Source organism: Paenarthrobacter sp. R1, from assembly GCF_030264015.1.
Taxonomy (GTDB): domain Bacteria; phylum Actinomycetota; class Actinomycetes; order Actinomycetales; family Micrococcaceae; genus Arthrobacter; species Arthrobacter ureafaciens.
In genome coordinates this window covers 342,965-399,615 of the sequence record NZ_CP127115.1, presented here as the reverse complement: position 1 = coordinate 399,615, position 56,651 = coordinate 342,965, and the positions used below count along the sequence as shown (strand labels likewise).

At 66.3% G+C, this 56,651-nt stretch carries 58 protein-coding genes and 1 pseudogene (2 of these 59 running past the window's edge); 49 read left to right on the top strand and 10 right to left on the bottom strand.

Annotated features, from left to right (window positions below; genetic code table 11):
• The 26 genes and pseudogenes from QN084_RS01935 to QN084_RS01810 form a co-directional block, all read left to right on the top strand.
• Window positions 1-1,355, top strand: the 3' portion of a protein-coding gene (locus QN084_RS01935) for a DHH family phosphoesterase (protein ID WP_069695045.1). 571 nt of this gene lie to the left of the window's left edge; only the last 1,355 of its 1,926 coding nucleotides appear in the window; the start codon falls outside the window, past its left edge; the stop codon is at window positions 1,353-1,355.
• A gap of 19 nt (window positions 1,356-1,374) precedes the next feature.
• Window positions 1,375-2,199: a CPBP family intramembrane glutamic endopeptidase gene (locus tag QN084_RS01930; RefSeq protein ID WP_069695044.1), complete on the top strand. Its 825-nt coding sequence runs from the start codon at window positions 1,375-1,377 to the stop codon at window positions 2,197-2,199.
• Window positions 2,200-2,372: 173 nt separating this feature from the next.
• On the top strand, window positions 2,373-2,783 hold the full coding sequence (locus tag QN084_RS01925) for a hypothetical protein (RefSeq protein ID WP_069695043.1): 411 nt from the start codon (window positions 2,373-2,375) through the stop codon (window positions 2,781-2,783).
• A 1,144-nt stretch (window positions 2,784-3,927) separates the two neighbouring features.
• Window positions 3,928-5,856: a DNA primase family protein gene (locus QN084_RS01920; protein ID WP_206599678.1), complete on the top strand. Its 1,929-nt coding sequence runs from the start codon at window positions 3,928-3,930 to the stop codon at window positions 5,854-5,856.
• Between the two features lie 7 nt (window positions 5,857-5,863).
• Window positions 5,864-6,097 carry a hypothetical protein gene (locus QN084_RS01915; protein WP_069695042.1) on the top strand — a complete coding sequence of 78 codons (234 nt, stop codon included), beginning with the start codon at window positions 5,864-5,866 and terminating at the stop codon, window positions 6,095-6,097.
• A gap of 70 nt (window positions 6,098-6,167) precedes the next feature.
• Complete coding sequence (locus tag QN084_RS01910) at window positions 6,168-9,350, top strand: hypothetical protein (protein WP_069695041.1); 3,183 nt, start codon at window positions 6,168-6,170, stop codon at window positions 9,348-9,350.
• A gap of 166 nt (window positions 9,351-9,516) precedes the next feature.
• A complete protein-coding gene (locus QN084_RS01905) occupies window positions 9,517-9,966 on the top strand; it encodes a hypothetical protein (RefSeq protein ID WP_069695040.1) in 450 nt (149 codons plus the stop codon).
• Window positions 9,967-9,972: 6 nt separating this feature from the next.
• A complete protein-coding gene (locus QN084_RS01900) occupies window positions 9,973-10,302 on the top strand; it encodes a PDDEXK family nuclease (RefSeq protein WP_069695039.1) in 330 nt (109 codons plus the stop codon).
• Window positions 10,299-10,718, top strand: a complete 420-nt coding sequence (locus QN084_RS01895; RefSeq protein WP_069695038.1) for a dATP/dGTP diphosphohydrolase domain-containing protein — start codon at window positions 10,299-10,301, stop codon at window positions 10,716-10,718. The genes QN084_RS01900 and QN084_RS01895 overlap by 4 nt, the downstream gene beginning before the upstream one ends.
• Before the next feature lie 98 nt (window positions 10,719-10,816).
• On the top strand, window positions 10,817-11,545 hold the full coding sequence (locus QN084_RS01890) for a hypothetical protein (protein WP_139126763.1): 729 nt from the start codon (window positions 10,817-10,819) through the stop codon (window positions 11,543-11,545).
• Between the two features lie 39 nt (window positions 11,546-11,584).
• Window positions 11,585-13,453 (top strand): SNF2-related protein, encoded by a 1,869-nt coding sequence (locus QN084_RS01885; RefSeq protein ID WP_069695036.1) that lies wholly within the window; start codon window positions 11,585-11,587, stop codon window positions 13,451-13,453.
• 148 nt (window positions 13,454-13,601) lie between these two features.
• Window positions 13,602-13,775, top strand: a complete 174-nt coding sequence (locus QN084_RS01880; RefSeq protein ID WP_168529720.1) for a hypothetical protein — start codon at window positions 13,602-13,604, stop codon at window positions 13,773-13,775.
• Window positions 13,772-14,071 carry a hypothetical protein gene (locus QN084_RS01875; RefSeq protein ID WP_069695035.1) on the top strand — a complete coding sequence of 100 codons (300 nt, stop codon included), beginning with the start codon at window positions 13,772-13,774 and terminating at the stop codon, window positions 14,069-14,071. Before QN084_RS01880 ends, QN084_RS01875 begins: the two co-directional genes overlap by 4 nt.
• An 89-nt stretch (window positions 14,072-14,160) precedes the next feature.
• Window positions 14,161-14,679, top strand: coding sequence for a hypothetical protein (locus QN084_RS01870; RefSeq protein WP_069695034.1), 519 nt, complete (start codon window positions 14,161-14,163; stop codon window positions 14,677-14,679).
• Window positions 14,680-14,779: 100 nt separating this feature from the next.
• Complete coding sequence (locus QN084_RS01865) at window positions 14,780-15,091, top strand: hypothetical protein (RefSeq protein ID WP_069695033.1); 312 nt, start codon at window positions 14,780-14,782, stop codon at window positions 15,089-15,091.
• Window positions 15,088-15,282 carry a hypothetical protein gene (locus QN084_RS01860; protein WP_139126762.1) on the top strand — a complete coding sequence of 65 codons (195 nt, stop codon included), beginning with the start codon at window positions 15,088-15,090 and terminating at the stop codon, window positions 15,280-15,282. Before QN084_RS01865 ends, QN084_RS01860 begins: the two co-directional genes overlap by 4 nt.
• 51 nt (window positions 15,283-15,333) lie before the next feature.
• Entirely contained in the window at window positions 15,334-15,609 is a 276-nt protein-coding gene (locus QN084_RS01855; protein ID WP_069695032.1) for a hypothetical protein, read from the top strand.
• 146 nt (window positions 15,610-15,755) lie between these two features.
• Window positions 15,756-16,097 (top strand): glutaredoxin family protein, encoded by a 342-nt coding sequence (locus tag QN084_RS01850; RefSeq protein WP_069695031.1) that lies wholly within the window; start codon window positions 15,756-15,758, stop codon window positions 16,095-16,097.
• The gene (locus QN084_RS01845) at window positions 16,097-16,546 is read left to right on the top strand and encodes a hypothetical protein (RefSeq protein WP_069695030.1); all 450 of its coding nucleotides are present in this window, start codon (window positions 16,097-16,099) and stop codon (window positions 16,544-16,546) included. The genes QN084_RS01850 and QN084_RS01845 overlap by 1 nt, the downstream gene beginning before the upstream one ends.
• A 161-nt stretch (window positions 16,547-16,707) precedes the next feature.
• A pseudogene (locus tag QN084_RS01840) lies at window positions 16,708-16,905 on the top strand (WhiB family transcriptional regulator); the annotation flags it as partial.
• Between the two features lie 212 nt (window positions 16,906-17,117).
• On the top strand, window positions 17,118-17,432 hold the full coding sequence (locus QN084_RS01835) for a hypothetical protein (protein ID WP_069695029.1): 315 nt from the start codon (window positions 17,118-17,120) through the stop codon (window positions 17,430-17,432).
• A 35-nt stretch (window positions 17,433-17,467) separates the two neighbouring features.
• Window positions 17,468-17,920 (top strand): hypothetical protein, encoded by a 453-nt coding sequence (locus tag QN084_RS01830; RefSeq protein ID WP_139126761.1) that lies wholly within the window; start codon window positions 17,468-17,470, stop codon window positions 17,918-17,920.
• A 3-nt stretch (window positions 17,921-17,923) separates the two neighbouring features.
• Window positions 17,924-19,210, top strand: coding sequence for a replication-associated recombination protein A (locus QN084_RS01825; RefSeq protein WP_069695027.1), 1,287 nt, complete (start codon window positions 17,924-17,926; stop codon window positions 19,208-19,210).
• A gap of 3 nt (window positions 19,211-19,213) precedes the next feature.
• The gene (locus tag QN084_RS01820; RefSeq protein ID WP_069695026.1) at window positions 19,214-19,546 is read left to right on the top strand and encodes a hypothetical protein; all 333 of its coding nucleotides are present in this window, start codon (window positions 19,214-19,216) and stop codon (window positions 19,544-19,546) included.
• Between the two features lie 28 nt (window positions 19,547-19,574).
• The gene (locus tag QN084_RS01815) at window positions 19,575-19,922 is read left to right on the top strand and encodes a hypothetical protein (RefSeq protein WP_069695025.1); all 348 of its coding nucleotides are present in this window, start codon (window positions 19,575-19,577) and stop codon (window positions 19,920-19,922) included.
• 162 nt (window positions 19,923-20,084) lie between these two features.
• Window positions 20,085-20,774: a class I SAM-dependent methyltransferase gene (locus QN084_RS01810; protein ID WP_069695024.1), complete on the top strand. Its 690-nt coding sequence runs from the start codon at window positions 20,085-20,087 to the stop codon at window positions 20,772-20,774.
• Here QN084_RS01810 and QN084_RS01805 read toward each other — a convergent pair.
• Both QN084_RS01805 and QN084_RS01800 read right to left on the bottom strand, forming a co-directional pair.
• Window positions 20,771-21,856, bottom strand: a complete 1,086-nt coding sequence (locus tag QN084_RS01805) for a hypothetical protein (protein ID WP_069695023.1) — start codon at window positions 21,854-21,856, stop codon at window positions 20,771-20,773. The genes QN084_RS01810 and QN084_RS01805 overlap by 4 nt on opposite strands.
• A 2-nt stretch (window positions 21,857-21,858) precedes the next feature.
• Window positions 21,859-22,548, bottom strand: a complete 690-nt coding sequence (locus tag QN084_RS01800; RefSeq protein ID WP_069695022.1) for an SDR family NAD(P)-dependent oxidoreductase — start codon at window positions 22,546-22,548, stop codon at window positions 21,859-21,861.
• Between the two features lie 123 nt (window positions 22,549-22,671).
• Here QN084_RS01800 and QN084_RS01795 point away from each other — a divergent pair, with 123 nt between their 5' ends.
• The 7 genes from QN084_RS01795 to QN084_RS01765 all read left to right on the top strand — a co-directional run bounded on the left by QN084_RS01795 (window position 22,672) and on the right by QN084_RS01765 (window position 27,080).
• A complete protein-coding gene (locus QN084_RS01795) occupies window positions 22,672-23,229 on the top strand; it encodes a hypothetical protein (RefSeq protein WP_285750958.1) in 558 nt (185 codons plus the stop codon).
• Entirely contained in the window at window positions 23,229-24,350 is a 1,122-nt protein-coding gene (locus tag QN084_RS01790; RefSeq protein WP_069695020.1) for a hypothetical protein, read from the top strand. The genes QN084_RS01795 and QN084_RS01790 overlap by 1 nt, the downstream gene beginning before the upstream one ends.
• Window positions 24,347-24,985 (top strand): hypothetical protein, encoded by a 639-nt coding sequence (locus tag QN084_RS01785; RefSeq protein ID WP_021473588.1) that lies wholly within the window; start codon window positions 24,347-24,349, stop codon window positions 24,983-24,985. Before QN084_RS01790 ends, QN084_RS01785 begins: the two co-directional genes overlap by 4 nt.
• Window positions 24,986-25,125: 140 nt before the next feature.
• Complete coding sequence (locus QN084_RS01780) at window positions 25,126-25,533, top strand: transcriptional regulator (protein ID WP_021473589.1); 408 nt, start codon at window positions 25,126-25,128, stop codon at window positions 25,531-25,533.
• A 177-nt stretch (window positions 25,534-25,710) separates the two neighbouring features.
• A complete protein-coding gene (locus QN084_RS01775) occupies window positions 25,711-26,229 on the top strand; it encodes a hypothetical protein (RefSeq protein WP_285750956.1) in 519 nt (172 codons plus the stop codon).
• Window positions 26,230-26,443: 214 nt separating this feature from the next.
• Window positions 26,444-26,746 carry a hypothetical protein gene (locus QN084_RS01770; protein ID WP_069695019.1) on the top strand — a complete coding sequence of 101 codons (303 nt, stop codon included), beginning with the start codon at window positions 26,444-26,446 and terminating at the stop codon, window positions 26,744-26,746.
• A gap of 7 nt (window positions 26,747-26,753) precedes the next feature.
• Entirely contained in the window at window positions 26,754-27,080 is a 327-nt protein-coding gene (locus QN084_RS01765) for a hypothetical protein (protein WP_139126759.1), read from the top strand.
• A gap of 69 nt (window positions 27,081-27,149) precedes the next feature.
• On the opposite strand, the gene QN084_RS01760 is transcribed toward QN084_RS01765, so the two are convergent.
• A complete protein-coding gene (locus tag QN084_RS01760; protein ID WP_285750954.1) occupies window positions 27,150-27,707 on the bottom strand; it encodes a LysM peptidoglycan-binding domain-containing protein in 558 nt (185 codons plus the stop codon).
• A gap of 170 nt (window positions 27,708-27,877) precedes the next feature.
• Here QN084_RS01760 and QN084_RS01755 point away from each other — a divergent pair, with 170 nt between their 5' ends.
• The 15 genes from QN084_RS01755 to QN084_RS01685 all read left to right on the top strand — a co-directional run bounded on the left by QN084_RS01755 (window position 27,878) and on the right by QN084_RS01685 (window position 43,066).
• On the top strand, window positions 27,878-28,825 hold the full coding sequence (locus tag QN084_RS01755) for a hypothetical protein (RefSeq protein ID WP_069695017.1): 948 nt from the start codon (window positions 27,878-27,880) through the stop codon (window positions 28,823-28,825).
• 133 nt (window positions 28,826-28,958) lie between these two features.
• Window positions 28,959-29,987, top strand: coding sequence for a hypothetical protein (locus tag QN084_RS01750; RefSeq protein ID WP_069695016.1), 1,029 nt, complete (start codon window positions 28,959-28,961; stop codon window positions 29,985-29,987).
• Between the two features lie 221 nt (window positions 29,988-30,208).
• Window positions 30,209-31,453, top strand: a complete 1,245-nt coding sequence (locus tag QN084_RS01745; RefSeq protein ID WP_069695015.1) for an AAA family ATPase — start codon at window positions 30,209-30,211, stop codon at window positions 31,451-31,453.
• A gap of 103 nt (window positions 31,454-31,556) precedes the next feature.
• Window positions 31,557-33,248, top strand: coding sequence for a vWA domain-containing protein (locus QN084_RS01740; protein ID WP_069695014.1), 1,692 nt, complete (start codon window positions 31,557-31,559; stop codon window positions 33,246-33,248).
• Between the two features lie 147 nt (window positions 33,249-33,395).
• Window positions 33,396-35,339 (top strand): AAA family ATPase, encoded by a 1,944-nt coding sequence (locus QN084_RS01735; protein WP_083261879.1) that lies wholly within the window; start codon window positions 33,396-33,398, stop codon window positions 35,337-35,339.
• Between the two features lie 58 nt (window positions 35,340-35,397).
• Window positions 35,398-35,655, top strand: a complete 258-nt coding sequence (locus QN084_RS01730) for a hypothetical protein (protein ID WP_139126758.1) — start codon at window positions 35,398-35,400, stop codon at window positions 35,653-35,655.
• Between the two features lie 328 nt (window positions 35,656-35,983).
• Window positions 35,984-38,773: an AAA family ATPase gene (locus QN084_RS01725; protein WP_069695012.1), complete on the top strand. Its 2,790-nt coding sequence runs from the start codon at window positions 35,984-35,986 to the stop codon at window positions 38,771-38,773.
• Window positions 38,774-38,884: 111 nt separating this feature from the next.
• Window positions 38,885-39,505, top strand: coding sequence for a hypothetical protein (locus tag QN084_RS01720; protein ID WP_069695011.1), 621 nt, complete (start codon window positions 38,885-38,887; stop codon window positions 39,503-39,505).
• 61 nt (window positions 39,506-39,566) lie between these two features.
• On the top strand, window positions 39,567-40,529 hold the full coding sequence (locus QN084_RS01715) for a hypothetical protein (protein WP_069695010.1): 963 nt from the start codon (window positions 39,567-39,569) through the stop codon (window positions 40,527-40,529).
• 74 nt (window positions 40,530-40,603) lie between these two features.
• Entirely contained in the window at window positions 40,604-41,305 is a 702-nt protein-coding gene (locus QN084_RS01710; protein ID WP_069695009.1) for a hypothetical protein, read from the top strand.
• 3 nt (window positions 41,306-41,308) lie between these two features.
• Window positions 41,309-41,572 carry a hypothetical protein gene (locus QN084_RS01705; RefSeq protein WP_069695008.1) on the top strand — a complete coding sequence of 88 codons (264 nt, stop codon included), beginning with the start codon at window positions 41,309-41,311 and terminating at the stop codon, window positions 41,570-41,572.
• Window positions 41,569-41,853, top strand: a complete 285-nt coding sequence (locus QN084_RS01700; RefSeq protein ID WP_069695007.1) for a hypothetical protein — start codon at window positions 41,569-41,571, stop codon at window positions 41,851-41,853. Before QN084_RS01705 ends, QN084_RS01700 begins: the two co-directional genes overlap by 4 nt.
• Window positions 41,854-41,881: 28 nt before the next feature.
• Window positions 41,882-42,382, top strand: coding sequence for a phosphatase domain-containing protein (locus tag QN084_RS01695; RefSeq protein WP_069695006.1), 501 nt, complete (start codon window positions 41,882-41,884; stop codon window positions 42,380-42,382).
• Between the two features lie 225 nt (window positions 42,383-42,607).
• Window positions 42,608-42,811 (top strand): hypothetical protein, encoded by a 204-nt coding sequence (locus QN084_RS01690; protein WP_069695005.1) that lies wholly within the window; start codon window positions 42,608-42,610, stop codon window positions 42,809-42,811.
• A gap of 48 nt (window positions 42,812-42,859) precedes the next feature.
• Window positions 42,860-43,066 carry a hypothetical protein gene (locus QN084_RS01685; RefSeq protein ID WP_069695004.1) on the top strand — a complete coding sequence of 69 codons (207 nt, stop codon included), beginning with the start codon at window positions 42,860-42,862 and terminating at the stop codon, window positions 43,064-43,066.
• A 16-nt stretch (window positions 43,067-43,082) separates the two neighbouring features.
• On the opposite strand, the gene QN084_RS01680 is transcribed toward QN084_RS01685, so the two are convergent.
• On the bottom strand, window positions 43,083-44,090 hold the full coding sequence (locus QN084_RS01680) for an ATP-dependent DNA ligase (protein WP_069695003.1): 1,008 nt from the start codon (window positions 44,088-44,090) through the stop codon (window positions 43,083-43,085).
• Between the two features lie 153 nt (window positions 44,091-44,243).
• Here QN084_RS01680 and QN084_RS01675 point away from each other — a divergent pair, with 153 nt between their 5' ends.
• Window positions 44,244-44,618 carry a hypothetical protein gene (locus tag QN084_RS01675; RefSeq protein WP_069696836.1) on the top strand — a complete coding sequence of 125 codons (375 nt, stop codon included), beginning with the start codon at window positions 44,244-44,246 and terminating at the stop codon, window positions 44,616-44,618.
• 61 nt (window positions 44,619-44,679) lie between these two features.
• Here QN084_RS01675 and QN084_RS01670 read toward each other — a convergent pair whose 3' ends face one another.
• The 6 genes from QN084_RS01670 to QN084_RS01645 all read right to left on the bottom strand — a co-directional run.
• A complete protein-coding gene (locus QN084_RS01670) occupies window positions 44,680-45,747 on the bottom strand; it encodes a hypothetical protein (RefSeq protein ID WP_069695001.1) in 1,068 nt (355 codons plus the stop codon).
• A 179-nt stretch (window positions 45,748-45,926) separates the two neighbouring features.
• Window positions 45,927-46,298, bottom strand: coding sequence for an HU family DNA-binding protein (locus tag QN084_RS01665; RefSeq protein ID WP_069695224.1), 372 nt, complete (start codon window positions 46,296-46,298; stop codon window positions 45,927-45,929).
• 108 nt (window positions 46,299-46,406) lie between these two features.
• The gene (locus QN084_RS01660) at window positions 46,407-46,772 is read right to left on the bottom strand and encodes a hypothetical protein (RefSeq protein WP_069695000.1); all 366 of its coding nucleotides are present in this window, start codon (window positions 46,770-46,772) and stop codon (window positions 46,407-46,409) included.
• A 30-nt stretch (window positions 46,773-46,802) separates the two neighbouring features.
• Window positions 46,803-48,551, bottom strand: a complete 1,749-nt coding sequence (locus QN084_RS01655; RefSeq protein ID WP_069694999.1) for a hypothetical protein — start codon at window positions 48,549-48,551, stop codon at window positions 46,803-46,805.
• Between the two features lies 1 nt (window position 48,552).
• Window positions 48,553-54,096, bottom strand: coding sequence for a hypothetical protein (locus QN084_RS01650; protein WP_069694998.1), 5,544 nt, complete (start codon window positions 54,094-54,096; stop codon window positions 48,553-48,555).
• 166 nt (window positions 54,097-54,262) lie between these two features.
• Window positions 54,263-56,651: the 3' portion of a type IV secretory system conjugative DNA transfer family protein gene (locus QN084_RS01645; RefSeq protein WP_069695223.1), read on the bottom strand. It continues 1,706 nt past the right edge of the window; 2,389 of the gene's 4,095 nt are visible here — the last part of the coding sequence; the start codon falls outside the window, past its right edge; it ends in the stop codon at window positions 54,263-54,265.

The following is a 56,651-nucleotide window of genomic DNA, read 5'->3' as shown; positions in this document are numbered from 1 at the left end:
AGGCCTATGCCCGCGTCCACCGGCCGGAGAAGCTCTGGGAGATCCGCCTGCTGCGCCTGTTCGCCGGCCTGGGCACCGTCTCCGACGTCATGCCCGTGCTGTACGAGAACCGGCAGCTGGTGCGCGACTCGCTGTCCATCGCACGGCTGCTGTACGCGCCCGCACCACGCACGGTCCCGACCCCCTGGGGCTTCGACCCGGACCCCGAGGCGATCGACGTCGGGCAGGCGACGCTGATGCACCTGCTGCGCGTCGACCCGCACCACCCGGCCTTCGTCCGGGCCTTCGAGGGCTTCGCGGTCCTGCTGAAGGCCTTCGGCCAGGCAGGCAAGGTCCGCGACATCGACAGCATCGACGAGGGTTTCTACGGGTTCTACCTCGCGCCGGCGATGAACTCCCCGCGCCGCACGGGCGACCCGCTCGCACCGTGCTTCGGCGTGTTCACCGCGCCTGACCAGGACTTGATGCTCGAGGCGGCACACCAGGTAATCGCGACCAACGAGAGCCGCAAGGAGCTTGTCGAGGTCCACACCCGGGAGCTCGAGGAGGGTGATCAGCCGCTGGCTCCCTGGGTCTACTTCTCCGAGGCCTACCCGGGCATGTACGGCCTGCTCGCCAACCGGCTGATGGAGCGCCACGGCCACCCGGTCGTCGTGCTCAACCGTCCCGCCGGGCCGGATGACTACGTCGGCGGCTCCGGCCGGGCACCGTCGTGGTTCGGCATCATCGACACGCTCGAGCACCAGGATGGCATGCGCGCCATCGGCCACCAGCAGGCCTGCGGCGTCAAGGTCGACCGGGCGGAACTGCTCGACGGCCTGGTCGAAGCATTGCGGGAGGCCACGCAGGTTGCCCTGCTGGCTGTCGTCCAGGATGAGCGCCGGGCCGACCTGGTCCTGGGCCCGGACCGGGACTGCGATGCTGGCCTGGACGACCTGGAGCCTCTGGTCGGCTTCGTCCGGCGTGTGGAAGCGCTGCGGCCCTTCGGCCATGGCTTCGTCGAGCCGGTGGTCGAAATCGCTGTCGAGCCCCTCGGGCTGCGGGTGGACCGGATCGGCTCCGATACCGACTGCGGCCATGAGCGTACCGACGCCAACCTGATGACCAACGCCCGCGGCTACCGCGTGTGCCGCCTGTGCAAGAAGCATCTGCGGCTGGTCACCAGGTCCGGGCTGTCCTGCCTGTGGTGGAACGTCGCCGAGGAGAAGGAACCGGAGATTTCGGCTCTGACGCGGTCGGCCAGCCGCACCGAGGTCGGAACGCTGCGTTTCCTCGCGAAGCTGCAGCTGAACACCTTCCGCGGCGAGACCCGCGTCCAGGCCGTCATCGAAGAGCAGATCCCCGCGTCTGCCTGACCGCGGAAAGGAGGCGGGGATGCCCGCTCCACCGATCAAGTTCCGGCTCGTCTCCATCGCGTGGTGTGTCCTCGTGCCCCTCGGCGTGCTCGCCGCCTACCTCGGACTCGGCCTTGCCGTAGTTTCCGTAGTCGGCGAGCCCGTCCTGGGTACGGCGGTGCTCGGAGGCATGGTGGCGCTGCTCGTCGGCGCTGCCAGGCTCTTCCGGCCCCGGTGGTTCGCCAACGCGCCAACGATCCGACCGATGTCCGGAACACCGCGCTTTACCCGAACGGTGCTGGGGTGCCTGGCCTTGGCGTTCTTCGCCGGCCAGTCCCTGGCCCTGTGGCTCTATGCCCTGGCCGGCTCGGCGGGATTCGATGAATCGACCCGAGCCAGGACAGACGCCGGTCCCGTCTTGGCCCTCCTGCTCGCACTGGTGGCAGCGCCGGTGGCCGAGGAGATGCTATTCCGCGGCCTGCTCTACCCGCTGCTGCGGCGCAGGGTCGGCATCATCGCGGCGGTGCTCGTCACCGCAGCAGGCTTCAGCCTGCTGCACGCCAACGTCGTCCAGTTTGCTGCCACGCTGCCCCTGGCCGTGCTGCTGGCGCTGGTCTACGAACGCACCGGAGTCCTGTGGCCGTGCGTGCTGCTCCACCTGGCCTTCAACCTCGCTGCCGTCCTTGTCCCCGCCCAGCTGCTGGGCGCACTGGCGAACCCCGTCTCAGCGCTGCTGATGACCGCGGCGTTCCTCGGCTGCGCCCTGGCGGTGTACCGCATGGCGGCACCCGCCCCCGGACCTGCCCAGGACGACAGGGACGGCGACGGGGGAGACTGCAGGGAAAGCGAGCCACAGGCCGCGTAGCGGCCGGGCTCATCATGTGCAGGACTGACGCTGGTGCCCTCCGGGGCGACCTTTCGGCCGTGGGCCGTCGGTCGCTCCGGAGGGCCTGCTCTCGGGTGACCGGGGTGATCCGGTCACCGGGGGATTGGCTGAAGGATGTTCGTCAGCCAGACCTGAGAGGAGGAGGATCCACCATGGCAGTTGTCAACACGTGCGCGTACGACGCGCAGGGCCGGCTCATGCGCCCCAGTGACAGCGAAGTGCGCCGCGCACGGTTCGCCCGCGACTTCGATACCGGTGAGAGGCCGACCTTCGATCGAGGGTCTGTGCACTTCTTCACCATGAGCACCAGCGGCCGCACCGCCGAGCAGGCGCACGAACGCGCCCGTGAGATGCTCGGCCGCTTCTTCGAGCGCGCCGAGTCCGTCGCCGGCTACCGCAGGCTCGAGATGCGCCGGAGGCAGGGTGTGATGCCCTGCAACCGCAACGTCTCCATCACCTACGAGATCCTGTACGCCGTCGAGGACGGCCACCGGGTCCGTGCCCACATTCCCGAGTCCCCCAATGCGGGATACCGGCGAGGCCACAGCGCGGCCGCCTTCTAGGCGACCGACGCGCCCAGAGCCTCGCGCCAGCGTGAACGCGCAGAAAGGCCGGAGAGCTCCCTTCCCACGGGGATGCTTCTCCGGCCTTTCTGTTTTCACGTTCCTGTGACAACACCTGGTGACGGTTCCTGGCCATAACACCGATGCCCACTCTATCAGGGCTAATTCACCATGCGCAACGCAATCGGAGCCCATTGCTGAGGCCATTCAAAGACCTGTCACCGAATCACTCGGAAGCCTGGTCGACGAGGACGCCGGATCCATTGCAATCGCTCCCGTCAGGGCCGTCAGGACCTGCGGCATGCACCCGGAGGCGCAGGTGCGGTCCCGGGCCCTGTCGGGACGCCGGGCCGTGCGTGAGGACGCAGGGGTGTACCACGTATCGTGGTACACCCCTCGATCCCAGTGCTGGCCTGCGCAAACGCGGGTTCGGACGACCCCGGCCGGGAGGGTCTGTACCACGTGCCCGAGCTGAGCTGGTACGCCGTTTTGTCTGATAAATCAACGTTTCCAGCCGGTGTACCACGAGTACCACCAGATTCCGACCGTTTACATGTGCGTGAAGGACGCCTGCGGCCGGTCGTCCAGGCAGTAAGAGCTCTTATCCCCCATGCGCGTATATCTAGTCTTTATTTAGTGGTACAAGTGGTACAGGGGGTATATAAAGCCCGTCCGACCAGGGCAAACGCCTGTACCACGTACAAATCTCCACGTGGTACATCCCTCTTGAAGAACTCCTCAAATCCCCGCCTGACCAGGGGAAACAGGTGTACCACGTCAAGTGGTACACCTCCCGATACCCCTAGAGGGTATATCGGCTCTCTGCTGCAGCCGGATCCCATCTCCGGAGGTTCCCGGCCGGCCGGTCGGAAGAACTCCCCGGACCCCGAACAGGAGGTCGGGCGGCTCACGCCGCCCGCGGGGGAGTGCTCGAGCACGAGAAGACAGCGGCTCCGTGGGGCATACGCCCCCGGAGCCGCTGTTTCTCATTCCAGACCGCACGCTCTCGTTGTGTCGCTGTGGCCTTCGGGTCTCGCGCGCGACCCCTCCGAGCCCCGCCCCGGGATCATCCGGGACCTCTGTCGGACCACGAGTCAGCTATCAGTCGACTCGTTGCGAAAGACCATTCGGATGGCATAGAGTCGTGAGCACGTTCCTATTCGATTACGAGACCAATCGGCTTCCCACTTACTGCCGGCAGGTGCTCGACGCGATCGAGAAAGACAGCAGCATGACGACTCCTGACGACCCCACGCCCGTCTTCGACGAGGACTTCAGCACCCCCTCGACCAACCCTGTCGCCGACGCCTTCACCGAGGTCATGACGTACTTCGCCGACGGCGGCGACATCGCACCGCAGAACGAAATCGTCACGCGCGCGACCGAGGTATACCTCCAGCTGATCGACCCGTCGGCTCCGCCGGCACCGCGCCTGCTCGAAAAGCAGCTGCTCGCGATCGTCAACGGCGTCTGCAAGGCCGAGAACAGCAAAACAAAGGTGGCAGCCGAGAAGCTGCCCCTGGCCCGACACCTGACCTACTGGCAGGTGGCGCAGATCCTGCTGAGCCTGCACCACGTGATCCGCATCGCCCCCAACGCCAAGGACACCGACCGCGAGTACGACCTGCTGGCGATGTACCAGGCCACCGGCCCGGGCCGCGGCACGTACACCACCAGCGAGGATGACATCCGCACCACCGCGCGCCGGTACAACACCCAGCTGACCCTCAAAGAGTTCGCCGAGGTCCTGGCCGTGCTCCGCGAGGACAGCCCGCGCCGGCACCAGTGCAGCCACAGGGATCTCATCGCCGTGAACAACGGCGTGTTCCACTACGGCCGCGAGGCCCGGGACGTCCACGAAGGCGGCAAGGACTTCCACCTCGAGCCCAAATCGCTCGTGCCGTTCGACCCGGCATTGGTGTTCCTGGCCAAATGCCACATCGACTACGTCGAGGACCCGGACAACCCGGTGATCGTCCACCCGGTCGACGGCTCGGTCTGGGACATCGAATCCTGGGTCAGGGAGCTCTCCGACGAGGAGGGCATCCCCGAGCTGCTCTGGGAGATCATCGGCGCGATCATCCGGCCGCACGTCAGCTGGGGCAAAACGGCCTGGTTCTACTCCGAGCAGGGCAACAACGGCAAGGGCACGCTGTGCTCGCTCATGCGCAACCTGTGCGGGCCACGCTCGCACACCTCGATCCCGCTGAGCGACTTCGGCAAGGACTTCGCGCTCGAGCCGCTTGTACGCGCCAACGCGATCATCGTCGACGAGAACGACGTGGGCACCTTCATCGACAAGGCGGCCAACCTGAAGGCGATCGTCACCAACGACGTCATCCAGATCAACCGCAAGTACCGGATGCCGATCGCCTACCAGTTCTTCGGCTTCATGGTCCAGTGCCTCAACGAATTCCCGCGCGTGAAGGACAAGTCCGAGAGCTTCTACCGCCGACAGCTGTTCGTGCCGTTCAACAAGAGCTTCACCGGCATGGAGCGCAAGTACATCAAGGACGACTACCTCCAGCGCCGCGAGGTCCTGGAGTATGCCCTGTGGTACGTGCTCAACCGCGCCGGCGCGGGCGACCCGGGCAACTACTACCAGCTCTCCGAGCCGGTGGCGACCAAGGAGGTCCTGGCCGAGTACAAGGAGGCCAACGACCCCGTGCGCGCCTTCTGGGAAGAGTTCCGTGAACGGCTGGTGTGGGACCTGGTGCCCTTCACCTTCGCCTACGACCTCTACAAGGCCTGGTTCGCCGACGTCTCGCCCTCGGGCTCGCCAGTGAGCAACAAGCAGTTCATCACCGACCTGGTGGCGATCGTGCGGCCTGATCCGCTGTGGCACTGCCCGGACAAGAACAAGAAGATCCGCCCCGGCCAGATGATGAGCGACCCCGAGACGACGATCGCCGAGTACGAGCTCAAGAAATGGATGAACCCCCACTACAGCGGCTCGGACCCGAAGAAGAAGTCGCAGCCGGTCCTGCAGGCCAACTACCGCGGCCTGCTCCGGCACACCGGCCCCGCCGCCCAGACGGACGCCGACGACGAAGACACCACAGGAGAGGACTGATCCGACCATGCCCAAGATCGCCAGGGCCATCACCGAGCTTGCCCGGGCAGTGGCCGACCTCGCCCAGCAGCAGGGCAGGACGTGCACTGCGCTGAACGACGTCGCGCGCGAGCAGCGGATCACCAACCTGATCGTCCGCTCGCAGATCAGTGCCGACCCGGAGGAGAAGCGGCGGCTCGTGGCTGAGGCTTCCAGCCGCATGGACGCTCCGCGCCGCCGCTCTCCGCACGACCCCGCATAGGCCCAGCGCCTGCCGACGACAACTGCATACCCCGGCCGTGACGGCCGGTGACGACCGAAAGGCCAGACCCATGACCATCCAGCACACCCCCGTCACAGCTGAAACCGCGCTCTTCACGTTCTACGACATCGAGTCGCTGTCGAACGTCTTCACGCTGTGTGCCTACACCCCGCGGCCGGACCGCGCCGTCCACGACCTGGAGATCTTCTTCCTTGCCGACGACCCGGCGCTGGTCGCCGCCGTCGACCCCCAGGCCCTCTACGACACCGTGGTCCGCTCCAACCCGGGACTGCCCGCGGTCAGTGTCCAGCTCTGGAACCTCGGCAGCGAACGGGGCAGCCTCAGGCTCGCCGAACTGATGGGCCTCTCGAACGCCGACCAGGTGTGCGACCGCTCTGACCCCGGCGGGTACCTCGCAGCGCTGCGACCGGTCTGCGACACCGATCCCGAGTACGACCCGGCGCTGCACCCGTTCCTGGCCGGCTACAACTCGATGAACTACGACACGACCATGGTCGCGCTCTACCTCAATGAGGCGTTCCCGGCTCCGGGCAGCGGCCGGCCGTTCCAGCCGACAGCAGCCCGCACCCTGCGCGACCACAACGACCAGCTCTTCTCGGCCCAGCACATCGAGTACATGCCCGGCTACCTCGGCTGGGACGGAGCGGCTGCGAAGATCCGCCGCGCCATGCTGCACTCGGGCCGCCATCTCGACGTGGCCCGCCTGAACGAGCTGCAGTCCAAGGCCAGCCTCAAGCGCCTGCTCGGGATGCTCGGACGCCAGATCAAGGAATCCGAGAAGCTCAGCCACGATACGAGCATCGAGGCGGTCGAGGACCTCTACGAGCTGCTGGCCTACAACGTCTCCGACTGCCTGGGCCTGGCCCAGCTGTTCCGGCACCCGGCGTACGCGAGCAACTTCGACCTCAAGGCCGGCCTGCTCTCCCAGTTCGCCGAGACGGTGTTCACCCAGAACGGCGCGGTGCGCAGGGACCGGCTGGCCGTCGACTCCTCATCGGCGAAGTTCGTGGGCCGCATCCTCGCGCCCTACGCCTCGCTGGACGACATCGAGGCGGTGTCCTTCGTGTATCCGCACCCCGAGGTCGCCAGGGAGCGCGGGATCGAGCCGGTCAACGTGCTCGACGAGTGCGTGCGCTTCTTCGAGGAGAACGTCGCGCCCGACCCGGCCACCCACCCCGAAGCAACCGCAGCCCAGCGCGCGGCCCACCGGCAGTTCATGCAGGTGGTGGCGTACTACCGCTCGATCGAGGGGCAGAACTTCAACGACTCCGAGGAGTACCGCGACAAGTTCAGCCTTCCGGCACGGTCGCTGCGAGACGTGCCCAAAACCCCGAACAACGTGCCGTACTTCCGGGCCGACGCCTCGCCGTCGTCCTGCTTCGCCACGTTCTCCACCGGCGGCATTCACGGGGCCGAGGCCGATCTCGCGGTGTTCAATGCCGAGAAGGTCGAGCACAACGACCAGGCCATGATGCTTATCCGGGCGATGCAGGCCTTCCCCGACGCGAAGGACTTCGTGGCCGAAGCCAAGCGCCAGCACGCCATGCTCCGCCTGCCCGACGGCACCTTCGTCGACAAACGGCTGGTCCTGCTGGGCTCAGACCCGGAGAAGGTCAAGTACCGCAAGCCGAAGAAGGACGACCCTGACCAGGCAGAGCAGCTCGCCCGTGCCCGGACTCAGGTGCCCGACCCGGCCGAGCTGCTGGCCGCCCAGCGGCCCGAGGCGGAGGCACTGAACGTCGTCCTGCCCGACGGTGGCGTCCTGGAGGGCAAGGTGGTGCTCGCCAACAGCACAACCACCAATGCCGCATACCGAAATGAGCCGGCCAAGAAGAAACCGGAGCTGTTCATCCCGAAGGAGGACGGCTCCGACAGGCTGCACCCGAAGTTTGCGCGCACTTCAGCCGGACTGGTGATCCATGAGGACTTCACCAGCTACTACCCGAACCTGCTGCGGAACATGCGGGCGTTCTGGAACCCCGAGCTGGGCGAGGACCGCTACGCGAAGATCTTCTTCGACAAAGAGCGCTATGGGCGCATGCTGAAGCAGCCCGGCATCTCCCCCGAGGAGAAGGCACGGCTGAATACGCTGCGCAACGGCACGAAGCTGATCCTCAACTCGGCCTCGGGCGCGGGTGACGCCGGTCACCGCACGCCGATCCGGATGAACAACCGCATCATCTCGATGCGCATCCTCGGCCAGCTGTTCAGCTGGCGGATCGGACAAGCCCAGACCCTGGCAGGGGCGCGGATCATCTCGACCAACACCGACGGCCTCTACTCGGTCGTCGGCGGCGAGAACGGCTTCGACGAGGCGACCAACAACCGCGTGCTTGCCGAGCAGCAGGCCGCGATCGGCGTCGACATCGAGCCCGAGCTGATGTTCCTCATCAGCAAGGACTCGAACAACCGCCTGGAGCTGGAGGCCCCGGAGCCGGGCCGTTCTGTGGCGGACAGCCCGATCATCGCAGCCGGGGGCGGCACGCTGGCCTGCCACGCGGGTCCGACTCCGACGAAGTCGCTGGCCCACCCGGCCGTGATCGACTTCGCCCTGGCCCGCTACCTGCAGACGGTGGCGAGCAGGGGAGAGTCGGCGATCGCGGAGCCCTTCGACCTGATGCTGGGCCGGAAGGTGATCGAAGAGGCGGTCCTGGAGGACGACCCGATCCGGTCGCTCCTGCTGTTCCAGAACGTCATCGCGGCCTCCCGCGGCTCGATCACCTACCCCTTCTCGGCTGCGCCGATCGACCCCGCCGCGGGCGTGGAGTACAGCGAGCAGGGACACGTAACCAACGTCCGCGACCCGCAGGTGCTGCAGATGGTCAACCGTGTGTTCATCGTCCGCCAGGGCACCGAGAACGCCCGGAGCCTCCTCAACGCCGGTGCCTGGAAGGTCACCGCGGCCAGCCAGGCCAAGCGCCGCGAGGAGGGCATCGGCCGTGCCAAACGCGACCCGGTCGCGCTGGAGGTCCTGCGTCACCACGGCTGGGCGCGCTCCCGCGCCGAAGCCAGCATGTCCGACGGTCTCGCCGTGCTCCCGGACGACCAGGACGTCGTCGTGAGGCGCATCAACGCCATCGACCCGACGTGGTCGATGGTAGTCGTCAACGACGACCTGCACCAGCTGCCGGCCGACCGGATCGAGCGGCTCATCGGCTCGCTGGACCTGGACACCTACGTCCGGATGCTCGAGGAGACGTTCACCAAGAACTGGATGAACGCGACCGCCTGAGCCGTTCCACCACAGCCCGCACAAGGGGGCCGCGCATGCCGCGGCCCCCTTTTTCAACTCTATGCGGCACCATTGCCGATGATGCCGCATAGATCATTCACTTCGAGTCATAATTGAGTACGAAAGGCAATTCCGACTCGTTACGATATGACCACGAGAGGCCAACATGTCCCAGTCAACACTCCCCGTCCGCTCCACTGACCCGGAAACTTCCTACGCCGCCGCCGTGAAGGCCGCGCTCGGCGCATCCCGCGTCCGCCCCATCGTGCTCGACATTGTCCGCGAGAAGGGCCCGCTCACCCACGACGAGCTCATCGCCGCCTATCACGACCGCGTCGTCACCAGCCTCGGCGAGGTGCCGCGCTCCTCGGAATCCGGCATCCGCACCCGGCTCAAGGAGCTCGCCCATCAGGGCCTGGTGACTGTCGCCGACGTTGACGGCTTCTCCAATTACGGCAATGCGGCCAAGCGCTGGGTCGCCGTTGACCAGGACGACCCGAGCTTCGTCTACGATCCGGACGCCATCGCCGCCTACATCGACGACGAGGACATCGTCGGCTTCGGGGACTTCCTCGACAGCGACGCCTCCGACGCTGTCGGGACCGACGAGGACTGAGCGGCAATGCCGAGGAAAAAGAACCAGCGGGAGAAGGCCGTCGAGCAGCACCTGCTCACTCAGTGCCGCCGGCACGGCCTGTTCTGCCTGAAGTTCGTGTCCCCGGCCCGCGGCGGTGTCCCCGACCGAATCGTCATCACGCCGACCGGCACCGTCTTCGTCGAGGTCAAGCGGCCCGGCGGAGACCTCGAGAAGCGCCAGAGCATCATGCACGCCAAGATGCGCCGCTTCGGTGCCGAGATCCACGTCGTGGACGACGAAGCGGCCGTCGACGCCTTCATCGCCCACGTGCTCGAACACCGCCGGGCCGACAGCCAGCAGAAAGCAGCATCATGACCGCCACAGCCACGGCCGCGGGCCCGGAGACAGCCGCCCGCGACTACGAAACGAAAGACTCGGGATCACGCAGGGTCACCGCCTCCGGCATACAGCGCGAGGTGAAGACAGGCCAGCCCCGCTTCGACCTGCTCGTACCGCTTCAGGTGCCTTACCAGGACCAGCTGTTCACCAGGACGGCCGCACTCGTGGAGCGTGGAGCGCGCAAGTACGACTCGCGCGACTGGGAGCAGGCCAGCACTGCCGCAGATATGGAGGAGTTCCGCGCCAGCGCCTTCCGCCACTTCATGCAATGGATGTGCGGCGAAGACGACGAGGACCACGCGGCTGCCGTGGTGTTCAACCTCCTGGCCGCGGAAAGCACCCGGACGGTGATCGCCCGCGGTGACGGCGGGATCCCGGAGGCCGCCCGATGAGTGGCCGCGTCACCAAGGGCAACGGCCAGGCCACCTCGGCCTTCCGCCAGCTCACCCGGGCCGACCTGGGCACCTTCGATCGCGAGGCCACGGAGCTCGTGCTCGAAGCGATGCGGGCCGGCTGCGTTGGGCGTGTCTCGTCCCGGGGCCACGCCATCCTGCGCAACAACGCCGGCGGATCCGTCTCGGTGCCGCGCAACATGACCTCACCCAACCGCACGGCGCAGAACGCCCGTGCCGACATGAAGCGACTGCTCGCCGGGCACCGGGCCGACCATGCAGCATCCGCCGCAGACCGCGGGCCACGCGGGAAACGCCAGATCACCGTCGCGGTGGCTTTCGTCGAGCACCCAACCGCCTTCTCCCGCTGGTTCGACGCCCAGCCCGAGGGCCTGCCTGCGGACCAGCTCATCGAGGTCTCGTTCGACGGGGCCGGGGAGCCGACCTTCCAGGCAGTGCCCATCGACGAGCCTGAACAGCCCGCTGCACCGGAACAGGACCAGCCGGAGCCTGCGACGGCCCGGCCCACCCGCCGCCGGGGACACCTGATGATCGCGCCCGAGCCCGGGCAGGAAGCAGAGGACGACATGACCGCCGAGGCCAAGGAAGATCTGCCGTTTGCGACACACCTACCCGATTCGGCCGTCGGGAATGCCTCTGCCGAAGCGGTGCTCGAGCGCATACGCACCGCGCTGGGCGAGGACCCGCGTGTCACCGCCCTGCAGCACAGGATCGTCGGGCTGGAGGCCGAGCTCGCCGCCCAAACACGCCGCGCCGATGACGCCGAGGTCCGCCTGGGCCTTGTCCGCGAGGCATTCCATGCCTGATCCCGACTATCGACAACCCACGAGAGGAGGCCGCACACCATGACCACGACCATCGCACCACCACAGCCGTCACCCGGGCCCATCGTGCTCAAGCCCTACCAGCAGCAGATCCACGACTTCCTCGTCAGCCGTCCCTTCGCCGGAGCCTGGCTTGGTGTCGGAGCCGGGAAGACACTTTCGACCCTCAGCGTCCTGCAGACAGTCCGGCCGATGGGTCACATCCTCGTCGTCGCACCGATCGCGATCGCACGCTCGACCTGGCTCGACGAGATCGATAAATGGGGATTCCCGATCCGAACCAAGTCGCTCATCGTCAACGACAACGACCGGAAGCTGCCCAAGGAGAAGCGCCTGGAACGCTTCCGGGAGGTCTTCTCCGACCCGCCGACGATGTACTTCGTCAACCAGGAATTGCTGACCCAGCCCTCCCAGGGTGCGCGTCTGCTCCAGCTGACCGGCGACCCCGCCGGCGATGCCATCGCCGCCGGTATCTCACCCGAGGCCGTGCGGCTGCGCGGGCTCATCGAGACGATCGGGCCGATGGCCCAGGAACAGCTGGTCGGACACTTCCTGCAGCTGGCCGCCGGGCAGCCTGGAACCAGGGCTCCCACCAAGACAGCGATCAAGGAGGCGATCAGCGAGCTCGTCACCCGCGGCGCGCTGGAGCGCGAGAGCCACGACTGTCGCAGCTGCGGCGGCGACGGCTGCGCACAGTGCCGGTACGGCCTGGTCGACCAGATGCCGATCCAGTCCATTAACGGACAGGACACCCTCATCTGGCCGTTCCAAACGGTGATCATCGACGAGTCGCAGGGCTTCAAGTCCCACAGCAGCGCCCGGTTCAAGGCCTTGAAGGCGGTCCGCCCGGCCATCACGCGGCTCATCGAACTGACCGGCACGCCGAGCCCGAACGGGCTGCACGACCTGTGGAGCCAGATCTACCTGCTCGACCAGGGCGAGGCCCTGGGCCGGACCATCACGGAGTTCCGCAACCGGTGGTTCATCCCGAAGATGGTGCCCGGCACCACCACCCCGGCGAAGTGGATCCCGACGCCGAACGCCGAGGCCGAGATCCATGAGGCCATCAGGCACCTGGTGATGAGCGCGCAGAACACCAACCTCAACCTGCCGGGCCTGACGATCCAGGACGCCAACGTCACCCTCCCGCCGGACCTCATGCAGGCCTACAAGGAGTTCAGGCGCGACCTCGTGCTCGACGTCGTGAAGACCTACCAGGACGAGGACGGCAAGCTCACCCAGAGCGTTGAATCGATCGTCGCCGAGAACCAGGCGGTCCTCACCAGCAAATTGATGCAGTTCGCCTCGGGGACGCTCTACACAGCCGACCCTGAGGACCCGGCGACCAAGGGCCAGTACGAGGTTATCCACGACAAGAAGCTCGAAATGGCCGAGTACCTGGTGCGCAACAGCGGGGGAGACCCCGTGCTGGTCGCGTACCACTTCCGCTCTGACCTGGAGCAGCTGATGGCGCGCTTCAAGAAGGCGGGCATCGACGCGCAGGTCTTTGACGGCTCGCGGGAGATGGTCCGCCGGTGGAACGCCAAGCAGATCCAGGTGATGCTGCTGCACCCCGCCGCGGCCGGCCACGGGCTGAACCTGCAGGACGGCGGCTCGACGATGATCTGGTACACGCTGCCGTTCTCGCTCGAGCACTACCTGCAGACCAACGGCCGTCTCTACCGCACGGGGCAGACCAAGCCCGTGGTGATCCACCGGATCATCACCAAGGGCACCCAGGACGAGCGGATGCCCGGAGTCCTGGCGGAGAAGCAGCAGGTCCAGGACGACCTCATCTCGGCTGTGTCCGGCGAGGAGGCGATCCTTGTCGCCCTCGAGGAGGAGATCCAGGACGACCTCAACGACCTGTGGGTCTCCGAACGGGTCTGACCAACCCATTCCGACGCCGCGGAGGCCGGAGGTGCAGCATGGGGTCGGCAGGGCCGACCCGGGTGCCGGGGCAGTGATGTCGGTGGGGCAGGCCTCGGCCCGCCCCACCTCATTGCCACGACACCACAACGAACAGGAGCGAAATCCCATGGCTGAGCGGACCATCTACCGGCTCCCGCCTGCGGGCTGGTCGGACTTCGGCGCACACATAGGCCAGCCGAAAGTCCGCCTCGAGTTCTCGGCCGAGGCCGGCGAGGACGGAATGCCGCTCTGGGAGCGGCCCATCGACATCCGCCACGACGACCAGGAGGTCTCGCAATGAAGGCGTACAGCACGCAGACCGAACGCGCCTACGACTCCTGGGAGGACCTGGTGGCCGAAGAGGCCAACGGCTACGGCGTCGTGGTGATGATGCAGGCCGAGAGCCTGAAGTCCGGCAGGCCCCAAACCTATTCGCGCCTGATTGGGCCGTTCGACGACCAGAAGAAGGCCCGCAACAAGGCCGCGGCCGTTCGCCGCGCCTGGAAACGCGCCAAGGACCGCGACCCCCGTATCAAGCTGCTGGGCGTCTCGGTCGAGCCAATCTGGCCCGACCTGCGCTTCGGCACCAGGGACTGAGGCCTGATTGCACAACCCGCGCCACGGGCGCGCTGCCGGGGCCAACGCTCCGTAGACCATCAACGACACGACCGACGAGGACATCCGCCATGACCATGACGACCACTGCCCGCCCCGCATCTCCACGCCTGCAGGACCCGCTCGACGCCGTGATGCGCAGCTGCCTGCGCGACGACACCGTCTGGGCTGAAGTGACCACCACGCCGGCCGGCGTCAGCCAGGCCGAGCACTGGCTGAAGACCACCGCGTCCAGCATCGACCAGCAGCTCTCATTCCGCCAGGACGATGCCGAGATCTGGCGGTTGTCACCGCTGGAGCACAGAGCGGAGCTGATCGGCTTCCTCGAATGGCGCAAGGGCGCGCTCTACCTCAAGAGCCTCTGCGAAAAGCGGCTCATCGACATCAAGCGCCTGCGGACGGCCGACGAGGAGCGCGCCGAGAAGATGAAGGCGCTGCTGGTACGTCTGGCGCAAGCCGTTGTCGCCCACGAAGACGGGCTGATTGGCAACGGAGACCTGTACGGGGTCCTCGACCTGATCTCGCTCCCTGGGACCGATGCGCCAACCCTGCGGGAGTACCTCCGGTCCCGCGACGGTTCCAAGGACTGACCCAGACCAACGACCGCAGCCCCGTCGCGGCCGACCCCTGTGGGACGGCGGCGCGACGGGCCCCTCGATCCCGGGCCACGCGCCCGGCGGAAAGAACCGCATGACGCCGCAGACCACCACGACCACCGCAGAAGAACTCGTCCCCGAGATCGAGCAGGCCTTGCTCGCTTCACGGGCGGACCGTGCCCGGCACGAAAGCCGACAAGAGCGTTCCGAGCCGTCGGACGTGAACGCCCACGAGCGCGCAGTGATGTTCGACGTCACCCTGGCACTGCTCATCAGGCACCGGCTGCCCATCGACGCCGACCGCGCCGCGAAGGCGGTGGCCGACGCGCAGACCACCGACGCCCACAGCTGGGCGGCCGCCTGCGCCAGGCACATCGCCCGCGTGGCCGAGGAGAAGAACCCATGACCCGAAAGCGCAGACACCACTACTCGACCGAAGGCTTCCGGCCGTGGGCGAATCCCGAACAGGCGCACTGGATGCGGGAACTCCGCAAGTCCAGCGCGACGCAACGCCACACCCCGAAGCCCCGCAAAGGCACCCGCCGCGAGCGGGAACGCCAGGCGATCCGCGACCAGAACCGAGGAGATCAGAGATGAAGACGCCACGCCCCGACAGATCAACCGCGATACGCAGGAACCGGAGCTGACATGCGGCAGATGACCGAAGACCAGTTCGACGAAGCTTTCGATGTCGTCCCTGATCCCGTGACCGGAGACACCGTCCGGCCCACCGACCAGGGTCTGGACCGCACCTCCCAGTACCTCTGGACCGTGGTCGACGCCGACGGCGACCTCTACGCACTCAGCGGCTGGCATTACGTCAACCGCGTCGGCTACGTGATCACACAACAACCCTGGGACGAGGACACCGAGGCCGAATGGTTCATCAGCCCAGACGAGGACGACCCAGAGGAACAGCTGTGACCCAGGCCAACAATCCGCGATCAAGTCTGCCCGCCAGCAGTGTGCTACCCGGCCAGAGCTGTGCGACCTGGAATCCGACGGCTGAGCGCTGAGAACCCCGACACCACAACGACCCCTGAGCAGGGGAGTGAAGGAAACCACATCCCATGACCCCCACCACGATAGGCGACCTGCCCCGGACCGCCCACGCCGCCCCCAAGATCACGATCTACGGTCCGGCAGAGTGCCCGAACTGCGACAAGGCCAAGAACCTGTTCGACCGGCAACAGCCGACGGTGCAGTACACGAAGGTCGACATCGAGCAGGGCGACGAGAACCACCGCCACATCACCGAGGTCCTCGGCTACGCCCAGGCACCCGTGATCGTCGTCGAGCTGGCCAGCGGCCGTACCGTCCACTGGGGCGGGCACCGCCCGGACATGCTCACCGCCCTCGTCCGGCTGTGCACCAAGGGCATCGTTCCCGAGGACCGGAAGGTGGCCTCCTGATGGCCGGGGCGCGGCAGCGCCTCGACCTCGGCATCACCGCCCGGCAGGCCGACATCCTGCTCGACACGCTCGTCGACAAATCCGTCGAGACGGACCACTACCTGCTGTCCTATCCGAAGGACGAGCCCGAAAAGACCGACACCTGCTGCGACGCGCACCTGGCGCGGTTCGAGCAGCGCGCGCTCCAGCGCAAGGCGCTGCTCGAACGCAAAGCCGGGGTCCAGCACCTCATCGCGCTCATCGAGGCGATCCGTCCGGCGTTCGAGGCCTCCGGGTCCTCACCGGAAAACATGACCGCCGTGGACCTGTCCGGCGTGACGCTCGTCTACCGGGACGCAGCGGGCAGGACGCATGAGCAGCCACTGGCCGACATCGGATCCGCCGGGACGCTCATCGACCCCGACAACGGAGACGACCTCGAGCTCATCGCCGCCCTCGTCCACCGTTGACGGCAACGGGCGGCGCGGCCGCCCCGGAGCGCGGACCCGGCGCACAGTAAACGAGACCCGATACACGCACAACGACTTCGAGGAGGAGCCATAGTGCACGCACAGCCGAACGCCCGATTCCCCGCGGCACCATCATGAGCGACGGGGACCACGGTGGACAGTGGCGCAGGGACGCACTGTGCGCCCAGACCGGCCCCGACGCGTTCTTTCCTGAGAAGGGCGGCAGCACCGCCGACGCCAAGAAAGTCTGCGCCCAGTGCGAGGTGCGGGCTCAGTGCCTGGACTACGCGCTGAGCGCCGACGAGCGCTTTGGCGTCTGGGGCGGACTCAGCACTGCCGAGCGCGACCGCCTGGTCAAGAACACACCTGCTCACAGCGGTGCCTCACAGCCCCGGAAACGGGAGCGGGACGTCCTCATCGTCGCAATGGCCGGCCGGGGGATGCACCCCCGGACCATCGCCGACACGGCCGAGGTCACCGACCGCACTGTCTACCGCGTGCTCGCCAGGCACAGGGAGCGGCAGGACGCCGTCTCCGCCTGAGCGCTGCACCGCCGAATGAAAGGACCACCATGCGACTGTTTCCGCGCCGCTTCAGGCAGCAGGACCTGCTGCCCGGAGACGCCTATCCGTCCGACCGGACTACAGGTGCGCCCATGCTGCCCAGGAAGCGCGCTGCCATCGACCGCAAGCTCCGCCGCCTGGTGAAGCAGCATCCGCTCCCAACCGAGCCTGGAGAGTACCTCGACGCCACCGGCGACCGGTGGACGCTTGACGCCCAGGGCGGCTGGACCGACGACGACGGCGTGCACCGCGACGCGCGGTACGCGCCGATCATCGCCTTGTTCGTCCACAACTCCGGCCCGTTCACACGCATTGATGGCTGATGGCCACCGCCGACCGCACCGCAGAAGGAGCGACCATGCACCCCCGCATCGAAGACAGCCACCTCGACCCCGGACTCCTGCCGACCGTCAATCCACAGCAGCGCACCGACACCCAGCTCGTCGAGCCGGTGCTCCGGGCCATCCAGGCCGCCGTCGCGGACTGCAGCGTGACCGCCGCCCAGGTCTTCGCCGGCCGAATCCACACGCGCAAGAACGAGGAGTGCACGACAGCGTTCGGCCGACCGCCCAGCGTCGGTCACGCACCTGACGGTGACGACTTCTACCTACAGATCGGCGTCCGGGTGCCCTCGTACGCAGCCGCACCGGTGCTCGAGGCGATCCAGGCCGTCGAAGCCTTGTCGGACAAGCAGGCGCTGCGCGAGGCCCGTGTCCGGCTCGCCGAGGCCAAGGAGCGCACCACCGCTGCACAAAGCGAAGAAACCCGGATCCAGGCTGAGATCGACCGCCTCGCCCCAAAGGAGGAGTAGACCATGAGCAGCATCCAGCCCCTTGCCGCCCGCATGCGACCCAGCTCGCTCGACCAGGTCATCGGGCAGGGCCACCTCGTCTTCCCCGGCTCGCCGCTGGAGCTGCTCGCCACTGGCAAGTCCCGCACCTCTGTGCTCCTGTACGGACCTCCGGGGACCGGCAAGACCTCCATCGCCCAGGTGATTGCCGAACGGACCAGTCAGGTCTTCGTGGAGCTGTCCGCGACCTCGGCCGGCGTCAAGGAGGTCCGCGCCGAGATTGCGGCAGCCGAAAAGCGCCTTGAAGCCGACAGCACCGGCACCGTCCTGTTCCTCGACGAGATCCACCGCTTCACCAAAGCCCAGCAGGACATCCTGCTGCCTGTCGTCGAAAAGGGCCTCATCGCCCTGATCGGCGCGACCACAGAGAACCCCAGCTTCTCGGTGAACTCGGCTCTCGTGTCCCGGTCCATCCTCATGGTCCTGCAACCGCTCGGGACCGACGACATCGTCGGCCTGCTGGAGCGTGCCATCGCCGCGCCCGAAGGCCTCGGCGGAGCGGTGTCGGCGGACCGCGAGACACTGGGCATCATCGCCGGTCTCGCCTCGGGAGACACCCGCCAGGCGCTCGGACGGCTCGAGACCTGCGCCGCGACCGTACTTGCCGCAGGAAAGACCGAGATCACCTCGGAGACCGTCCGGCAGGTCACCGGCTCGGCCCTGCAGCGCTTCGACCGCGACGGCGACCAGCACTACGACATCGTGTCTGCGTTCATCAAGTCGATGCGGGGCAGTGATCCCGACGCCGCGCTGCACTGGCTCGCCCGGATGATCGAGGCAGGGGAGGACCCTCGGTTCATCGCGCGGCGCTTGGTGGTGCACGCCTCTGAGGACGTCGGCATGGCCGACCCCTCGGTGCTGGGCGTCGCGGTGGCAGCCGCCCAGGCCGTGCAGCTGATCGGCATGCCCGAGGCACGGATCAACCTTGCGCAAGCAGCTGTCGCCATTGCCACGGCACCAAAGTCGAATGCTGTCTACCGCGCCATCGACGCGGCACTGGCCGATGCCCGATCCGGACGCACCGGCGAAGTGCCCCGGCATTTGCGCGACGCGCACTACCCAGGAGCCAAGGCGCTCGGCCACGGAGAAGGCTACCTCTACCCGCACAACTTCAAGCACGGAGTCATCGGGCAGCAGTACATGCCCGATGCCGTCCTTGGCACGCAGTACTACCGACCCACTGCCAACGGCTTCGAGCAGACGGTCATCAACAGACTCGCCTCCATCACAACCATGACCGAGAAGGAATGACCCATGCCAGAGAAGCCCGAACGATCATTCGAACAAGCTCTCGCGGAGGATCTCGGCATCGATTTCGACGTCGAGCTCGTCGAGCTGCAGCTTGGCTTCGTGCTGGATTACCAGAGAATCAGGCACGGCGAACAGCATCGGATGGGCTACGTGCTTCTTGATCGGGAACACCACCCCGACGCTGCCATCGTCTTCGCCACACCGGACGCTGCCCGCCGCGCCCTGGACGGCCACCCATTGATCGAAAACCTCTGCGAAGAAGACTGCATCGATGCCCGGTTGCCGGTCCAGCTGACACTCTCCGATCTCGCATCCCGCGAGATCATCCTGCCCTGATCGCACCTCACCGCGAAGGAATAGAACCATGGCCAACACCGGCATCTTCACCCAGTCTGCCGCCTCCATTCTGCAAGACGTCGACGAGTTCTACTTCGGCAGCGCACTGCCCTGGTACCACGGCACCGAACTGTCCAAGGACAGCTCGCGCGTGCGCGTCACATTGAACGATCCCGAATCGGACGACGAATCCCAGACCAAGGACTACGAGCTGTCGGCCACCCGGATCAAGGAGGCCTACCGCGAGGCCAAGCAGAAGGGGTACCACCTCTGCTGCGCTGCCGCCATCGAGTCCGAGCAGCTGGGATTCGGCTGCGTCCAGGACCTCGACATCATCCTGCAGATGGCCTGTTATGGCGGGCTGGTCTTCGGCTGACGCCACCCCCGGCTCGACTTCACCAGTGGAACTTCTTCCACTAGGATGCAATGTCAGAGCTACCCGATGGGCGGGTGACCGCTACATAGCCGTAATCATTCCGTCTTGAAACCACCCTGCTCACGCTCACCGCGCCGACCTCGAACGATAGGCACCGATCACATGAACGACCAGGAAGTGCGCCGCGGCGCAGGCATCTACAGCAAGCCCGTGCTGGGCTTCTACGACCTGCTCGTCGTGAAGTTCTCCAATTCGCTGGCCTGGCGATGCGCCAGCCAGCTCATGCTGGACCAGTACAACCGATGCATCGGCCTGCGTCATCTCGACGTGGGCCCCGGCACCGGTTGGTACCTCGCCAAGGCCAATCTCCCTAAGTCAGCTGAGATCACACTCATGGATCTCAACGAGAACACCTTGGAGCACGCCGCTTCCAGACTCGCCCACAGCAACGTAAGTACCAGAGGCGTCACCGGGAACGTCCTCGAACCGATCCCCGAGGCACTCGGCCAATTCGAGTCCATCGCGGCGAACTACGTCTTCCACTGCGTTCCCGGATCCTGGGAAGACAAGGGTGCGGCGTTCGAATACCTGGGGGAGCGGCTCGCTGATGACGGGGTCCTGTTCGGCAGCACCATCCTGGGCCGCGGTGTGAACCACAACCTCATCGGCCGGGGCTTCATGGCCCTGTACAACCGCATGGGTATCTTTCACAACCGTGAAGACGATGCTGCTGGACTTGAGGCTGAGCTGCGGCGCAGCTTCCGCCAAGTGAGCGTCGACGTCGTCGGTACCGTAGCGGTCTTCAGTGCCCGGGAGCCGTTGCGAAAAGGCGGGGCAGGTGGACTGGGCTAAAAATCGAGCCTGATGACCGCATCCCGCCCTTCAGCCCCGGATCTGACTCCGGTGGCGGTGATGCGCACATTCTGCACGGAACCGTCGACTCGGCGAAGTGCCAGCCCCATCGATTGGGACCGAACAGTGTCACTCGCCGCAGCCGCTATGAACCTCTGCAGCTCACCTGACGCGTCAATGGCGAATTCACCAAGGCCTCCGACGTGTCCGAAGTCTTCCCGACGCCAGGACGGCGACGTCATCAGTACATCCAGTGTCGCAGCGTCGACAACGGCCATCGGTTCCTTGGCCAGAGCCATCACTCCGCGAAGCACATCGTCGACGCGCCCTGCATTGGCGTCTTGCTCGAAGGCCATGTCATGGAAAGTCTCCGGGGCCTCGTAGCTGAAACCCTGCAGATAGATCTTGTCGTGGTCCGGCTCGATCGGCGGAATCACGCCAACCAGGCGCATGTGACGACGATCCTGTGAGGCCGTGCCGTAGCCGGTGACGATGTTGTAGGTCAGGCACCGGACCTTGCCGGTTACACCCATCAGCCCGTCCTGGATGCCGTCGCGGATGAGACTGTTCACTCGCATCCGGTCGGACTGGTCGATGAGCTCGCTCGCCCATTCTCCGGCTTCCCAATAACCATTGCGCTGCTGGGCCACGCCTGTGTCGACATCATAGATACGAAAGAGGTTCCGGTCCCAGTACGTGCGCCGGCGCAGCGTGGGCTGCCCGTCGGCGTCACGCTCGATCTCCCATTCCCATCCACCGACCAGCGGCGGTTCAGGCAGAGGATCAGCCGATTTCGCCACGCCCGCCAGAACGCCGATCACGGTGGACGTACGTGGCGAGAAGACGGGCCGCACCTCAACTGACCACTGCTCGTCGGCGTGGAAGACCGTCTCGGAAATTGCGCTGCCGCTATTCATCACCTGGGCGATGCGATTCTCATCAAGAAGAAGACGCCGGGGAATTGCACGCATGGGTTTACGGGCACTGACCGGCCCGCAAGGCTTGTCGTCCACCAGAACGAGTTGCTTGCCGTCGCTTCCGCAGAAAAGGCCCCAGGATCCTGCTTCCAGCTGGACCTGCATGGTCAGATACCGCCTGAGACCTGCACAGTGGCCCCCGACATGTAGGTATTCTCCGCGGTGTGGATGATTGCCGAAGCGATCTCCTCTGCCGTCGCCAAGCGACCCAGCGGGATTCCTTCCAGCATTGCCATCCGTGCCTCCTCAGCAACATCAGCCATCATGTCCGTATCAGTTGCCCCGGGAGCGACAACGTTCACCCGGATGTTCCGAGCCGCGTACTCCCGCGCCATCGATCGTGCAAACGCTTCCAGTGCCCCCTTGGATGCAGTGTAGTTGCACTGACCGACAACGCCGTACTTGACCGACATCGACGATACGAGAACGATTGAGCCGCGCCGCTGCCGCATCATCGGAGCCAGGGCCGCTTTGCAGGCCAGCATCGGACCGATTGCGTTGACCTGCATCACCTCGGTCAGGTCTTCTTCACCCATACGCATGAGCAGCTTGTCCCGCGTGATTCCTGCCGCCACCACAAGGACGTCCAGTCCACCCAACTCCGCGGCCGCAGCCTTCACGCCGGAGGCGATCGATTCGCCGTCGCGGACATCCATTTCAACAGGAAGCACACCCTCGGGCACGGTCCCCCCAGCACGATGCGTACCCGCCGTCCGGTAGCCGGTGGAGAGCAGGCCTCGAGCCGTAGCCGCCCCGATCCCGCGGGTTGCACCGATCACCAGGGCAGTTCTCCCCATGTCGCTCAATTTTTTCTGACCCTTCCGGGGTTGTAAACTTGTGACAAGGAACTTTACTGGACTTGTACCCCTTCGTTGGCAAACGACAGGCGGTGTCCGCTCTTCTCCACCAGAGGAACGCTGATGCCTGCCTTCTTTCCACACGCCACTTCCGCCGACAAGCCCCGCCACCTTCGGCCCCACCCCTCCCTGTTCGCCTGGCTGCGGCGCAGGAATGCCGGCAGGGTCGATACCCTGCGATGCACCTCGGATCGCCGTCAGCCCGAGCCCTTCGACTGGCCGGCTGAACTGACTCTCGAAGCCCTCGGAGAGGCCATTGCCGCATCCTGCGGCCTCGAGATCGTGATCAAGCCCATCCCTGACGGGATGCGCCACCACGAGATCAGCGGACTCACTACTGTGATCGGACGGACAGCCCACGTCTTCTACGATCCCGAACTCCCACCCCTCAACATTGAGCAGACAATCCTCCACGAGTTCGCCCTTATCCTGCACGGCGATGTGCGGGCAGACTCCGACTGTACGCATCTGCGCAGCATGTTCGACGACCCCGTAGAGAAGCGCGCCGAGACCACGGGCATGCGCCTGATGGATGCCCTGCACCGTCGGCGGCGGGCATCCGAGGAGCGGAGCGAAGTCCTCGTCTTCCTGTCCGGATCAGACGAGAACGGCGGCGTCTGATGGCCGAGATCGTCATCGTCGGCATCACCATGGGCCTGATCGTGATTGTCTCCGCCCTTTATAAAGGCGGCAGACACCGGGTCAACCTCCTCCGGGTCACCTGCGCTGCGCTCTTCGTCGCCACGGTCTGTCGCGGCATGGAACCTCCCATCGACGGGCCGGCCGTCGACCTCCTCAAGCGCATCGCGATTCTGGCCGCCCAGGTCTCCGTGGCACTGCTCATCCTCACCTTCCGGGCGGCTCCGATCTCCCGACGCGCTACCCGACTCATCTACGTCGTTGCTGGATTCATTGCGCTCGGCGAGGCTGTGCTGGTGTGGTTCATCCCAGTGCACGCCGACGGCACCATCTATGACAGGAAGGACATCGACGATGCCTTTGCACAGGGACAGGCCTGGGCGCTGATCTCATACAACTTCCTGTACCTGAGTGCTTTTGCTGCAGCGACCGCCGTCGTCGCTGTCGGATGCTGGCGCACGATGACCCAGAAGAACCAGCCCTTCTCCGCCCGCCTCCCGGTCGCGTTCGTCTTCGCCGGAGCTCTCGGATCTGCCCTGTTCATCGGGTCTTCGCTCCTGGACCTGTTTGGAAACCCGGTCCTCGGCGGAACAGAGACGAGGACGCAGCTCCTCGTCGCCGTCGTCAGCTTCTTCTTTGTCGGCCTCGCCATGGGTGTCATCCGCCGCGTCAGCTTCGAAGTGCGGGAAAGGCTCGCACTTCGCCTCGCGCACGAGGTCGTCGTGCCCCTGTGGAGGACAACGACGACGCTCCATCCCGACGTCAGGCTGCCGCCAGAAGACCGGCAGGGATTCGACCAGCTGATGACGCTGTCGCGGCTCACCATCGAGACCCACGACGCACTCAGGCTCATCCGCGAGGACGACGACCCTGCCCTGGAACCCCTGCATGAGCGGCATCCCGAGGATCCGCACTTGTCGGCCGGGCTGGTGCGCCACCTCAGCGGCGAGAAGGCGGTGCCCTGCCTCGGGCGGTTCACACTCGCGCTGAGCCGGCTTCGCACGCTGAGGCTGAAGGAGGACGAAACCCTGGCCGCCTCGGTGCAGAGCCTCTACGAGATCCGTGTAGCGATGAGTGCCATGAATGGGACGGACGTGCGATGACTGGGAACGAGACAAAAATCCGCATCCCCGCGACCGGCGATCCTGCGACCCGGGCCGCCCGGATCCTTAGTGACCTGTTCGCGCCCGCCGTGTCCGTGTTCCTCATCTGCGTCCTCTGCGGCGTCACAGGCCACCCGCATACATGGGTTGGTCTCGGATGGGGCATCCTGATCGGCTCTTTCTGCGCAGTGATCCCGACAGTAACCATCCATGTCGCCGTGCGGCGCGAGCAGCTCACCGACCGACACGTCACCCGGCGCGATCAGCGCTGGTGGGTCTTCCTGGTCTGCGTGGCATCTGTGCTTGGAGGCATGGCAACGGCGGTGCTGCTGGGCGCGCCGCGCCCGCTGCTGTGGATCCTGCCGACGATGGTCGCCGGGCTCGTCCTTGCCGGGGGAGTGACCCTCCTGGGACCAAAAGTCTCCATGCACGCGTTCTGCTTCACCTCCCTCGTCGTCCTCGCGGCGATGCTGCTCTCGCCCTGGTGGCTGCTCGCCCTCCCAACCCTGCTGCCCGTGGTCGCCTTCGCCCGGCTGAAGCTGAAGCACCACACACGCCTCGAGCTCGCACTCGGGTCCGGCCTGGCGGCCGCCGTGATGCTCGGAGCCAGTGCGTACATGCCCACCGCCGGCTAGGACTGCCCACAGCTCCGGCGCAACCGGAGATCTGCCGATGCCACGGCATTGGAAGATCTTCCACTAGTATGAAGGTGTCGTCGCGTGCACCATTCGCCTCGATGACTTCATGTCTGAAATCACGAGGAGGATCCAGCTCCGTGACCATCGCCCAGCGACTAGAACGCTTGTTCGCGGAGACGGCGGGACCACACGGTCGCCCCGTCACCCTGCAGGAAATCGTTCAGAGAATGGAGCAGCGCGGCATCTCCTCGATGTCGCTCAGCTACCTGCAGCAATTGCGCAAGGGGGAGGCCCACAATCCCCGCCTGCAGCACCTCAGAGCCCTGGCCGACGCCTTCGATGTCCCTCTGTCCTACTTCCTGGAGGAGGACGAGCCAGACAGCGCCACCGAGCAGGAGCTGACCCCGCAGGAGCGCAGCATCGCCCTGCGTGTCCATGGGCTCAGCGACGGCGCACTGGCCAGCATCCGGGCGATTGTGGAGCTGGCGCGCAAGAGTGAGCAGCTCGACGACCCTCCGAAGAGCCCTGACTCCACTCAAGGCTGATCCCGCCGCGGGTCCCAACGTCCTGCGGACCTCTTCCTCGTGCCGGCGCTTGGTATTTGAGTGGAATCTTTTCCACTCGTATGGCAGGATGGAAACCACAGCCCGGCGATTCCGTACATCGTGATGTCCCGCCGGACTAAGGTGATCACGCCCGTGAAGGAGCATCAGATGGTCGATATGCAGCCCCCCTCCGACGAGTTCCGCGGATTCGACGAGGCCCGGTCGATCATGTGGTGCTACGAGGCCCGCTCACGCACCTATTCCCGTCTGGGCCAGACGGACTTTCTCGCCGATGACGCCGTGGCCGCCGTGCATGTCGACAACACCTCCCGCGCCGACCGCGTCTTTCTCACCGCCTTCGACCGCTCTGGCGGCCTGCTACGAGGCGACACGCTTTACATCGACGACCCGACGCAGCGGCTCGACGTCACACCCGAGTTCGACCACGACTTCACCGGCATGGCCGTCGCCGCTGGCTCCGAACTTGAGGAAGCCGTTGAACGCGAGAACGGCTGGGTGGTCAACCTGGATGCCCTGCGTGACTACGACCCGCTGGAGGACCGCCGGACCACGCAGCGCGCGGTGCTCCTGGCGCACCTCGGAGACATGATGGCCAGCGGCCAGGCCCGGGGCTTCCTGTTTGACAAGCGCGACGCTGCCGAGGATCCCGGTGAGGCCGGCACCGACGCCGCCTGAGCGCGGCGCAGCACTTCTGGCGCTCGATCGACCCCGCCCGGCTTCGGCCGAGGCGGGGTCTTTTGCGTCCCTGGGGAAACCGGTGGAAGGACCGTGGACCGGCTCACGCCGGTCCCGGGGGTCGTTCCGTGGTGGTCGCAGCCGCGCGGTGCGCAGCGCGGCCACCGTCACCGAATCGTCTGTTCTTGAGAGCCCCGACCCACAGGAGTAGCCCATGACCGTTCCTCGCTCTGCAGCCGAGCTGCCCGTCAAGTACGAACGGGCCGAAGGCTCCGCCCGACATGGCCGGGCCATCTACGAGGTTGCCGGCTCCGGCCTGTACCAGGTAACTGCGGCCAAGGGCGAGTTCGCCGTCTCAACGCTCACGCAGTCGGGATGGACGGAGCTGATCACGCTCGACGAAAGCGACGGGGTTTCGAACGCGCTGGAGGCCATGCAGATCTGGCTGGGCATCCAGACCCCGACGCCCCCGGCCGGCGACAGCGCCGCAGGGGAGCGTAGTGGTGCCGATGGCTGACCCGGCCATGACGATGGAAGATCTCGTCGTAAAGGCAGCCGCTGCTGCCGTTGTTGCCCGCGGCCTCACCCGTAAGGACGGGGAGGCCGCCCTCGCAGCCCTTGGCTGGGCCCAGGGCACGGTCCTCACCCACGAGGACGCGTTCCGGGCCTTCGCCCAGGCCCTGATCGATGAGGTCGGCGTGCCGGACCTTATCGAAGCCAAGATCGAGCTGCTCGGTGAGTACAAGCTCGACTACCCCCAAGACTACGAGCCGGAGGATGTCGCCTGCATGCAGACAGAACTGGAGCGGCTACGGTCGTTGCAGCAGCAGCTCACGCGGCTCGCCAGCTGACTGTCCCCGGACACAGCAGGAGCCCGGACGGCGCTGAACGTCAGCGTCGTCCGGGCTCCACGTCGACTTTCACTCCGTGGGTGGGATGAGCAGCGAGGCTCCGGCGTAGATGAGATTCGGATCCTGGATCCGGTTCTTCTCGACCAGGGTCCCGATCGGCACACCGGTCTCCGCCGAGATCTCCGTGAGGGTGTCACCCCACTGGATCACGTACACCCGCGGCGGAAGCTTCGGCTCGGGGACCTGCGCCGGCTTGTCCTCGTCGCCCTTGCCCGAGGCCGAGGTGCCCGAACCCTGGCCGTCCGTAGAGCTGCCGTTGCCGGCCTTGGTCTCGAAGGCGTCCGGGACCCCGTTGCGATCCAGGTCCGGCAGGGTCACCGTCACGGTGCCCTCCTCGTGCTGGGGAGCTGCCACCGCCTCGCTCGCCGGGCTCCGGTCAGCACTGAGTAGCTGCGTCGCGCCCCAGCCGGCAAACAGCAGCGCACCACCGGCCATAATCCCGGTGGCCAGTACCGGTCCACTGCCATAGCCCAGGGGCCCAAGCCGGTCCCGCCGCTGCACCGCCACCCGGGCCGGGGGAGCCGCATCAGCAACCTTTTCCTCGGGCCTGTGCATCGTATCCGTCATCCCTGTCCCTCACTATCCAGCTCACCATTTGTGACCATTCGAGTCCCTATGCACATTCTACTCGTAGTCCAGTGCATCTTGATAGAATAGGAAAAGGGATAGACGAGGGATAGAACAGTCCGACAGGTGCCACGAACCACCGAATCACTCAACAGAAGGAACCCACCACCATGGCCAACTACTCCATCTCCGCCAACCAGCTCACCGAGGGCACCAGTGTGTTCATCCGCGGCAAGCTCGCCTTTGCCCGGCTGACCAGCCTCATCGAGGGTGCCGCCCTCGCAGCCAGCGACCAGCGCAAGGTCCAGAACGGCATGAGCCCCGTCGGCAAGCCGCACACCACGGCGACGATCACCGAGGCCGAGGTGCAGTTCGCCGACCCGGCGAACCCCACGGTCGAGGAGCAGTTCGTCTCCGAGCGCCGGTATACCTCGAAGAAGAACCCGGCCTCGGGCGCGAACTACTCGATCGACTCCAAGGGCACCAACCTGCCGATCATCGCGATCCCGTCCGAGAAGGGCGACGGCACCTACGACCAGGACACCTCCGGCCAGGAGCTGGCACAGGGTCTGGACGTGACGCTCGTGCTGCGCGTTTACAAGCCGAAGAACTTCGCCAACCGCGGCCTGTCGCTCGACCAGGTGATCGTGCACGAGACCCCGCGCTACTACAACGCCGGCGGCGTCGCCAGCGGCGAACTCGCGGCCCGCGGCATCGTCTTCAACGCCCCGCCCCGTGCGGTCCAGGCCCAGCCGGGCGCGGGCTCCGCCGTCGGCAACGGCGATGAGCCGGTCGGCACCGAGGTCGAGGACGGCCTGTCCTTCCCGGCCCCGCAGCCCGCCGTCGCGGCTCCTGTCGCGGCACCGGTCCCTGCCCAGGCGCACGCGCAGATCCCGTCCGAGCCGATCGCGGCGGTGGCACCTGCCGCAGCTCCGGTTCCCGCCCCGGTCGCTGCGGAGCAGCCGCAGCAGGAGACGCCCGAGCAGAAGCTCGCCCGCCTGGAGCGTGAGAACGCCGAGCTGAAGAACGCGGGCTCCGCCGTGGGTGCTCCCGCAGGCCAGGGTCCGTGGGGCGGCTCCGGCGATGCCCAGCAGGCCGGGATCACCTACCAGGGCTGATCCGCGGCCGACCAGACCGAACCCCCAGACGAGACCCCCGTGCAGGCATCCACGCCGTACGGGGGTCTCGTCTTTCAGGGCCAGGGTGCGACCCGGCCCCGTTCCCATCCGCTCCCGATAAGAAGGCATTGATGTGACCGCCGTCGATCCCCGCGCGATCTTCCCCAGCTTCTACGACAACCCCGCGATCCGCGCCCTGGCGACCGCCTGCCGCTGGACCATCTCCGGCCGGCTCGGTGAGCTTGACGACGACTCCGGCCGCAAAGCACCGATCGACGTGCGGCACCTGCTCGACGGCTGCAATCCGGGCTGCCGCCACGCAGGCCCCCTGCGCGGGGCGTTCGCCCTGGACGCGACCTGCCTGCTCACCCTTGACCAGCTCGCCGATTCACTGCCGAACGCAGCGAACGCCGCCTTTTACCTGCAGGCCCCCTCCGACGGACTGGTTGTGATCGACGTCGAGCCGGGCTGCCCGCCGGACGTGGCCGCCGACATCCTGCGCCTGCCCGGGATCCTCTACTCGGAGCTGTCGATGTCGGGCCGTGGCTTCCACCTGATCGCCCCGCTGCCCGCCAACCTCCACGACTTCCCGGTCGTCGCCGACAAGCGAGTCCTGCGTGAGGAGCACGGCTGGTACGAGATCCTCCTGGACCATTGGTGCACGTTCACCCGCAACCCGGTGCCGCAGCGGATCGTCGAGCACGTCGCGGCGCGGCCGGCCTCCGACCGGTTCTCCTCGGTGGAGGACCTGTATGCGGACCTCGCCGCCAAGGCCAAGCCGAGCATCAGCATCCCCTCGACCGCCGTCGGCACCGACGGCGAGATGCCCGACATCCCGTACGCGGAGGCCATCGTCGAGCAGACACTCGCCGGCTCCCGCGACAGGCTGAAGACGCCCGAGGACTTTAACAGTGACCGCTCCCGCTGGGAGTTCTCCGTACTGGGTGTCCTCTATACCGGCATGCAGCTGCCGTTGCGCACCTACCGGTCCTTCGGCGCGCAGTTCTCCTCAGGTGACGAGGCCTGGCTGCTGTACAAGACCTCGCTGGCAGTGATCGAGCCCCGGCCCAAACACGCCCAGATGCGCAACGGCAGGCCGTTCCTGCTGGACCGTGCTGCTGCCCTTGTGGCGGCACGGGAGGCCTCCGCCGAGGCGGGGTGAACCCTTCAGGGGTTGCCCATCGGTTTGGCGGTGGAACAAGGACTGGATCGGGCGGAGCCCGATCGGGGATGGGGAGGCGGTGGGCTTCTGAGCCCGACCGCCCCCGTCACCGGGCCTTGTGGCCCTGCTTCCGACATGTCCCGTACGGCGCTCAGCCCTGCCGTGGGTCCGTCTCCCGTCTCACCTGCTCACAGCTCACCCACGACCAGAAAGACATTCCCATGAAGTTCAACGACACCCTGACGACTCTGATCCAGCAATCCCTCGAAGTCGGGGCCACGCCCGCGCTCATGGGCGAGCCCGGCATCGGCAAGTCCTCCTTCGTCGAGGCCCTCGCCTACTCGATGGGCACCAAGGCCTTCGTCCTGCCCTGCAACCAGCTCGCCGACAAGGCCGACCTGACCGGCGCGCGCCTCGTGCCCTACGAGAAGAGCGACGGGACACAGTCCTACAAGCAGGTCTTCTACCCGCACCAGGTCATCCAGGAGTGCATCGACTACGCGCTGGAGAACCCGCGTGAGTGGCCGATCCTCTTCCTCGATGAGATCAACCGCACGACCTCCGACGTGACCTCCGGCGCGCTCACTCTGGTGACGCTGCGTCGTATGGGCCACATCGAACTGCCGGAGAACGTCCGCATCATCGTGGCGGGCAACGACAAGGGCAACGTCACGACCCTCGACGAGGCCTCGCTCTCGCGCTTCGCGATCTTCCACGTCGAGCCCGACGCGACGACCCTGATGTCCGTCCTCGGCGACGCGCTGAACCCGTGGGTGAAGAAGGTTCTTACCCAGTACCCCGCGCTCATCTTCCAGAAGTCGACGCCGAACGCCATCGTGGCCGACGGCCGCGATGACGACGATGACGACGGCAACGTCACCATGGCCGAGCTGTTCGACGGCGGCGAGGAGATGAACCAGCTCACCACGCCGCGCACCATCGACCACCTCTCGCGGTGGCTGAACCGCGTCGACCGCCAGGAGCTGGCAAGCCACCTGGCGACCCCGGTCCAGATCGGCAGCCGCGAGACCTCGCTGCTCAACGAGGCGATCGAGGCCTTCACCGGTGACACCATGTTCACTACCCAGCTGGTGGCGGTCATCGCCGAAGACCTCGCCTCGAACTCCGGCGGCCCGGCGCACAATCGCGTCAACGTGCCGAAGCCGAACTGCTACGCGACTCTCAAGACTGCAGCCACGGTCACCGACCTCGCCGCGCAGATCTCGGGGCTGACCCAGAACGAGGTCTCCGGCTCGCTGCTCTACGCGATGAAGGAGAACGAGGACAACTCGCGCCTCATCGAGCAGCTGGCCCAGGCCGCCGTCCAGATCGAACCGGAGCACACCCGCACCCTGTTCGAGCTGGTGACCACCGGGCAGTTCGACCGCCAGAACCTGGAGGCCTTCCTCGAGGTCGACTCGCCGATCGTGGCAGCGGTCAAGCCGTCCCTGTCGGCCTTCCTCTGAGCCGACCCGGCACCGGATGGCGGGGGACTCCACCGGCTCCGTTCGGGAGCGTCCCCCGCCATCCCACGACACCCGTCGCCTCAGACCGCATTAGGAGACCACGATGACGATCACCGTCACGAACCAGAAGCCCGCGGTGCTCGACGCCCTGCACACGATCTCGTGCACCGGCGACTACGACCCCATGCCGGCCATCCAGAAGGTCCTGGTCGACCCGCTGCTGGAGCCGCTGAATCCCAGCGCTCCGGCGAGCATCGTCGACGGCTCGGGCCACGACATCACCGGCAACGTCCTGGACATCGTCATGCGCTGCCTCGGCGAGACGATGGACCCGGTCGCCGAGAAGAACGCCAAGGAGCTGCTCGGGCAGACCATGGTCAGTTACGACCAGGCCACCCCGCTGCCAGTGGGCGAGCTGTTCGCCGTCCAGGCGGGGCAGCAGAACAAGTGGCCCGCCCCGTCAGCCCGGGTGTTCTACACCGCCCAGAACGACGTCATTCCTGCAGCCAAGGGTCTGCTCGCCGGGTCCGCCGACGAGAGCGCCTTCTTTGCCTCGATCGCCTACGCCTACCACCCGAACACCCTCGGGTTCTGGTTCCAGTCCTCCGCCGCGTTCGACGGCTTCAAGATCTGGCTGAACCAGCAGGTGCAGGCGATGGCCGGCGCGAACGCGATGCCCGCGGACACCCTCCGGCTGCTGAACGACTTCGCCAACCTCTCGCTCAAGGGACTGACCGAGTCGCTGCTGCTGCGCAAGGACGACTCCGACGGCAACGACGAGTTCTCCTTCGCCCGACTGGTCATCCGTATGCTGATGACCTACGTCGAGCAGCAGCGCAAGGCGGCATCCGCAGGAGCATCCGCCCTCGACACCGGCATCATGCCGTTCACCGTCGCGGAGCTGTTCTGCCCGCGGTCGCTGGTCCTGGTCAACGTCGAGGCCCACGCACGCGCCACCGCCGCGAAGGTGACGGGGGAGTGGAACCTCATCAACCAGTCCCTGGCCTCGCCCGTGAAAGTCGTCTCCAACGCCGCGCTGTCCAAGCTCACCTCGCTCCCGCGCGCGGCCGCACGTGCCGCCGCCATGGGCGCACGGCAACAGCCGGGCCAGCCGGGCTCGCGCTCGGCCCAGGTGAAGTTCCGCAAGGCCCCGCCCACGAAGCTGGACCTGTTCAAGGACATCACCCGGGTGCTCAAGCGCATGGGCAAGGTCAACAAGTCCCAGAACGTCTACCGGACGACGAAGACGACCTTCCTCAAGGCCAACCGCCGCAACCCGGACGACTTCAACAAGCCGGGCCGGATAACCTCGGTGCAGTACATGCCCGACCTGCACGTCTTCATCGACACCTCCGGGTCGATCTCCGAGGAGAACTACCAGGAGGCGGTGCTGATGCTCATCCGGATCGCCAAGAAGCTCAACGTCAACCTGTACTTCAACTCCTTCAGCCACATGCTCTCCCAGGAGACGCTGCTGAAGGTCGAGAATAAGTCGACGCGGCAGATCTGGCAGGAGTTCCGGAAGGTGCCCAAGGTCACCGGCGGCACCGAGTTCAAGCAGGTCTGGGACTACATCAACGCCTCCCAGGTGCGAAAGCGCCGTCTGTCGCTGATGATCACCGACTTCGAATGGTCCACGCCTTCGAGGCGCGAGGATCACCCGCCGAATCTCTACTACGCCCCGTGCTCGGCTATGGACTGGAAGTACATGGTCCGCTCCGCCGAGACGTACGCGAACGGCATGCAGCACATCGACCCGAGCATCCGGCAAAAGCTGCTGGGCATGGTCCTCTGATCCTGCTCCCGGCCACAGGGGAGACGCCGACCGGCTGAACCGGTCGGCGTCTCCTCCTCCCTCAGACCTACCCGTAACCCTGCCAGGCATCCCGGCGCGCCCACCCAGCGCGCCGCCCGGCGAACCCCACCGAAGGAGGGACCCACGATGGGCCTCAACAACTTCACATCGGGCTCCGACGACGACACGAACAGCGGCGGCACGCCTCCGAGCTTCCCGCCCATGGGCGGCATCCCCAGCCAGGGCGGCCAGTCCGACGACGCCGCCAAGGAGCTCCTCGTCGACTACAACGAGAAGTTCAAGAACGCCGACCCGACGATGTTCCGCGACGCGCTCATCGAGCAGGTCCTCTCCGTCCTGATCAGCCGGAACAAGCCGAACGTGCTCCTGAAGGGCTCCGCCGGCGTCGGCAAGACCCGGATCGTCGAAGACATCGCCCGCCGGATCGCCCTGGGTGACACACTCATCCCCGACCAGCTCAAGGGTTTCACCGTCTACGAGCTGCCGATCACCAACCTTGTCGCCGGCTCCGGCATCGTCGGGCAGCTGGAGGAGAAAGTCCAGGCTGTCATTGACTTCGCCTCGGACCCCAAGAACAAGGCCATCCTGTTCATGGACGAGATCCACCAGATCACCGGCGGATCCACCTCCCACACCGACTCGGTGCTCCGCAAGGTATCCCAGGTGCTCAAGCCCGCCCTCGCGCGCGGCGACATGCGCGTCATCGGTGCCACCACCTCCACCGAGTCCCGGGCCTTCGACGACGACCCCGCCTTCGCGCGGCGCTTCACCCCGCTCATCGTCGATGAGCTGACCGTCGAGCAGACCCTCACGGTGCTCGGCAGCGTCCGGCCGGGCCTGGTGGCGCACTACCGCCACCAGATCGCGGTCGCCGACGACGTCCTGGCCGAGACGGTCCGGATCGCGGAGGAGAACTCCCGCGCTGGGCAGCACCGCCCCGACAACGCCATCACGCTGCTGGACCGGGCGATGGCCGACCGTGTGCTGGAGCAGAAGAAGCTCATCGTCCAGGCCGAGGCGGCCGGGGACACGGCTCTCGTGAACACCCTGCGGTCGATCCCGCAGGTGCCGCTGACCGCCAAGCGGGTCCTGGACGTGGCCAAGCGCCTGATGACCGGAAACGCCCAGCGCCCCGAGTTCGACGTCGCAACCCTCCGAGCGACCCTGCTGGGCCGCCTGCGCGGCCAGGACGACGTGCTCGAGAAGCTGGTGGACCGCCTGGCCCGTGAGGAGCTGGACCTGTTCCCGACGTCGACCCCGATGACCTGGATGCTCGCCGGGGCCTCGGGCGTCGGCAAGACCGAGACCGCGAAGATCATCGCGGAGCAGATGACCGGCACCGAGCCGATCATCCTGAACATGACGGAGTTCCACACTCCCTCGGACACTGCAAAGATCGTCGGGGCACCTCCCGGCTACGTCGGCTCGGATTCCAACCGCGAGCTGCCGTTTGGCACGCTCGAGTCCAACCCCCACCGGGTGATCCTGCTCGACGAGTTCGAGAAGGCCGACAAGGCCGTGCAGCGGCTGTTCCTCTCGGCGTTCGACGAGGGCTACATCCGCAACGCCCACGGCAAGGTGCTGGACTTCTCCAAGGCGCTCGTGATCTGCACGACCAACGCCGCGCGGGAAGCCCTGAACCGCAAGCCCGTCGGCTTCGGCTCGGTCCCGCCGCCGGTCTCCCACAGGTCCCTGACCAAGGAGTTGGCGCAGTTCTTCGACGCGGAGCTGCTCGGGCGGTTCTCGCTCATCGTGGGCTTCAACCCGGTCGACGAGCAGGCCTACCGGGAGATCCTCGCAGCAGAGTACACCCGCCAGCGCGAGCGGATCCTGGACGTCAGGCCCCGCCTGAACCAGGCTCTGCCCGCCTCGATTCCCGACGACGAGCTGCGCGCCGTCGCCGAGGAGACCTACGTCGACTCCCAAGGCGCGCGTCCGGCCGGCAAGGCCGTGCGCGTCTGGATCGAGGACCGGCTGCTCGCCGCACAGGCTGCGTCGGCCCCGTCAGCCTTGTCCGTCCCGCCCGCAGCCGCCGTCTCCGAGGAACCGGAGGCGCTGGCTGTGGACTGACCAGGCACCGCACTGCGCTCGAGCGCCCCTGTCCCGGATAGCCAGGGTGGGGGCGCTCGTGCGTGTGCGCACCGCGTTCGAACACAGGAAGAAGGACGTCACGGCCATGACCATCACGACCAACTCCGCCGTCGGCAGGAACCGCGCGGCACAGCCCGAAGACAGGAGCGAGCAGATCTGCGACGACGCACGGCTGCTGGTCTCCGCCCACTCCGCGGACGCGACCGACTGCCGTGATCTCACACTCATGCTCGGCCTGGTCGAGGTGGACCCCTCGGGGACCCTCACCAAGGCCAATCCCTGGGACGCCGGCTGAAGGCGCTTCCTGTCGGGCCCGCCCAGGAGGTGAGCCTGCGATGGACGACCGCGCGCCTGGGTAGCGCGCGGTGTCCGGGTCCGCGCGGCTGACGCCGCCGCGCCCGGATTCAGGGGCCTTACGGCCCCTGACGGGTGGGTTGAGAGGAGCGCGGGAGGGCTCGTCGCCAGAGGCGAGCCCTCCCGCTCTCATGCCCGCGCCCGTGACCCAAGCACTCGTCTACGGAGCATTCGACTGACCATTCGTCTCCTGTGAGAATGGTCTATCTGCTCCCATTCGGTAAAACCTCTCGACCTGCCTACTGATTCGTTCGAAGAAAGACGACACCATGCCCATCCTGCTTGACGACATCGACCTTTCCGCAGCCGCCGTCGCTGCCCAGAAGACCGTCGACCCGAAGTTCTTCTCCTCGCGCCTGACCGGGTCCGGCAAGAAGACCGGCCTGCTCAACGAGAGCCTGCGGCCGATCAACACTGCGACCAACACCGCCTACGCCGTGGACCGCGACATCGAGGTCAAGCAAAGCTCGACCCACCACGACATCACCACCGCTCTGGTGCCGCTGGCCCCCATCACGCGCCGCTCCCTGCTCTCGGGCGGGTCGTTCACGCTGCCGGTGCCGCATGTCGATGACCGCTTCGGGCTCGACATTTCCACGCCGGCCAACGTCTGGGACGTGCACTTCGACATGACCCCCCAGGCCCTGACCGTGTACGAGGACAAGGCCGGCGACAAGATCCGCCGTGACCTGGTGATCCAGTACCGCCTGGAGCTCTACTTCCTCAAGCAGGGCGTGGCCGAGCCCGAGCGCGCCGTCTCGGTGTCCCGCTCCGTCGGCTACGGCAACCACGACGCGGCGGTGTTCCTGCAGTGGGACACCAGCCCCGCCGAGAACGCCCGCGACTTCATCGAGGAAGTGCTCTCCGCCGCAGGGCTGAGTGCCGCCAACCTCGACAAGCTCGCCGACTGGATGGACGAGTACCCGATCTACGAGAGCATCACACGCCTTGCCCAGATCTGGGACTCTGAGGCCATCTCGGACACCGTCTGCCAGTACGTGCAGGACATGCCGGCCAGCCCCACCGAGGAGCAGCTGAACATGCTCGCGGTGCAGCTGCGCTACCTGGAGAACTACAACGTCCCGTTGGAGGCCTACCGCCGGATCCACCAGCAGCTGGACACCACGTTCTCCGCGCCGATCGCGGCGAAGCTGTCCAAGCAGAACCTCAGCCTCCTGATGAACCACACCCTCGACCACCTGGATCGGATGAAGGGTCAGCTCATCACGCCGCCGCAGCCGACCACGGCCCCGGTGTTCCCGCCGCACCTGTCCAAGCAGCAGCTCGACGCGCTCAGCACGCACGAGCCGCTCGTGATGACGCAGGCCGGCGCGGGCACGGGCAAGTCGACCGTGATCCTCGAGCGCATCAAGTACCTCGAGACCTGCGGGGTGCCCGCCAGCGACATCACCGTCCTGTCGTTCACCAACGCCGCGGCCGACAACATCACTGAGAAGAACCCGAACGTCGGCTCGATGACGATCGCCAAGATGATCATCGACATCTACTCGATGAACCACCCGACCCACAAGGTCTCGGCCATCGACACGATCATCAACTCGATCGACATCTTCTACCCGAACAGCCAGTTCGCGGCGACGTTCCGCCACCGCCTGCTGGAGGTCGACCAGAACAAGACCGGCGCTTTCACGGCCCTGAACACCTTCGTGGAGAACCACTTCGACGAGGTGATCGCGCTGCTCGACCGAATCGAGCAAACCTCGCTGGAGCTGCAGATCATCATCTGCTACCAGAAGATCGACGACATGTCCGAGCCTGCCCACGTGCAGAGCAAGTACCTGATCATCGACGAGGTCCAGGACAACTCGGTCTTCGAGTTCATCTACGTGCTGAAGTACATCACCAAGCATGCGCAGTCGCTGTTCATCGTCGGCGACGCCAGCCAGACGCTGTACGAGTTCCGTTCGGCCAACCCGAGGGCGCTCAACACGCTGGAAGGCTCGGGGGTCTTCGCGACCTTCCGTCTCACGACGAACTACCGGAGCAACCAGGAGATCCTGGACTTTGCGAACGTCGTGCTCGGCGGTCTGGAGACCAACCAGTTCGCCAACATCCAGCTGCAGGCCAACTCGCTGGCGGTGCCCACGGCCGACTCCTTCCAGGAGAAGGTCACGCTCGACTACCACGAAGTGGCGCGCCTGACCGGCTTCATCGCCAACGACCTGCAGCCGATCGTGCGCAACACGGTGATCCCGGAGTACGTGCAGGCCTGCCTTGACCGCGGCGAGCAGGTGGCCTTCCTGGCCTACGCCCGCCGTGAGGTGGCGCTGATCCAGGAAGTCCTCGAGAAGGCCTACCCGAACAAGCACGTGGCCTCACTCGTCAGCGACCGTGTCTACGCCACGGACATCTTCTCGAAGTACATCAAGTTCTTCTGGAACGACGTCCTGCAGGTGCAGCCGGCCAACGCCTCGTTCGTGGTCTCCCAGGGGATTAAGGACAACATGGGCAAGCTGACGAAGAACGCCGGGAACGCCAACGTCGAGAAGGCGATCCTGCGCACCATCTCCGAATGGTGGGTCGAGAACAGCGCCGCGATCAACGGCTGGGTGGCCCTGTGCAACCAGGGCAGCCTGCCTGCGAACGTGTTCTTCGACCGGCTCCGCGACAACCTCCTGTCCTTCGAGATCATGCGCAACCAGCAGAAGCTGAACGTGAACAAGCAGAAGAACCAGGAGCGCAAGCGGAAGAACCTCGAGTCCAAGGCCGATCTCGTCGTCTCGACGATCCATGGTGCCAAGGGCCTCGAGTTCGACAACGTCGTCGTCCTCTACAAGGAGGACGCCAAGATGACCCAGGACACCAAGCGGATGTTCTACGTCGCGTTCACGCGCGCCATGAAGAGCCAGTACGTGCTCTCCTACGGCACGGCGAAGAACCCGCCGATCCAGAGCAGCTACGAGCAGATCGTCAACGCCCTCACCGAGCGTGACGAGAAGAACGCTCAGCGAGTTGCTGGCATCGACCCGATCCTCCTGGTCGACGACGAGGACGCCGGTACCGCCGGCGACCAGCAGCAGGTCGCAGAGGCCGTCTGACCGACGGCACCGGCGCGGGCGCTCCACCTCCGCGGGAGGTCGGAGCGCCCGCGCCTCCTGCTTCCCATCCCACACACACACTTCCAGCGCAGCTTCGAAGGAGCACACGCCATGACCGCCACTGGAATCCAGGTCGGCTCAGAGGAGCTCGTGCCGGGCCCCGACACCGCCTACGACCTTGTGATCTGCCACGAGGACCGGATCGTCTTCCATGACCACTACGCCTCCCCGGCGTTCCGGCTGCGTATGTGCGCGCAGCTGCTGACCGCCTCGGACGTCGTCCCGGGAGCGATCGACGCGTCCGCCGCGAACGAGGTGCACGAGCTATACCAGTCCCGCTCCGCGCAGTGGGAGAGCGCCCCGGACAGCGTGGTCAACGCCATCGCCAAGCTTTGCCGCCGATGGGGTGTGCAGGTCTACGTGAGCACGACGCGCAAGAAGACCGAAGCCCCGGCTGCCCTCTACTCGGTGATCACCGAGTACGGACCCGGGCAGACCGTCGCCGAGCACTTCACCTCGAGAGAAGCCCGTCGGGTCAGCCTCATCGAGCGTGCCGACATGTTCTTCCGCGCCCCCGGCAGCATCCCCGAACGGGTGCTGGCCGACGAACAGCGCCTCGCCGCGCTCGTGAGTGCGTTCCTCATGCCCGCCAACGTGCTCCTCACCGAGACCGTGCTCGACCAGGCCGACGGTCACTACAAGCCGTCCGGGCGACCGCTGCCGATCCTCTGAGCCCACACGGGCCGGCGGCCCCGACCACGATTTTGACCAGCAAACCCGGAAGGGACCCGCCATGTCCATGACTGACACCGTCAAGCCCGAGAACCCGTATGCCCGCACGTACGCCGACTTCCTGGCACAGACCCGGGAGCACGTCCTCGTCGTCCTGCAGGACGAGGGCCTCTACCGCCACATCAGGGTCCAGGCCCCCGGCACCCGCATGTGGTCCTGGGACGTCACCACCTGGCCTGGCCACCTGGCCACCAGCGGCGACATCGCCGACGGCTATATGTTCACCCGAGAGCCAGACATGGTCGGGTTCTTCACCTCGGCCGGCAAGAGCGAGAGCTACTACTCCGACGGTGCGCCGGGCATCGACTTTCGCTACTGGGCCGAGAAGCTCTGCGGCGGACGCTCCCGCGAGGTGAAGCAGTACGACGCCGACCTCTTCCTCCGCTTGGTGCGCGAGCACCTCGAGGAAAGCGAGGTGCTCGGCACCGAAGCGCAGGAGTTCCACGAACGGCAGCTGACACTGCTGAAGCGGCTGCACGAACTGCGTGGCCTCGACCCTGACGCACAGGCAGCGCTCTTCGAGGCGCATTGGACAGCCGAGAGCACCAAAGCCTCCTACCGCCCGCCCTCGACGCTGTACTCGGCCGTGCGCGACGAGGACAACAAGACCGCATCCCGGTCGGCCCTCGCCGGCCTGTGGTGCACTGACGGTCTCACGGATGAACAGCTCGAGGAGCTGATCGCAGAGCACGACTGGCACGAACTCGCCGACCTCGACGTCCCACGCCAGTCTCCGGCCGAGCGCCGCGAGGAGATCCTCGAAGAGGCCCGCTGGCACGCCGACAGCGAGTCGGAGGCCCACAAGTGGCTGGCTGATCACGAGGACGCCGTCGGCTCCGACACCTGGGAGTGGGACCTGCGCGACTGGGACATCCATTTCCTGTTCACCTGCTACTGCATCGACCTGGCCGTGCGTCTCTACCGCGGGCACGCCGCCGCCAAAGCCCAGCCGTCCGCCGCCTGAGCTCACAGCACCACCGGCTCTTCCCCGGCTGCCTCCGCAGCCCACCCACCTATATCCCGACCCGAGGAGAACCTATGAGCGCCGACATGCTCACCGCCGTCATCGCCGTCCCGGCCGACCGCACGAAGCCGATCGACTTCGAACGTGGCCGCCGGATGGTCGAAGAGACCCCGGACGCTGAAGCGTTCCGGTTCGACGATCCAGAGTCCCAGCTCGAGGAGCTGGTCGAGGACTTCGACCCCGATGTGCACTTGGACGCCGACGGCGAGCCGGCCCCGGAGGTCCTCAAGAGCGTCGGCCGCAGGATCATCGACAAGCTCGAGAAGACCCTGGACTCCAGCGAGACGAACACCATCGACGTCGCCGGCTACCGGCTGTACCTCTCCGGCGGACTTTCCTCGGGCGATTCTCCCACCGATGCCGCTGGCGCGATCTGGCACGCCCACCACCTGCCGGTGGCCGTCCTGCTCGCCATGGGATTCATCCCCGACTACAGCAGGCCACTGTCCCGCACCAACGGCAACCCCGGACGCGTGACCGACACCGACATCGTCGACGCCATCGCCCTCGGTCTGGGCACCAAACCGGAATGGTCCGGTGCCGACGAGCTGGAGTGGATTGCCAATGCAATCGGCTCCGTCCGGCCCCACCCGGGAGACTGGGACCCTGCCGAGTACCACGTGGAGTTCACGGAGCAGCACGGCTTCGATCCGGTCAACGACAACTTTCTTATCGGCTATGTCAGCCAGTACGACAACCAGGAAGGCGGGGACTGACTCATGGCCCGCAGCGTCTTCATCCTCTGCGCGTGCTGCGCAATCAAACTCGCGAACGACGACGAGTCGGCCTGCCGCGACTACCACGGCCACGACCACGTGGGACTGAAGGTGCCAGCCGGCACCGCGATCACCCAGGGTCCCCACGAATGGGACGGCTCGCTCGAACTGGCCTGCCATGGCCACGAGGGTGGGACCATCCAGCCGCTGGAGGAGTACTGGGTGGCCCAACCAGGTCCCGCACTGATCGAAGAAGAAGTGCGATGAGCAACCGGACACCCGTGCCCGATGCCCTCTTCGACGCCGACCTCTGCCAGCCGCTCGGCCGCGAGGACTGGGTCGACCGGTTCAAGTGGGTGATCGACGACGGCCTCGTCGTCCATGCGCCCGTCACTTGGACGTGGACATGCCCTGCGTGCGGAGAATCCGGCGTCATGCCCGACGGCCCCGACCTGCTGGCAGACCTGCACGGGTCACAGCATGCCGAAGGCCCCTTCGGGGCGATCGTCCCGCTCGAGATCGAGGCTGTGCGCGCGTTCGCTGAATGACCCTGCCGCCCGGAAGGAGAGGCCTGCCATGACACAGACCAACACAGCCTCTCCCACGGCTACTGTCCTGCCGACGGCCGTGATCGTCGACATCGACGGAACGGTCGCCACGCACGCCCTCCCCGACGGACGGTTCACCCGGGGACACCACGAGTACCGGCTCGTCCCTTGGGACCTGCCCAATCCGCCGGTGATCGAGACCGTGCGCGCCCTGCACGCCGCCGGGCTCCAGATCGTGTTCTGCTCCGGCAGGCCGGTCATGGACGAAAACGGCTGGGACGTCGGCCGCGCGACCTACGCCTGGCTCATCGAACACGTGGGGAAGTGGACTGCCCGCTGCCCGCTGTTCATGCGTGGCCAGGGCGACCGACGGCCGGACGACCTCGTGAAGACCGAGATCTACGAGGCCTTCATCCGCGGGCGGTGGGACGTCCGGCTCGCGCTGGATGACCGGCCCAGGGTGATCCGGGCCTGGCAGGCCCTCGGAGTGCCGGTGTTCGACGTCCAACCCGGCTCAGGTGAGTTCTGACGCGCGGCCCGAGCCCTCGAGCCGCAGCGGGTCGCAGGGCGCGGGCCTGTTACTCTCCAATTGCCGCGCAACGCCATTCTGCAGCGACTCAGTGACCATCAGGAATGGTGGTATACGAGGCACTGGCATCCCATTCGACCACGAATAGACTGGAACCATGACTAACGACAAGACCCCCCAGGCCCCGCGCGAGGGCTCCCTGCCTAAGTTCTCCGTGAACGTCTGGTGATCGCCCTGGGAATGGCCTACGGCATCTTCCACGTAGTCTTCCGCACCGACATTCTCGCGCCGGTGCTCGCCTACGCCGAGCCCGTCAAGTACGGGATCGACTGGGTGATCGAGGATCCGAAGCGGGCGTGGATGGCCTTCGCCGGTCTCGTCATCCCGCACATCGGGCTCTACTACCTGTTATTCGAGGACCGGAAGTGAAAGGGTTGGCCATGCTCAGGAACCACCAGGACGATCGTGGGGCTGTGCGTGCTCAGCGGAGTCTCGGTCGCCGCCGTTGTCAGCTTGGCCACCGGCTTCTTCGCCTGGATCATGGGCTCCGTCCGCAGCCTGTGGGAAGGCTTCATCGCCTTCCTCAACTCGCCCTTCAGCTGGGAGCACCTCATCGCCGGCGCAGGGGTTCTGCTCATCCCGATCATCATCATCGTCGTGATCTTCGCTCTCGCCGACAACTGATGTAGTGAACTACGGCTCAGGCAAAGCCTTCCGGAAGGGTCACTTCAACCGGCGGCAGCTCAGGTCGGACCCGCGTGAGACGGACTGAATGCCGGAATGCCCGTCCCGACCAGGCAACGTCCGCCGAGACCTCGACGACCAACGGCTCCACCAGCGTCAGGGAGACCGGACCACTCTCCTTGGTAAAGCGGTCCAGCACCCGGTCGCTGATTTCCTGCGGCCATGGATGCTTTCCCCGGGGAGGACGAAGGTACGTGGCCAGATCCCTTCCCGCACGAGCCGTCAAGGGCGCTGACCGGCCGACAATGCGCAGACGTCCGTCCACCGGCAAACCCACCACCGCTGCCCGCGGCTGCTCCATGGGGCCTATGACCGCTGCAAGAACCACGTCAAGAGCGTTTCTGCTCTTGACCTTCAGCCAGATGCGCCTGGGCTCATAAGTCTGGCCTTCACCCTTGATCACAATTCCTTCAACACCTGTGGCCGTCATCTCGTCGAACCACGTGGCTGCCAGCGCCCTGTCATGGGTTGCCGGTGACAGATGCAGAGGCGGAACCCACCCGCGCGCCAGTTCCTCGAGCAGAGCCCGGCGGTCCCGAAATTGAAGCCCGCGGGTGTCCTGCCCGGCCACCGCCAGGACATCGAAAACGACCAGCGAGGCAGGACTCTTCCGTATGAGCTCCGGGAGCGCGGCCCTGGAGCTCACCAGACGCATCTGCAGCGCTTCAAAATTCAGCCGGCCCCCGGACCACGCCACCACTTCGCCGTCGACAACGACTCCCGGCGGAATCTGCTCACGCACGGAATTTAGGACATCCGGAAAGTACCGGCTCAAATCCTTGCCTTGCCTGCTGTACAGCCATGCCCCGTCCGAACCGACCAGACACCCTGCACGGAAACCATCAAACTTCATCTCAAAAACAGAGCTGCCGGACAGCACATCGCCGCGTGGAATCGACTCCACCGCCTTGGCCAGAGCAAGGTCCAGAGGAGGATGCAGGGCGGCCGGCAGACCCTCAAACATTGTGGGCACAGCGTAAGCCCAATCAGGCGCGGGCGGAAACAGGGCTCACTTCCAGCCAGAATGCGGCACAAAGGTCCGGGAAGCGTCACAGCGAAGCTGTGACCGGGTCCGTCTTCGCCAGGGAAACCAACCACATTCGAGACAGGGGCCGTCATGTCCGCTCAACCTGCTCTAATCCCCACTGGATCTGCCGGGACTGTCGGTGGCCAGCGATACAAGGAACCCACCTCACAGCAAATCGAAGATGCAGCAGCCCTGATGTTCCTGGCGGCCACGAAGAAGGCCCTGAGGAACCTGGAGCACATCTGGGACGTCCAGCTGGAGTTGGAAGTCACCTACACCGTCCACAACCAGCGCAGCTACCGCGTGCATGCAAGCACCCGGGCCGGTGAGAGCATCACGGGTACTGCCGGCCATTATGTCCATCCTGCCAATGGCACCCCTGAGACAGCTGCCTGGGGCATTGCCCGGGAGGCCCGCAATGCAGCGGCCAAACGCCGGCAAAAGGAGATCATCAATATTGTGTGAACTGCGCCGGTGTTGACTGCGCTGTCGGCTGGCGACAACGTGGGGCACGCCTGTGCCGGAACTACCGGCCCTGACCCGAGCGAGGGTGTTGAGGGTCTTGTGGAGTGGCCATTGGTTGAACAGTCCCGATTCTTCTCCAGAACCAGCCGACGTACCAGAGAATCGCGACCAGCCCAATTACGAAGCTCGCAATCAGCAAAGTCTTGGCCAATACGTCCAGGCCCTTGGGCTCGAAGGTCATCATGATCAGAGGTACGAGGATTCCCAACGAGAGGCCGGCCAGCATCCAGATGGCAGCGGCTACCCCCTCTGGCCTGCCGATACGGGCCAGCTCTTCATTCAAGCGGTCCCGCTCGGCAACAGCCGCCCGAAGTTGCGTCCTCAGATCTACCTCAGCCCGGATTTCCTCATCCTGCCGTCGCAGGCTTGCCGATAATGCTGCGTCCGACATGATGCCCGTTCGAAGTGCCGAAGATACATCCAAAAAGCTTCTCGGTCCGAACATCGCCATGCCCGAGGGTGACGGGAGACTGCCGTGCCGATGCTTGAAGGCTTGTTCGTAAATATCCCGGTCGGCATCAGCAATTTCAAGACCGCGCTCGACCAGGTCTTCAAGGTCCAGGGTCTTGGTGTCGCCCTTCCTGATTGTCGCCTCGATCGCCTCCACCGCATTTTTCACCCGATTCCGGAGCGAAACCGCATACGGTTTGAGCTCATCCTCTGTCGTTCCCCGGAGCAGGCGGTCGCGGATCAGAGCGTCGAGGTCCAAAGACGGATCTTCAAGCAGTTTTTCCACTGCCACTTCGTATAAGTAGCTCTCCGCCCTGTCCAATCGGGTCCGGTGTGCTTCGTTCAAATCCGAATCGATATGTTCGATGCGCCCTGCTGCGGCCTCGAGGAGTCTTCGGATACCCTCGCGTTCGCTGGAGATCGCAACAAGGCGGCTGACAAGGAAGCCTCCAATGATCGCAACGAGAACGGCCGAGGCCTGGCTGAGGGCGGACAACAAAGTGCTCGGGTCCCAGTCCTGCGCCGGTGACCTGAGAATTACGCTGAATGGGTCGCATTGCACCACTGACTGGAGCAGCGGCACGCGGGAGGCACAGGTAAGAAATTCAGACGAGATCACCGAGCGATCATAAGCGACCTCTAATGATCGCTGTGCACAGGGAAGCCAAGCCGAACGACATTAGTGGCGGCATTTTCTAACCCCCACGCGCGACAACCATTGACACACAGAAGAACCCCGGTGATGCATTTGCATCGCCGGGGTTCTCTCTTTTTTGTCTGCCAGTACCTGCCCGTCGTCTAGCCGGCAGCGCGGGCCAGGCGCTCCTCGGCCTCGTCGAACTCATCGATCACCCTGAAGGCTTCCGGGCCGGTCAGGTCGGCGTCCGGATCGAGCCGTCGATTGATGCTTCGGGACGCGGAGAACTTCAGCACCGAGTAGTCGTCCACGTCCTTCTTGCCGAACCGGACCTTGTGACCCTTGTGCATCTGCCGGGCGAAGCGGCCGAAGCCGGTGAGCACGACGGTGTCCCCGCGGCGCACGGCGTCGGTGAGCTCAGCAATCAACGACTCGTACACCTCGCTCACGAGCCTGATCGGCAGTCCGCTGCGGCTGGCCACCAGCGAGATGAACTCGCGCTTGCTGATCCGCGGTTGAACCGTCGTCTCCATGCCCACACCCTGTCCTAACATCCTTCGTGAACCGCTTCTTGCTTGAGAAACCAGTTTATCCGACAGGCTTGTCGAAAAGCGACCGATAGACCTGTCGGTATCCATTCACTAAAGCTCGAAATCCGGTTCAATGGACTGACGCTCGTCCTTGTACTCGTAGTCGACCGACTCGATGATCGACCGGGTCTTGGGATCGCGCCGCGTGCTGACGATCTTGTCGTGGGACTCGTCGAACCGCTGCTGGTCGGCGATCCGGTGGGCCGCATTGAGCTTGGCATTGATGTTCTTGTCGCCGAACTCCATCATCGAGCTGACCGAAGACTTCGCACCCTGCTTTGCCGAGTTGACGTTCCTCTTGTTCTGCGCGCGCTGCTGCTCCCAGCGACTGCGGTCCTCGGGCGTGACGTACCCGAACATCTGGGCGAGCCGCGAGCCGTACCGCTCCTGCTGTTCCACCTGCTGGTCATTGCTCATGATCCTGCCTCCTTCTCGTTGATCGCCGGACTACGCCGGCTGGTAGTCCTCGGCCCCACGGTCGCGGCTCCACTGGTCCTCCGGCCCCGTCCGGGCCGAGGCACCGGGCCCCTGCCGGAACGGCTGCGGCCGCGTGCGTTGGCTGGCCAGGAAAGTGGCGGGATCGTCGACCGCGGCCCGCATCGTGTCCTGCCAGTCCTCGCCGAGAGCCAGCTTGAGCTCGTGCTCGAAGTCCGGGTCCTCCTTGTTCAGCTCCTCGATGGCGTCCACATAGGCGTTCGAATAGACGCGCTGCTGCTCCTCGTCGGAGAGGCCGTCGATGTACATGCTGGCGAGCATGCTCTCGGACTGGTCGAGGCGCTGCTGGAGGTCCTCGGGCAGCCCTCGGGTGTCCAGGCCCTGCTTCTTGGCCGCGAAGCCGAGCATGTAGCCCATGACGCTGCCGCCGAGAGCCTGCCGGTCGCCGCGCTGGACCCCGTCCAGCATCGCCGCCTTCATGGTCTCCCCCAGCTGCACCTGGTGCTCGTCCGGCTCCATCGGCAGGCGCAGTGTAAACATCCCCTCGTCGGGGATCCGCCGGCCCAGGTGGTCGTCGAACTCTCCGGTCCAGACCTCGCGCACCCGATCCGTGCCCGCCAGGCGGGCCTCGTGCGGCGGGGCCTTGACGATGCGGCCGTGCGCGACGCCGTTGAACATCAGGCGTAGCTCCGGTTCGGACTCCATCCGCTCACCGATGATCGTCCGGGCGCGCTTGACCACCTCGGCGCGATCGAGCCCGTCATCCTCCACCTGCTGGCGCAGGCGCTTACGCAGGGCCTTGTAGCTTGCGTTGATCTGCTTCGCGTCCTGCTCGGGGTCGCGCATCTTCCAGAACGCGTTCTCCATGAGCGCGACCTCGGTCATGGCCGCCGACTCGGGGGTGAAGAGCTCTCGGTTGCCCCGCTCACGGCGTTCCAGGTCCTCCAGGCGGGTGCGCCAGCGCCGGGAAAGGAAGTCGTCCCTGCTGGTGCCCCAGCGTCCACCCGACTTCCCGGACTGCTTCCCTTCATCGTTGCCGACGACCTCCTTCGTCTCCGGCGCGCCGCCGCCGACCAGATCTCCGGCCAGGGCCGCCTGACGCTCAGCCCTCTCGCCGATGCGCCGGGTCTTGGCATCGATCCGGTCCTGGACCTTGTCCTTGAACGGCTGTAGGTAGGAGTCCATCTCCTTGCGGAAGTCGGGAGAGAGCATCCGCATCGCCATCATCATGCCGGCGGCCTGAATGACCGAGTTCGGGTTCACGCCGCGGGTGAGCGGGCGAAGACAGCTCTGCATCATCATCTGCATGTAGACCGCGTGCATCGCGTCGAACTCCTTGGCGCGCTCCTCGTCGTTGAAGCCGGGCACGAGCAGCTTCGAGTCGCGCAGCGTCTGCATGTACGCCTCGCCCGCCAAGCGCGTTTCCGCCCGGAGCTTCAGCAGCCGCTCCCGGTCGTCGAGGCCCTCGTCGCCGGAAGCAGCCCGCTCCCGGTCCCGGTCGCGCTGGCGCTCCCGCCCCTCGGTCCGCTCCCGCGTCTTGGCCCCGAAGAAGCCGCGGGCACGGTCGCGCAGCCGCTCACGCTGACCGCTCGAGGCGTCCTGCCCGTCCGGCTCGTCGACGATCTCGGCGTCGACGATGTCCTCCTCGGGCCCGGTGGTCCCGTACGCCGAGTGAACGGCGCTAGAGGGATCGACCGGCAGCGCCTTGCGCCCCCGGCCCCTGCCGCCAGTGCCCATCTCCCATTCCGTGTCGTGTCCCATGTCAACCTCCCAGTCCGTAGTCGTTGTCACCCTGCTGCTGCCCGGTCTCGTAGCTCGGCGTCCAGTCCTGGCGGCGGCCTCCCACGCCGACGGCGTGCGCCGAGCGCCGGCTGGCACCCCGGGCCCTGGCGGCCCCGTCCCCGGTCTGCGCAATCACGTCACGCTTGAGGACCGAGGCGTCCACCGCGATCTCCAGCCCGTCGAGGCCGTGCACCTCGAACGCGTCCAGCTGGTGCGCCGCGGCGGTGCGCGCACGGCGGGTGCCCGCCGAGGCGAACTGCTCGTTCTTCTCGCCGTCGAAGACGCTCTCGCGGTTCTTCGCGGCCTGTACCAGGGCCTCGAAATCGCCGCCATAGGCCATGCGGTCCATCACCGTGCCTGCCAACGACGGGTCCTCCTCGAGGTTGCGCACGAGCCCCGTCTTGGGATCCTCCAGCGCGCGCGCCACACGGGCGACGCAGTCCGGGTTGACCGAAACGTTGAACCCGTCCTTGGCCTCGTAGAACTCGACGAACTGGGCCTCCCACTCCTCGGCCGTGGCCTGGACCGCCTCGCCATCGGCGAACTCGGGACGCCACTGGCCGGGGCCGACGTGCTCGAGCTTGCGGCCGCGCCACAGGTCGCGCCCGGGGCCCTGCAGCATCTCGTACTTGTGCCGGGCTTCCGCAGCATCGTGCTTGGCCTGCAGGATCGACTGGGTTACCGGATAAGTCACCTCCAGCACCGCCTTCAGGTCAGCGCCGCGCAGGGCGCGCACTGCACGCTGGGAGAATGAGCCACCCAGTCCCGTGCCGTGGGCCTTGATCGCCGTGGCGAACATGGAGGCCTCCTGGTCCTCCTGCGTGATGCCCGGCGTGCCCTGCTCGTCGCCAAGGTTGCGGGCGTAGTCCCCGAGCTTCTTCTCGCTGCCCTTGGCCCCGGTCTCGACGCAGACCTCACGAACGCTCTGCAGGTGCGCCTCGCGGCTGCTGAAGGTCAGCCCCGAGCCGAACTCGCCGCGCTGGGCCGAGCGGTAGAGGTCGCTGAGCTCCTCGACGAGGACCTCGTGACCGGCGGCCACCTCGTGCGGATCGCTGACGAACCGCAGGCGGTTCGCCTCCTTCACGGCGCTCTCCAGGCTCTCCGCCAGCTCCGGGCTCTTCGACAGCGCCACCTGGGTGTCCAGGGAGACCTGCATGGCCAGCGGGTGCGATCCGTCGGCTTTCACCACGCCGGTGTCCAGCAGATTCGCCCCGACCGAGAGCCTGTCCATCGCCTCGGCCTTGGCGGCTTCGCTGTGCAGCTTTACGACGGCGACCGCGTCGCCGTCGAAGTCGCCGTCGAAGCACTGGTCCATCACCGGGTTGATCGCCGCGCCGGTGAGCCGGTCGTCGATTGCTACGCGCATGTAGCGCACGCCGGCGTCGCGCAGGACCGGGTCGCGCCACACCAGCGCGTGGTCGCCCTCGGCCAGGCCCAGCTGCTCGGCCTTGACCGAGCTCAGGGCGATCTGGTCGATGTCCAGCCGCGGGTCGGCGGTCCAGACCATCGTGGCCGAATCCGACAGGCGCGAGCTCATCAGTCCGGTCTTGAAGATGTTGTTCTTGCCGGTGAGCACGCGGTTCTGCACGTCGGTGGTGATCGCCTCGAAAGCGCGCTGGGCCCGCGAGATGGACTCGCTCATGCCCCGGCGCACCTCGGCGCGCTTGTCCGGCGACAGGCCGTGGTCCTCCAGCTGCTCGGCCATGTACCGGTAGCGGCAGGCCTCGACGAAGACGTCCTGGTAACTGCGCGTGTAGTCATGCGTGACCGAAGTGCCGTCGTCGAACTCCTGGCCGCTGCGCAGGTGTGAGGAGAGCACCGGCAGCTTCCACGAGGTCGCACTGACCGTCTCGGTCAGCTCGCCCGTCGGGTAGGTCAGCGGGAAGGGGATCTCCATGTCACCGCCGCGGTCGCCGATCAGCTCGCCGAAGGACTTGCGCATCGCCGTGGTGTTCAGCCCGGGGGTCGCCCCTTCAGTGCGCGGCTGCGTGCGCATCAGCTCCGGCATCGGGATCAGGCGGCGCTCGGGACGCTCGTCGACGCTCTCGGCCTGGCCCAGGACGCGCAGGGTGCCGTCGGCTTCCATGTCCAGGCCCGCAACCAGCAGGTACTCGCGCAGGTTCGATTCGGCACCGGAGTTGTGGCCGTAGAACTCACGCATGATCGCCGGGCAGTCCTGGGACTGCAGCGCCCAGGCCAGCTGTGAGGAGGCCTTGCGTCCCTTGCCGGCGCGCACCTGCTCGTCGTCGTAGATCTTGGTCTTCTCGTCGACGGCCATGTGGGTGACCACGAACCGCATTTCGCCCAGCCCGCCGGCGACCGGCCCGGCCTCGATGCCCTGGACAGCCGGACGGCGGATGTCGCCGACGGCACCGCCCATCAGCTCGCGGGCCGAACCGGCGTTGCGGCGGGAGATCAGCGAGAACGGGCTCATCACCACGTCGATACCCGGGTTATCCCGGAACCAGGCCACCTCCTGCCCCAGGCCCTGGGCACGCGCCTCGTCCGGGTCCATATGGCGGTCGACCACGAGCGAGACGACACCCTTGTTACCGTGCAGGTCGCTGATCTTGTCGCCCACGACGAGGTCGCGCAGCTGACCACCGGCCCCGCGGATGCGGTGCCGCTCGGAGAACTCCTTCGACACGACAATCGGGTCGTCGGCCGTCCATCCGCCGAAGGTCATCAGGGCGGTGCCGGTCGGCTTCGTCACCTCGGAGGACTGCATGATCGTCGAGGCCGTCATCTGCTGGCGGTCGAAGGGGTCATAACGCAGCGTCTCCAGCTCCGGCCGGCTCATCAGCGGGGCGCGGGAGCCGATCACGGTCTCCGGGTCACCCGGCTTGATGGTGCCGTCCGGGCGCACCGCGGCGTCCTCGGTGAGGTAGCGCACGATGCCCTGGTTAGTTGCGCCGCCGGTCATGACCGGGTCGAAGTAGCCGCCGGGGGCCGCCACATGATTGCGGTCTGTACCCGTGAGCACCGTCATGTTCCGCCCGCCGGTGAGCCGCCAGGCGTCGAAGACGTTGTCGTCGGCCGGGTCGGTGCGGTCGCGCTCGGCGCGGTACTCGGCGTAGATAGTCGAGCCCTGCTTGATCTCGTTGGAGTAGCGAACGCGCTTGGCCTCGGTTTCCAGGATCGATGCGGTCCACTCGTCCAGCCGCGCGGTGGCCTCACCGGTGGCGGGGTCGATCTCGTACGTCGTGGCCCGCTCGATGAAGTCGACCGGATGCTTGGTGCCGTAGAGCTGCGAGTACACCGCGTTCAGCGAAGCGGGCTCCCCGGTCCGGCTGCGTCCGGAGACGAGGTCACCGGCCAACTGGTACTGGATGCGCTCGTGCATCAGCTGCTCGTAGCCACGCAGCACGGTGCGCTCCTCGACCGACTTGGGGGCCTCGCCCGGGGTCTGGGCCTTGATCCGCGCCTCGTAGCCGGGGACGATCAGCGCGTTCTCGCCGCTGGCGAAGCGCGTGACGATCTCCCCGTGGCTGCCGACGTCGAAGACCTGGCCGATCTCGCCGGAGACCGGCGTGGCCTTGCCGTCGCGGCGCAGCTTCTCGGCCGTCCAGCTGATGACGCCCTGCGGGTCGACCAGGATCTCGCCCGGCGTCGCGGCGTTGCGCTCGATGCTCTCCCGGACGGTCTGACCGATGCGGCGCATGAACTCCGAGGGATGTTCGGCGATGGGGGCGGCGGTGGCCGCGTCGAAGGAGATGATCCGGTCCTTGAAGCGGGTCGCCTGGAAGCTGGTGCCCATGAGCTCGGTGGGAGGCACCCCGCATCGGCGCAGCGCCGAGGCGAGGTTGTCCAGGTTCGACCACTGGCCGGTCGGGCTGGTCATGTACTTGGCGACACGGGCGGGGTCGAAGCGCTGGTCGATCCACTCGCCGTCGATCAGGTGCGGCTCGGCGTCCCAGGTGCCGACCAGCTCAAACGGGACGTCATCGGCGTGCGCACGGACCTTGTCGGCGGCTGTGCCGCCGTAGACGAGGTTGCCCAGGTCCGGCAGCTCGCCGGCCTGCAGCTCGCCGATCTCCTCCAGGCGCTCCTGGTACATCTCCTCGGTCGCGCCCGGGCGCAGCAGCTCGCTGCGCGCTCCGGTCAGCACGTCCCAGTAGGAACGCTGGATCGCCGCGACCTCGGGGTCGGAGGCATACTCCGGGGGCTCGATCTCGTCGAGCGCTCCCTCGGTGCGCTGCAGCTCGGACTCCGCGCGCAGGATCAGCTCTTCGACGCCCAGGGCGGCGCGCAGATTCTCCCGCGCGGTCTCCACGGCCTCGCGACCGTAGGCCTCGGCCGGCTCGGCGTCCACGAAGAAGGTCGGCAGGGAGCGGTTCTTGGCGTCGCGGCGCAGCATGACCTTGGACCCGGGGCGCGGGGCGCTCTCGCCGGGAACGACATAGTCGGCGACGACAAACATGCTCTCGCGGTCGACGTGGTAGCTGTCCGGCACGTCGATGAGGGAGCGGCCGCGGCCGTGCTCGGGGTGGCTGGAGCCGACCACGCCGACCGCAGTGCCCGGGAGGTCCTCGCGCTCGATGGGGAGGCCCTGCGCGAAGCGCAGCAGCCGCACGGCGTCCTCGGAAGTCGGGGAGGGCACGGCCATGCCGCCGGGCACCCGGTGGTTGGTGCTGTAGCGCAGCACCGTGCCGTTGTCGTAGATGCGCGCCCCGGCATACTCCTCCTGGCGCGTGTCAGTGAGGCGGATCTCCATACCGGTCCCGGAGATCCGGGCCTTGATCTGCCCGGGCTCACGGTCGCGCAGGACCTCGTACGCCACGCCCTGGGACTTCAGCTCCTCGAGCAGCGCCGCCGAACGCGCCACGGCGTGCTGGGACATGAAGCGGTTGCGGTCGACGCGGCCGGTCTGCGGGTCGCGCCCGCCGTCGATGACCCATTCGCGGACCTGGTCGTACTCCTGGCGGCTCATCTTGTCCATGAGGGCCGTGAGGCCCGCGGCGTCATCGTTGGTCATGGCACGGCCCGCCTCGTAGGGCTTGCCGTCATCGTCGAGCCGCCAGAGCGTCATGTTCCCGCGGCGCGGTTCGGCAAGGGACTCAACCTCGCCCCCGGCGTTCTTCACAATCGTCTCGTCCGGGATGTACAGCAGCTCGGTGCCCGCGCGCTTCACCGTCGCACGCCCGGACCAGGCCGGGTCGTAGGGGCTGATCGGCAGCCGGGCCGAGCGCGGGTCGATCTGCGCGCCGACGCCCGTGGCGCGGGTGAACTCGCGCTGCAGCGTCTGGTAGCGCTCGTTGGCGGGAGAGTGGTCGCCGAACTGCGGCTCGTAGTCCGGGACCCGCTCGGAGAAGGCCGAGTCGATCGCGGTCAGGCACGTGGTGACGCCGAGCGCGGGGTCGGCCAGGGCGGTTCCGCGCTGGCCGAGGATCTGGTCGACCCGTGCGCGGATGGCCTTCGCCTGGGAGATCGGAATGATCTCCCCGCTCTGCTCCCGGGCCTGCTCGACTGCCTTATAGAAGACGTACTCGTAGAAGTACCGCCTCAGTCCGTGTGCCTTCTTCATTGCTACTCAGCCTCCTGTGGACGCTCGGGGACATAACTATGTATAGATCATACACAGGCGAGTCGAATGGTGGCGATAGACGAGTCAGAAACGAGCCAAAAGCTGAATGCCGGGGCAGTCGATGAAACTCGACTGCCCCGGCACAGAGGGAAGTGACCTGCCGGCCCTACCCCCGGGACTTCATCTCGACGGCCATGGCCCGGTCGAAGGCACCGTCGGCCAGGACCTCCCAACTTGGCAATGAGGCCAGGTACGTGTAGAAGGCCGCGTGCACCTTGACCGTGGCCAGCGACCGCAGGTCCTCCTCGGTCACGTCCTGCTCGGCGAACACGCGCGAGCCCTCCTCGCTAATCTGACCGTTGATCCGGCGGGCGGCGTCGGCATAGGCGTCAGAGCGGACCTGGCTGATGTAGGTCTTCGACCCGTCCGCGCTGCGCAGCTCGCCGTCCCCGCCGACCGAGAAGTGCTCGCGGTCCCGCTGCATTTCCACCAGCGCGGTCTTGTACGCCTCGCCGATCTCGAGGTCCAGAGCCTTGACCTTTGCCGAGCCGTCGAGATTGATCAGCATCCCCTTGCTGACCGTGCCCTCGGCATAGACCAGGCGCTTGTGGTCCTTCTGGGTCGCCTGGTGGGCGGCCACGGTGGCGGCGACCTCCACGTCCTCCAGGAACTCCTCGTCATTGCCCAGCATCATGGCCTCGTAGTCGTCCGGGTCCACGACTACCGGCGCATTCGGGTCCCCGCTCTCGTCGGTGAAAACCATGCGGGTGATGACCTCCATGACCTCGTCCGAGTAAACGTCCGGGTCGAGACGCTCAATGTCGACGTCCTTGTAGTCGTACGTCTCCTGATAGAGCGTCTTGGCGTCGGCCGCCCGGACAGCCTGGGCCATCCGCTTGTCGAGCATCTTGACGAAGTCCGGCTGGTTCATGCGCACGTCGAACTCCATCGCGGAGCTGAGCGTGGGGATCGTCTGCAGCGAGTACTCGTGCCCCGGGTGGGTGATCGTGTTGCCCAGCAGCTTGAACGACATCGGCAGGATCGTCTCGTTGCGGTTCCATACCGGAGCGTCGCCGGCGCGCAGCACGATCGAGTTGCGCGGCGAGAGGAAGGCGAAGTCGTTGTACTTGATCAGCGGCTCCTCCTCCGTCGACCAGGTGCGCGAGATGGCCCCGTCCGTCTTTCCGCCGACCACCTTGTCCAGGTTCTGCGTGATCTGCTTTGAGCTGGCGTGAGTGCGGTGGGTCTTGCCGCTCATCTTCTCCAGCGTTTCGATCATCGAGTCGTCGGTCGACTTGAGGAAGACGATGTTGCTCGTGTTTCCCTGCACAATCTTGTCGACCGACTCGCCGTAGACGTCGCGCAGCTGCTGCAGCGTCTGCAGGATGAGCGTGAACTGCTGCTCCTGACCGAGACCGATGGAGAGCATGGTCTCGAAGCCGGCGATGCCGTTGCCGTCAGACTGCAGGTTGCCGAGCTCGTCGAGCATGAACCGCGTGCGGTAGAGCGGCTTCTGGTTCGACTTGGTCATGTACGACTGGTCGAACGAGACGTCCACCAGCTGCTTGACCAGGATCAGGATCAGTTTGGCGTACTTCATCAGATGCGGGGGAGTGACGAGGAAGACCGCCTTGGGCGACTCCGAGTACCGCGCCATCGTCTGCGTGATCGCACGCGACTGGACCTCGACCTCCTCGGGGTGCCCGCCGCCGGAGAAGTCCAGCTTGCGGCTCGGGAAGGTCGTGTCGCCGGGCTGGAACGAGAGGATCTTCCCGTCGCCGGTACCGCCCTCGCGCACCGGCCGCAGCTCACGCAGCACGCCGTTCTTCACGATCTTCTTGCCGGTGACCGGCTCGACCACGAAGTGCCGGCCGTTGAGCGAGAGCTGGTAGCTCTTGCGGAAGTGGAAGTAGAAAGTGCGCACGAGCATGCCGCTCTGCGGGTTCTTCAGCTCCAGCTTCAGCCAGGCCTCGTCGCCGGGGAAGATGCCCTTGAAGTTGTAGCGCGCCCATCCTACGCGACCAACAATCTCCGAGTGCTCGAAGTCCTTGCCAAGATTCCGGGTGAACATCGGGTCCGCGTACGCAGACCAGCTCGCCATCTGCCCGAGCAGGTGGTCGCGCTTCATGAAGTTCGGCGAGAACCGCACGCCCAGCCGCCGTGGGAACGACAGGCCCGCCAGGTCGGTGTTCTGCGAGGGCTTGCCCGAGGTCAGCGTCGAGATCGTCGGATCGGTGAAGAAGCTCATACCCGTGATCGCGATGCCGTAGACCGAGGACATCATCTTCTCCGCGCCGGCCATCGCAACCAGGGCGTTGTGGGCGTTGCCGACGAGGGTGCGCATCGAGTTGCGCGGCAGCGCCTGGGTGGCGTTGAAGTAGAGCGTCAGCAGGTCCTGCTCGGCCTTGCCCTCCCACAGGAAGTCCTTCTCGGCGACCTTGGCCTGCTCCTCGGCCAATGCTTCCTCGTCCTCCTCGAACTCGCCGGCCTTGATGCGCTTCTCCAGCTCTGCCGCTGGGTTCTTCCACTTCTTCGAGGTCAGTTGCACGAAGAGC

Bases quoted from the DNA above. Each gene is read 5' to 3' on its own strand.
- QN084_RS01825 (WP_069695027.1), top strand. From the start codon at position 17,924: ATGAGCAGCATCCAGCCCCTTGCCGCCCGCATGCGACCCAGCTCGCTC.
- QN084_RS01715 (WP_069695010.1), top strand. From the start codon at position 39,567: ATGTCCATGACTGACACCGTCAAGCCCGAGAACCCGTATGCCCGCACG.
- QN084_RS01855 (WP_069695032.1), top strand. From the start codon at position 15,334: ATGCGGCAGATGACCGAAGACCAGTTCGACGAAGCTTTCGATGTCGTC.
- QN084_RS01695 (WP_069695006.1), top strand. From the start codon at position 41,882: ATGACACAGACCAACACAGCCTCTCCCACGGCTACTGTCCTGCCGACG.
- QN084_RS01895 (WP_069695038.1), top strand. From the start codon at position 10,299: ATGACCGCCACAGCCACGGCCGCGGGCCCGGAGACAGCCGCCCGCGAC.
- QN084_RS01925 (WP_069695043.1), top strand. From the start codon at position 2,373: ATGGCAGTTGTCAACACGTGCGCGTACGACGCGCAGGGCCGGCTCATG.
- QN084_RS01880 (WP_168529720.1), top strand. From the start codon at position 13,602: ATGGCTGAGCGGACCATCTACCGGCTCCCGCCTGCGGGCTGGTCGGAC.
- QN084_RS01900 (WP_069695039.1), top strand. From the start codon at position 9,973: ATGCCGAGGAAAAAGAACCAGCGGGAGAAGGCCGTCGAGCAGCACCTG.
- QN084_RS01815 (WP_069695025.1), top strand. From the start codon at position 19,575: ATGGCCAACACCGGCATCTTCACCCAGTCTGCCGCCTCCATTCTGCAA.
- QN084_RS01665 (WP_069695224.1), bottom strand. From the start codon at position 46,298: ATGGAGACGACGGTTCAACCGCGGATCAGCAAGCGCGAGTTCATCTCG.
- QN084_RS01860 (WP_139126762.1), top strand. From the start codon at position 15,088: ATGACCCGAAAGCGCAGACACCACTACTCGACCGAAGGCTTCCGGCCG.
- QN084_RS01910 (WP_069695041.1), top strand. From the start codon at position 6,168: ATGACCATCCAGCACACCCCCGTCACAGCTGAAACCGCGCTCTTCACG.
- QN084_RS01845 (WP_069695030.1), top strand. From the start codon at position 16,097: ATGGCCGGGGCGCGGCAGCGCCTCGACCTCGGCATCACCGCCCGGCAG.
- QN084_RS01865 (WP_069695033.1), top strand. From the start codon at position 14,780: ATGACGCCGCAGACCACCACGACCACCGCAGAAGAACTCGTCCCCGAG.
- QN084_RS01800 (WP_069695022.1), bottom strand. From the start codon at position 22,548: ATGGGGAGAACTGCCCTGGTGATCGGTGCAACCCGCGGGATCGGGGCG.
- QN084_RS01835 (WP_069695029.1), top strand. From the start codon at position 17,118: ATGCGACTGTTTCCGCGCCGCTTCAGGCAGCAGGACCTGCTGCCCGGA.
- QN084_RS01850 (WP_069695031.1), top strand. From the start codon at position 15,756: ATGACCCCCACCACGATAGGCGACCTGCCCCGGACCGCCCACGCCGCC.
- QN084_RS01915 (WP_069695042.1), top strand. From the start codon at position 5,864: ATGCCCAAGATCGCCAGGGCCATCACCGAGCTTGCCCGGGCAGTGGCC.
- QN084_RS01735 (WP_083261879.1), top strand. From the start codon at position 33,396: ATGGGCCTCAACAACTTCACATCGGGCTCCGACGACGACACGAACAGC.
- QN084_RS01830 (WP_139126761.1), top strand. From the start codon at position 17,468: ATGCACCCCCGCATCGAAGACAGCCACCTCGACCCCGGACTCCTGCCG.
- QN084_RS01675 (WP_069696836.1), top strand. From the start codon at position 44,244: ATGTCCGCTCAACCTGCTCTAATCCCCACTGGATCTGCCGGGACTGTC.
- QN084_RS01705 (WP_069695008.1), top strand. From the start codon at position 41,309: ATGGCCCGCAGCGTCTTCATCCTCTGCGCGTGCTGCGCAATCAAACTC.
- QN084_RS01650 (WP_069694998.1), bottom strand. From the start codon at position 54,096: ATGAAGAAGGCACACGGACTGAGGCGGTACTTCTACGAGTACGTCTTC.
- QN084_RS01790 (WP_069695020.1), top strand. From the start codon at position 23,229: ATGGCCGAGATCGTCATCGTCGGCATCACCATGGGCCTGATCGTGATT.
- QN084_RS01795 (WP_285750958.1), top strand. From the start codon at position 22,672: ATGCCTGCCTTCTTTCCACACGCCACTTCCGCCGACAAGCCCCGCCAC.
- QN084_RS01775 (WP_285750956.1), top strand. From the start codon at position 25,711: ATGCAGCCCCCCTCCGACGAGTTCCGCGGATTCGACGAGGCCCGGTCG.
- QN084_RS01785 (WP_021473588.1), top strand. From the start codon at position 24,347: ATGACTGGGAACGAGACAAAAATCCGCATCCCCGCGACCGGCGATCCT.
- QN084_RS01725 (WP_069695012.1), top strand. From the start codon at position 35,984: ATGCCCATCCTGCTTGACGACATCGACCTTTCCGCAGCCGCCGTCGCT.
- QN084_RS01755 (WP_069695017.1), top strand. From the start codon at position 27,878: ATGGCCAACTACTCCATCTCCGCCAACCAGCTCACCGAGGGCACCAGT.
- QN084_RS01720 (WP_069695011.1), top strand. From the start codon at position 38,885: ATGACCGCCACTGGAATCCAGGTCGGCTCAGAGGAGCTCGTGCCGGGC.
- QN084_RS01700 (WP_069695007.1), top strand. From the start codon at position 41,569: ATGAGCAACCGGACACCCGTGCCCGATGCCCTCTTCGACGCCGACCTC.
- QN084_RS01680 (WP_069695003.1), bottom strand. From the start codon at position 44,090: ATGTTTGAGGGTCTGCCGGCCGCCCTGCATCCTCCTCTGGACCTTGCT.
- QN084_RS01765 (WP_139126759.1), top strand. From the start codon at position 26,754: ATGACGATGGAAGATCTCGTCGTAAAGGCAGCCGCTGCTGCCGTTGTT.
- QN084_RS01905 (WP_069695040.1), top strand. From the start codon at position 9,517: ATGTCCCAGTCAACACTCCCCGTCCGCTCCACTGACCCGGAAACTTCC.
- QN084_RS01760 (WP_285750954.1), bottom strand. From the start codon at position 27,707: ATGACGGATACGATGCACAGGCCCGAGGAAAAGGTTGCTGATGCGGCT.
- QN084_RS01870 (WP_069695034.1), top strand. From the start codon at position 14,161: ATGACCATGACGACCACTGCCCGCCCCGCATCTCCACGCCTGCAGGAC.
- QN084_RS01885 (WP_069695036.1), top strand. From the start codon at position 11,585: ATGACCACGACCATCGCACCACCACAGCCGTCACCCGGGCCCATCGTG.
- QN084_RS01770 (WP_069695019.1), top strand. From the start codon at position 26,444: ATGACCGTTCCTCGCTCTGCAGCCGAGCTGCCCGTCAAGTACGAACGG.
- QN084_RS01740 (WP_069695014.1), top strand. From the start codon at position 31,557: ATGACGATCACCGTCACGAACCAGAAGCCCGCGGTGCTCGACGCCCTG.
- QN084_RS01710 (WP_069695009.1), top strand. From the start codon at position 40,604: ATGAGCGCCGACATGCTCACCGCCGTCATCGCCGTCCCGGCCGACCGC.
- QN084_RS01805 (WP_069695023.1), bottom strand. From the start codon at position 21,856: ATGCAGGTCCAGCTGGAAGCAGGATCCTGGGGCCTTTTCTGCGGAAGC.
- QN084_RS01810 (WP_069695024.1), top strand. From the start codon at position 20,085: ATGAACGACCAGGAAGTGCGCCGCGGCGCAGGCATCTACAGCAAGCCC.
- QN084_RS01660 (WP_069695000.1), bottom strand. From the start codon at position 46,772: ATGAGCAATGACCAGCAGGTGGAACAGCAGGAGCGGTACGGCTCGCGG.
- QN084_RS01875 (WP_069695035.1), top strand. From the start codon at position 13,772: ATGAAGGCGTACAGCACGCAGACCGAACGCGCCTACGACTCCTGGGAG.
- QN084_RS01820 (WP_069695026.1), top strand. From the start codon at position 19,214: ATGCCAGAGAAGCCCGAACGATCATTCGAACAAGCTCTCGCGGAGGAT.
- QN084_RS01745 (WP_069695015.1), top strand. From the start codon at position 30,209: ATGAAGTTCAACGACACCCTGACGACTCTGATCCAGCAATCCCTCGAA.
- QN084_RS01930 (WP_069695044.1), top strand. From the start codon at position 1,375: ATGCCCGCTCCACCGATCAAGTTCCGGCTCGTCTCCATCGCGTGGTGT.
- QN084_RS01655 (WP_069694999.1), bottom strand. From the start codon at position 48,551: ATGGGACACGACACGGAATGGGAGATGGGCACTGGCGGCAGGGGCCGG.